38 protein-coding genes, 2 tRNA genes and 2 pseudogenes are annotated in these 43,147 nt (G+C 60.5%); 17 read left to right on the top strand and 25 right to left on the bottom strand.

The window, feature by feature from the left end:
* From Q0248_RS00715 to Q0248_RS00675, 9 genes are all read right to left on the bottom strand, one after another.
* Positions 1 to 1,077, bottom strand: a 1,077-nt coding sequence (locus Q0248_RS00715; RefSeq protein ID WP_299318568.1) for a PglZ domain-containing protein, incomplete at its 3' end; no start/stop codon positions are given.
* Between the two features lie 510 nt (positions 1,078 to 1,587).
* Positions 1,588 to 2,046, bottom strand: a complete 459-nt coding sequence (locus Q0248_RS00710; protein WP_211789186.1) for an ATPase — start codon at positions 2,044 to 2,046, stop codon at positions 1,588 to 1,590.
* A 43-nt stretch (positions 2,047 to 2,089) separates the two neighbouring features.
* The gene (locus Q0248_RS00705) at positions 2,090 to 3,904 is read right to left on the bottom strand and encodes a V-type ATPase 116kDa subunit family protein (RefSeq protein WP_299318565.1); all 1,815 of its coding nucleotides are present in this window, start codon (positions 3,902 to 3,904) and stop codon (positions 2,090 to 2,092) included.
* Between the two features lie 8 nt (positions 3,905 to 3,912).
* Positions 3,913 to 4,527: a V-type ATP synthase subunit D gene (locus Q0248_RS00700; protein ID WP_211789184.1), complete on the bottom strand. Its 615-nt coding sequence runs from the start codon at positions 4,525 to 4,527 to the stop codon at positions 3,913 to 3,915.
* A gap of 21 nt (positions 4,528 to 4,548) precedes the next feature.
* Positions 4,549 to 5,178 (bottom strand): Type 1 glutamine amidotransferase-like domain-containing protein, encoded by a 630-nt coding sequence (locus Q0248_RS00695; RefSeq protein WP_299318561.1) that lies wholly within the window; start codon positions 5,176 to 5,178, stop codon positions 4,549 to 4,551.
* A gap of 86 nt (positions 5,179 to 5,264) precedes the next feature.
* Positions 5,265 to 6,587, bottom strand: a complete 1,323-nt coding sequence (locus tag Q0248_RS00690; RefSeq protein ID WP_299318558.1) for a V-type ATP synthase subunit B — start codon at positions 6,585 to 6,587, stop codon at positions 5,265 to 5,267.
* A 7-nt stretch (positions 6,588 to 6,594) separates the two neighbouring features.
* Positions 6,595 to 8,352 carry a V-type ATP synthase subunit A gene (locus Q0248_RS00685; protein WP_299318556.1) on the bottom strand — a complete coding sequence of 586 codons (1,758 nt, stop codon included), beginning with the start codon at positions 8,350 to 8,352 and terminating at the stop codon, positions 6,595 to 6,597.
* 58 nt (positions 8,353 to 8,410) lie between these two features.
* Entirely contained in the window at positions 8,411 to 9,361 is a 951-nt protein-coding gene (locus Q0248_RS00680; protein WP_299318553.1) for a DUF2764 family protein, read from the bottom strand.
* Between the two features lie 29 nt (positions 9,362 to 9,390).
* Entirely contained in the window at positions 9,391 to 9,981 is a 591-nt protein-coding gene (locus Q0248_RS00675; protein WP_211789179.1) for a hypothetical protein, read from the bottom strand.
* 514 nt (positions 9,982 to 10,495) lie between these two features.
* Here Q0248_RS00675 and pyrH point away from each other — a divergent pair.
* The 10 genes from pyrH to Q0248_RS00625 all read left to right on the top strand — a co-directional run bounded on the left by pyrH (position 10,496) and on the right by Q0248_RS00625 (position 19,989).
* Positions 10,496 to 11,206: a UMP kinase gene (pyrH, locus tag Q0248_RS00670; RefSeq protein ID WP_299318550.1), complete on the top strand. Its 711-nt coding sequence runs from the start codon at positions 10,496 to 10,498 to the stop codon at positions 11,204 to 11,206.
* A 50-nt stretch (positions 11,207 to 11,256) separates the two neighbouring features.
* Positions 11,257 to 11,820, top strand: coding sequence for a ribosome recycling factor (gene frr, locus Q0248_RS00665; RefSeq protein WP_211789177.1), 564 nt, complete (start codon positions 11,257 to 11,259; stop codon positions 11,818 to 11,820).
* A 13-nt stretch (positions 11,821 to 11,833) separates the two neighbouring features.
* Positions 11,834 to 12,778: a ribosome small subunit-dependent GTPase A gene (rsgA, locus tag Q0248_RS00660; RefSeq protein WP_299318548.1), complete on the top strand. Its 945-nt coding sequence runs from the start codon at positions 11,834 to 11,836 to the stop codon at positions 12,776 to 12,778.
* 104 nt (positions 12,779 to 12,882) lie between these two features.
* Positions 12,883 to 13,788, top strand: coding sequence for a M48 family metallopeptidase (locus Q0248_RS00655; protein WP_299318546.1), 906 nt, complete (start codon positions 12,883 to 12,885; stop codon positions 13,786 to 13,788).
* Positions 13,789 to 13,803: 15 nt separating this feature from the next.
* Positions 13,804 to 13,968, top strand: a complete 165-nt coding sequence (locus Q0248_RS00650) for a hypothetical protein (protein WP_299318545.1) — start codon at positions 13,804 to 13,806, stop codon at positions 13,966 to 13,968.
* Between the two features lie 141 nt (positions 13,969 to 14,109).
* Positions 14,110 to 14,301, top strand: a complete 192-nt coding sequence (locus Q0248_RS00645) for a hypothetical protein (RefSeq protein WP_299318542.1) — start codon at positions 14,110 to 14,112, stop codon at positions 14,299 to 14,301.
* A 48-nt stretch (positions 14,302 to 14,349) separates the two neighbouring features.
* Complete coding sequence (locus tag Q0248_RS00640) at positions 14,350 to 15,870, top strand: LysM domain-containing protein (RefSeq protein WP_299318540.1); 1,521 nt, start codon at positions 14,350 to 14,352, stop codon at positions 15,868 to 15,870.
* Between the two features lie 30 nt (positions 15,871 to 15,900).
* Positions 15,901 to 16,566: a porin family protein gene (locus Q0248_RS00635; protein ID WP_299318537.1), complete on the top strand. Its 666-nt coding sequence runs from the start codon at positions 15,901 to 15,903 to the stop codon at positions 16,564 to 16,566.
* A 412-nt stretch (positions 16,567 to 16,978) separates the two neighbouring features.
* A tRNA-Arg gene (locus Q0248_RS00630) sits at positions 16,979 to 17,050 on the top strand.
* Between the two features lie 380 nt (positions 17,051 to 17,430).
* Positions 17,431 to 19,989, top strand: coding sequence for a TonB-dependent receptor (locus tag Q0248_RS00625; RefSeq protein ID WP_299318535.1), 2,559 nt, complete (start codon positions 17,431 to 17,433; stop codon positions 19,987 to 19,989).
* A gap of 107 nt (positions 19,990 to 20,096) precedes the next feature.
* Here Q0248_RS00625 and Q0248_RS00620 read toward each other — a convergent pair whose 3' ends face one another.
* From Q0248_RS00620 to rplM, 16 genes and pseudogenes are all read right to left on the bottom strand, one after another.
* Positions 20,097 to 20,894: a DUF5020 family protein gene (locus Q0248_RS00620; RefSeq protein WP_299318532.1), complete on the bottom strand. Its 798-nt coding sequence runs from the start codon at positions 20,892 to 20,894 to the stop codon at positions 20,097 to 20,099.
* An 83-nt stretch (positions 20,895 to 20,977) separates the two neighbouring features.
* The gene (locus tag Q0248_RS00615) at positions 20,978 to 21,886 is read right to left on the bottom strand and encodes a sugar phosphate nucleotidyltransferase (protein ID WP_299318529.1); all 909 of its coding nucleotides are present in this window, start codon (positions 21,884 to 21,886) and stop codon (positions 20,978 to 20,980) included.
* Positions 21,887 to 21,921: 35 nt separating this feature from the next.
* On the bottom strand, positions 21,922 to 23,367 hold the full coding sequence (locus Q0248_RS00610; RefSeq protein ID WP_299318527.1) for a lytic transglycosylase domain-containing protein: 1,446 nt from the start codon (positions 23,365 to 23,367) through the stop codon (positions 21,922 to 21,924).
* Between the two features lie 11 nt (positions 23,368 to 23,378).
* Entirely contained in the window at positions 23,379 to 24,146 is a 768-nt protein-coding gene (locus Q0248_RS00605; RefSeq protein WP_299318525.1) for a DUF5683 domain-containing protein, read from the bottom strand.
* 10 nt (positions 24,147 to 24,156) lie between these two features.
* Positions 24,157 to 25,050: a ParB/RepB/Spo0J family partition protein gene (locus Q0248_RS00600; RefSeq protein ID WP_299318523.1), complete on the bottom strand. Its 894-nt coding sequence runs from the start codon at positions 25,048 to 25,050 to the stop codon at positions 24,157 to 24,159.
* A 5-nt stretch (positions 25,051 to 25,055) separates the two neighbouring features.
* Positions 25,056 to 25,823, bottom strand: coding sequence for an AAA family ATPase (locus Q0248_RS00595; RefSeq protein WP_211789166.1), 768 nt, complete (start codon positions 25,821 to 25,823; stop codon positions 25,056 to 25,058).
* A 1,006-nt stretch (positions 25,824 to 26,829) separates the two neighbouring features.
* Positions 26,830 to 27,924 carry a glycine cleavage system aminomethyltransferase GcvT gene (gene gcvT / locus Q0248_RS00590; RefSeq protein ID WP_299318522.1) on the bottom strand — a complete coding sequence of 365 codons (1,095 nt, stop codon included), beginning with the start codon at positions 27,922 to 27,924 and terminating at the stop codon, positions 26,830 to 26,832.
* A gap of 256 nt (positions 27,925 to 28,180) precedes the next feature.
* Positions 28,181 to 28,257 (bottom strand) — tRNA-Met (locus tag Q0248_RS00585).
* A gap of 123 nt (positions 28,258 to 28,380) precedes the next feature.
* Positions 28,381 to 29,475: a DNA polymerase IV gene (gene dinB, locus Q0248_RS00580; RefSeq protein WP_299318520.1), complete on the bottom strand. Its 1,095-nt coding sequence runs from the start codon at positions 29,473 to 29,475 to the stop codon at positions 28,381 to 28,383.
* Between the two features lie 35 nt (positions 29,476 to 29,510).
* Positions 29,511 to 30,701 carry a hypothetical protein gene (locus Q0248_RS00575; protein ID WP_299318519.1) on the bottom strand — a complete coding sequence of 397 codons (1,191 nt, stop codon included), beginning with the start codon at positions 30,699 to 30,701 and terminating at the stop codon, positions 29,511 to 29,513.
* Positions 30,702 to 30,898: 197 nt separating this feature from the next.
* Positions 30,899 to 31,009: pseudogene (locus Q0248_RS00570) on the bottom strand (hypothetical protein); the annotation flags it as partial.
* 46 nt (positions 31,010 to 31,055) lie between these two features.
* Positions 31,056 to 31,454: a DoxX family protein gene (locus Q0248_RS00565; protein WP_299318518.1), complete on the bottom strand. Its 399-nt coding sequence runs from the start codon at positions 31,452 to 31,454 to the stop codon at positions 31,056 to 31,058.
* Positions 31,455 to 31,534: 80 nt separating this feature from the next.
* Positions 31,535 to 32,359, bottom strand: a complete 825-nt coding sequence (gene tsf / locus Q0248_RS00560; protein ID WP_299318516.1) for a translation elongation factor Ts — start codon at positions 32,357 to 32,359, stop codon at positions 31,535 to 31,537.
* A 267-nt stretch (positions 32,360 to 32,626) separates the two neighbouring features.
* Positions 32,627 to 33,316 (bottom strand): annotated as a pseudogene (rpsB, locus tag Q0248_RS00555) (30S ribosomal protein S2); the annotation flags it as partial.
* Between the two features lie 170 nt (positions 33,317 to 33,486).
* On the bottom strand, positions 33,487 to 33,873 hold the full coding sequence (rpsI, locus tag Q0248_RS00550) for a 30S ribosomal protein S9 (protein WP_211789159.1): 387 nt from the start codon (positions 33,871 to 33,873) through the stop codon (positions 33,487 to 33,489).
* Between the two features lie 12 nt (positions 33,874 to 33,885).
* On the bottom strand, positions 33,886 to 34,341 hold the full coding sequence (gene rplM, locus Q0248_RS00545; protein WP_211789158.1) for a 50S ribosomal protein L13: 456 nt from the start codon (positions 34,339 to 34,341) through the stop codon (positions 33,886 to 33,888).
* Positions 34,342 to 35,104: 763 nt separating this feature from the next.
* Here rplM and Q0248_RS00540 point away from each other — a divergent pair.
* From Q0248_RS00540 to Q0248_RS00510, 7 genes are all read left to right on the top strand, one after another.
* Complete coding sequence (locus Q0248_RS00540; RefSeq protein WP_299318513.1) at positions 35,105 to 36,928, top strand: long-chain fatty acid--CoA ligase; 1,824 nt, start codon at positions 35,105 to 35,107, stop codon at positions 36,926 to 36,928.
* A gap of 64 nt (positions 36,929 to 36,992) precedes the next feature.
* Positions 36,993 to 37,454: a DUF4494 domain-containing protein gene (locus Q0248_RS00535; protein ID WP_299318511.1), complete on the top strand. Its 462-nt coding sequence runs from the start codon at positions 36,993 to 36,995 to the stop codon at positions 37,452 to 37,454.
* Positions 37,444 to 38,136: a YggS family pyridoxal phosphate-dependent enzyme gene (locus tag Q0248_RS00530; RefSeq protein WP_299318509.1), complete on the top strand. Its 693-nt coding sequence runs from the start codon at positions 37,444 to 37,446 to the stop codon at positions 38,134 to 38,136. Before Q0248_RS00535 ends, Q0248_RS00530 begins: the two co-directional genes overlap by 11 nt.
* A gap of 46 nt (positions 38,137 to 38,182) precedes the next feature.
* Positions 38,183 to 39,871: a S41 family peptidase gene (locus Q0248_RS00525; RefSeq protein WP_299318508.1), complete on the top strand. Its 1,689-nt coding sequence runs from the start codon at positions 38,183 to 38,185 to the stop codon at positions 39,869 to 39,871.
* Between the two features lies 1 nt (position 39,872).
* Positions 39,873 to 40,415 carry an FHA domain-containing protein gene (locus Q0248_RS00520; RefSeq protein ID WP_299318506.1) on the top strand — a complete coding sequence of 181 codons (543 nt, stop codon included), beginning with the start codon at positions 39,873 to 39,875 and terminating at the stop codon, positions 40,413 to 40,415.
* A gap of 36 nt (positions 40,416 to 40,451) precedes the next feature.
* Positions 40,452 to 41,816: a dipeptidase gene (locus tag Q0248_RS00515; protein WP_211789152.1), complete on the top strand. Its 1,365-nt coding sequence runs from the start codon at positions 40,452 to 40,454 to the stop codon at positions 41,814 to 41,816.
* A gap of 5 nt (positions 41,817 to 41,821) precedes the next feature.
* The gene (locus Q0248_RS00510; protein ID WP_299318502.1) at positions 41,822 to 43,087 is read left to right on the top strand and encodes an amidohydrolase; all 1,266 of its coding nucleotides are present in this window, start codon (positions 41,822 to 41,824) and stop codon (positions 43,085 to 43,087) included.
* Positions 43,088 to 43,147 lie beyond the last annotated feature (60 nt).

The raw sequence follows: 43,147 nt of genomic DNA, 5'->3' as shown, positions 1-43,147 counted from the left end.
GAAGTTCAGGACAATGACATTGAGCGGGTACTGCTTGAGGCTGTTGAGGTTCGAGAGGAGCTTCTCACCGAAGCGCGGCTCGTAGACCTTATTATAGGAGAAGCTGTAGTTCTTGCGGTAGCGCTGCAGCAGCGTCTGGATCATGGGCTCCTCATTGAGGTTCTTCCCCTCCTCGCTCTCCTCGTCCACCCATAGCTCGGGGAACATCTTGGCGATGTCTAGGGGCATCAATCCGGAGAAGATCGCATTGCGCGCATACTGCGTCGCCGTCGGCAGGATGGATAGGTAGAGCTGCTCCTCGTCGAAGGTATAGAACTCGCTGAGCATCGACTTGACCGACTCCCACTGGTCGTAGCGGAAGTTATCAATGAGGATGAAGAAGACCTTCTCCCCTGCGTCTAGGAGGGGGAAGACTTGCTTCTTGAAGAGGTCAGGACTAAGCGTAGGGCGCCCCTCGGGCTCGCGTATCCAGCCCTCGTAGTGGCGCATGATGAAGCGGCTGAAGAGGCGTCCCGCCTCGGCCTTCTGCATCTCTAGCAGTTCGCGCATCTGCGCATCACCCTGCTCCAGCTCCAGCTCCCAGTGCACGAGACGGCGGTAGAGCTCCTTCCACTCATCGAGGCTAAGGCGATCGCTCAGCTGCATGCTGATCTGGGCGAACTCCTGGCGGTAGTTCATCGTCGTAGCCTCACTGATGATATCGCTCTGGTGGAGATGCTTCTTCAGCGAGAGCAGCAGCTGGCTGGGATTGACGGGCTTGATGAGGTAGTCCGTGATCTTGCCGCCGATGGCCTGGTTCATCAGCTCCTCCTCCTCGCTCTTGGTCACCATGATGACGGGGACGAAGGGGCGCAGCTCCTTGATCCGCTGCAGTGTGTCTAGCCCTGTGAGGCCAGGCATGTGCTCGTCGAGGAAGATGAGGTCGAAGTGCTCCGCCTGCACCGCATCGATAGCTTCGTTGCCACTCAGTACGGGCGTTACCTCGTAGCCCTTGTTCTTCAGGAAAAGGATGTGGGGCTTGAGCAGGTCGATCTCATCGTCTGCCCAGAGGATCTGATATACTTTGCTTGTGCTCATTTGTCTGCAGTCCTTTGTTGGGGCGATGCCATGCGCATTGCCTCTACTAAGATACGGCATTCCGAGCACATAGCCTTGCCCCCGAGCTCTCCGCAGCAAGGCCAAGAGCATAAGGTAGAGCCAGGGCAAGGAGTGCGTCCCCTTTGAGCGCAATCAAACGCAGGGTAAAGCGACAACCTACGCCCAGCCCGTCCGCGGGCAAGCGACGGCCAAGGCCGTGAGCCCCTTGCCCAAGTCCCCCTGCAAAGTGAGCAAGGGGTGCAGCGAAGCCCCCTACAAGTCCGAGCCCCCGTGAGGGATATCCCTCAGCCTCCTGACTGCTATCCCTGAGGCGCCTCACTGACGCCCCTCAGCGCGCCCACTGATATCTCTCACGGGCACTCCCCCTTAGCTCACGATCCCACCTTTCCCCTACTGCAACTTCGGCCAAAGACAAGGGGCGCATCCTCCAGCGGAGGATGCGCCCCTTATAGCGCCTAAGGCCTGTGGCCTAAGACGGCTTATCCTGGATTAGAGGGAGTTCACCGTGAGGATAGCGACCAGCAGGGCCAGGATGGCGTAGAGCTCAGGGAAGACGGCCATCACCATCGTAGCGCTGAAGACGTTCTCGCCGCTACCAATGGCCTGGATCCCGTTGGCACAGACCTGCGCCTGACGGATCGCGGAGTAGAGGCCGACGATACCGAGGATCAGCCCAGCGCCGAAGATAGCCCAGGCAGCGAAGGGAGTGATCGCCCCTGCGGCGATGAGCTTATCCAGCGCCGTCTTGGCCATGAAGAAGCCTACGAAGCCGTACAGCCCCTGGGAGCTAGGTAGCGCCGCCAGACCGATATACTGCCCCAGTGAGTCAGGGTTCTTCCTCATCGCTCCGACTGCAGCATTACCGCAGATCGTCACGCCGATGCTACTACCGATACCTGTAAGGCCTACCATCAGCGCGAGGCCGAGGAATGACAACATCTCATTCATAATCGTTGAGTTGAGTTAATAGTACTATTATTCTTTTGCTTGTTTACTTACGCTTGAGGGGCGCGTAGGGACGGCCTCCGCCCTCGAATTCGCTGTTCTTGTAGTACTCTACGAAGGTCAGACGAAGCGGGTGGACAAAGGCGCCGATGAGGGCGATGCCGAAGTTGATCGTATGCCCAAAGGCTAGGATGAAGAGCGCCATCACCCAGCCGATGACGATGCCGCCGATGCTCGCATCAGCCCCCGAGGGGATGCAGGACATAGCCAGCTGGTTGAAGACACTCCCTAGGATACTCCCCGTCAGCCCGATGGCGAAGAGGCGGATATAGGAGAGGGCGTCCCCGAGCAGCCCCGAGGCATTGTTGTAGGAGGTCCAGAGGCCCGAGCCGACATTGATCAGCGGGTTCTTGCCTGGGCTGTTGTAGAGGAAGGCTACCAGTACCGAGAGCCCGACGATGCCGTAGAGGCCATACTGCAGCCATAGGGGCAGCGCGATCTCGAGCTTCGGCAAGAGGTAGATCAGCCCTAGGCCGATGAGCAGCAGCACCCAGGCATAGCCTGAGAGCGCATAGCGCCAGCCCTGCTGTCGACTCGTCTTGTAGGCCCCTACGAGCTTACCGAAGAAGACCTGGATGAGGCCGATGACCACGGCGATGACCATCATGTTGTCCTGGTTGAAGAGGTAGTCCTTGTCGCGCGCCCAGGGTAGCTCCATACCGAAGATCGAGCCGAGGACGAGCCCTACGACGAAGGCACCGCCACCGAGCCACTGCCCGAGGCTGAGGAGACTATTGTCACCGCCCTTGTTCCTGAGTCGGAAGAAAGTCGAAGCCAGCAGTAGGATGAGCCCATAGCCTGCGTCGCCGAAGCACATACCGAAGAAGAGCATGAAGAAGGGGGCGATGAGCACCGTCTGGTCGATCTCTCCATAGTTGGGCAGCGAGAAGAGCTGAGTGATGAACTCGAAGCTACGGGCGAAGCTATTATTCTTGAGCTGTATGGGCACGCGCTCCGTCGCGGGATCGAAGTCGATTTGCTTGAAGTAACAGCCCGTCTTCGCCAGCTCCTGCTCGAAGGCCGCAGCCTGCTCCGTGGGGACGAAGCCCTCCAGCAGATACAGGCGCTCATCCGCCAGGCGCTCGGCCTGCAGCTGTGCCTTGCCGAAGCTCAGCTCATTCTCCAGCAGCCTATCGTACTGCTCCAGCTCAGCCAGATGACTGGGGGTCTCGATCGTGATGCTACGCTCCAGCGTCTCCAGCTCCTCACGGCGCTGTGCGATGAGCTCCTCGACCTGAGCGACGCTACGTGCGGGACGGGCTAGGCGATCGGCCTCCGCCAGCGGCGCAGCGTCCCCTGCACGACGCAGGAGGACAAAGTACTTACGCCCCGCCTGCTCGGCGATGGGGAGCACGTCGTGCCCTGCCTCGAAGTCCTCCGTATAGCGTGCCAGCGGCATGCTGTAGAACTCCAGCTGGTAGCCCGCGGTGTCCAGCTGCTCGAGACGCTCGGGGCTGAAGTCTCCCCACAGCGCTACTTCGCCAGCCTCCGCACGTAGCGCGGCCAGCTCCTGTTGCTTCTGTCCACGTAGCTCGAGGAGTCCGTGAAGCTCGCGGACGAGCTCCTGCCCCTCAGCGCGCTGCCTGAGGCGAGGATGCAGCTCGGGGTCCTGCCCTTCGGCAAAGGGTCGCAGCTGACGTAGCAGGATCTTGACCTCGCCACGCTCCTGCTGGATCTGCTGCAGCTCCTCGACCTCGCGCGTATCGCGGCGCTCCTGGATGTGGAGCACGCCGAGCTCACGCAGCTGGTGGAGCACAGCCTCGTAGTCCCGATGGAAGACGAGGAAGGCGTATTTACTCATTGGCTGTATCATAGCTCTTCCTCCTCCTTTTGCTTACGCTTCTCGATATTGGTACGCATGATCTTCTGCGAGGCCTTCGACAGGCTCTCCTCATCCTCGATGAAGCGCTTGATCTTGCGTATGGCATCCTGATAGCCAGGGATCTGCACCTTCTCGAAGAGGTTTACCTTCTGCGTGGTCTTCTTGCGGGCGTGCTCGAGGTACTCCATCTTGAGGCGGAGGAACTCGGCCTGGATACCCGTCGTGGCAAGCGTCTTGAGCAGCTCGATGCCCTCGGCGAACCAGCTCGGGGCGTTGAAGATGCTGAAAGGACGCACCTCGTAGTGAATCTCCCCGAGGACGGGCAGCATGACGCCAGCGACCTTGCGCATGGACAGGTCTACCCTATCGACGGTGATCAAGCTGGGGTCGAACTCTGCCCACAGGCTCACCATACCCTGGTAACCCTGCAGCTCTCGCTCCAGCTTCGCCTCTAGCTCCTCGACCTCGCGCTTGGTTTGCTTGACCTGCTGCCTCAGGGCGCTCTCCTTGCTCTTGATGGTAGGCAAGGTGCGCAGGCGCATCTTCAGCGCCTTCTCCTGCTGCTGTAGCGAGGTCTTGTTGTATTGAAATCGTATCGCCATAAGTTGTATGATGGCTAGCTATTATTCCTTGGTAAGGATGGTGAACTCACCCCCTCGGACGACGATAGCCTGCTCATTGGTGATCGGCACAAGGGGGAGCTTGCCCCCGTATGTCGTAAGGACTTTATCCGCAACCTCAGTAAAAGGATAGCTCTGATAGTGAGGTACCGGGTATCTAGAGATCAGTCCTAAGGCAAGCAAAGAGCTTAGTTCAGGAGCTGCACAGATATCATCCATTAGCTGAACATACTCGATGCTAGGAGCTGATATCACTGAGCCGGCAGATTCCCCGATATAGGGTTTCCCTTTCTCAACCTCTTCCCGAATCAGCTGCTCCGCACCTTTGCGCTTTAGCTCCTGAAGAAGATAGAAGGTATTGCCTCCTGATACATAGATAAAATCCCCCTGCGAGAGCGCGGCTTCAATCTCTTTAGGCAAGGCCTTAGACACCTCTAAGGGGAGCACCTTTAGTCCAAGACCTTCGAGGGCCTGTTGTCCTAATCGAACGTATTCCTTATATGACTCGGGAATACTCGCTGTAGGGATGAAAGTCACCTGCTTCCCTTGCAACTCGATAGGACTCCATTGTTGTAAGAGAGGCGCTACGTCTACGAATGAGGAGCAGAGAAAGAGGAAGATACTTGAGCTCATAATCTGTATGTCTTTGGTCCTGCCTAATCCAAGCACCCCTTAGGGAGTGCCTTTCTAGTAACGTGAGTAGGATTAGAACTAAACTCTTATGCCTTGGGCCAGTACTTATCGACCAGCTGCTGCTTGATGTTGACCTCGGCGGGACGGAAGTACTTGCCGAAGAGGTTCCAGGCCGTATCCAGCATCTGCTCCGTGTCGATATTGACGTCGATGGCCAGCAGCTCACGGGAGTAGTCGGCCGCGAAGGAGAGCGTGCGCTCGTCGTAGTCCGTGAGGTCGAAGCCGTTCTCCATCTTGGTCTGCGCACCAGCGGCATCCGAGAAGAGACGCACAGCAGCGTTCATCACCTGGGGATGGTCCTCACGGGTCTTCTTGCCGATGACGAGCTGCTTGAGGCGCGACAGTGAGCGGAAGGGGTCGATGATGACCTTACCCACATTAGAATCACGGCGCAGGTAGAGCTGCCCCTCAGTGATGTACCCCGTGTTGTCAGGCACTGCGTGGGTGATGTCCCCACCCGAGAGGGTCGTCACGGCGATGATGGTAATGGAGCCTCCGTCGGGGAACTGTACCGCCTTCTCGTAGATCTTCGCCAGGTCAGAGTAGAGTGAGCCCGGCATCGAGTCCTTAGAAGGGATCTGATCCATGCGGTTGGAGACGATGGCCAGGGCGTCGGCGTAGTTCGTCATGTCCGTCAGCAGCACGAGGACCTTCTCACCCTTGACGACGGAGAAGTACTCGGCGGCCGTGAGCGCCATGTCGGGGATGAGCAGACGCTCGACGGAGGGGTCCTCCGTCGTGTTGATGAAGCTGACGATGCGGTCTAGGGCACCGGCGTTGCTGAAGGTATTCTTAAAGAAGAGGTAGTCGTCATTGGTCATACCCATCCCGCCGAGGATGATCTTGTCGCTCTTAGCACGGAGGGCCACCATGGCCATCACCTCGTTGAAGGGCTGGTCAGGGTCAGCAAAGAAGGGGATCTTCTGCCCCGTGACGAGCGTGTTATTAAGGTCGATGCCCGCAATCCCCGTGGCGATCAGCTCGGAGGGCTGCTCGCGGCGAACGGGGTTGACCGAAGGGCCGCCGATCTCTACCTCCTGCCCCGAGACGGCAGGGCCGCCATCGATGGGCTCGCCGTAGGCGTTGAAGAAGCGCCCAACGAGCTGGTCGCCGACCTGCAGCGAAGGGGCCTTGCCGAGGAAGATGACCTCGGCGTCCGTGGGGATGCCCTCCGTCCCGCCGAAGACCTGCAGCGTGACCTCATCGTTCATGATACGCACAACCTGCGCCAGGCGCCCGTTGATCGTAGCCAGCTCCTCATTACCTACGCCCGTAGCGCGGAGCATACAGGTGGCCTTCGTAATGTTCTCGACCTTGGTGTATATCTTTTGGAATGCTTTTGCTGTCATAATCGTCTTAGTTTTTTGCGCGCTGTGCGACTAGTTCGTCGGCGCGTGCCTCGTGACGCGCGAAGTCCTCGCTGCGGAAGACCGAATAGCTCATCTGCTTGAGGGCATTGATCAGATCCTTGAAGTGCTCACCCACCTGGACGAAGTCCTCGAAGGCAAAGTCCGTACGGCAGATCTGCATGACCTTGTCCACCATGTACTCTTGACGCTCGAGCGAGCAGTTAGCGTCGATCTCGTCGAAGGCGTCCTGCTGGCAGATGACGAAGTCGATGAGCTCGCTCTTCCAGAAGGTAATGTGGTAGTCCAGCGGCACGCCGTCGTCACCGAGGATGTTGATCTGCTCGGAGATCTCCTTACCCTGGATGAGGCGCTGCTTCATCTCCCCGACCTTAGCGATCCAGCCCGAGCCGATGCGCTCGGCCATGTAGTCCTGGAACTCGGGGTACTCGAGGTACTTGGAGTAGCTGTCGATGGGGTTGACGGCAGGGTAACGCTTGCGGTCGGCACGCTCCTGCTCGAGGGCGTAGAAGCAGCGGGCTACCTTCTTGGTGTTCTCCGTAACGGGTTCCTTGAGGTTACCCCCTGCAGGAGATACCGTCCCGATGAAGGTCACGGAGCCCGTAGCACCATTGTTGAGGTGGACGAAGCCTGCACGGGCGTAGAAGTTAGCCACGATGGCCGAGAGGTCCATAGGGAAGGCGTCGGGGCCAGGGAGCTCCTCGAGGCGGTTCGACATCTCACGCAGCGCCTGCGCCCAGCGGGAGGTGGAGTCAGCCATCAGCAGCACCTTGAGTCCCATGGAGCGGTAGTACTCGGCGATGGTCATCGCGGTGTAGACCGAGGCCTCACGGGCTGCCACAGGCATGTTGGAGGTATTAGCGATGATGATGGTACGCTCCATGAGGGGGCGGCCGGTGTTGGGATCCTTGAGCTCGGGGAACTCCTTGAAGACCTCCACGACCTCATTGGCACGCTCCCCGCAGGCCGCGATGATGACGATGTCGGCCTCGGCCTGCTTACTGATGGCATGCTGGAGCACGGTCTTCCCCGTACCGAAGGGACCGGGGATGAAGCCCGTACCGCCCTCTACGATGGGGTTCATGGTATCGATCATACGTACGCCTGTCTCGAGGAGCTTGTGGGGGCGGGGCTTCTCGGCATAGCAGCTGATGGGGCGCTTGACGGGCCACTTCTGCTCCATGGTCACCTGGTGCTCCTGTCCTGCCTCGTCGGTGAGGACGGCGATGGTCTCCTTGACGGTATAGTCACCCGCCGCAGCGATGGACTTGACGGTATAGAGACCCTCGAAGGTGAAGGGGACCATGACCTTGATGGACTGGTAGTTCTCCGTCACCTCACCCAGCCAGCTCCCAGCCTGCACGCGATCCCCAGGCTGAGCCAGCGGGGAGAAGCCCCACTGCTTGCCCTCATCTAGGGGATAGGTATAGGTACCACGGCTGAGGAAGACGCCCTCCATCTTGTCGAGGTCGTTCTGCAGCCCGTCGTAGTTCTTGGAGAGCATCCCTGGGCCGAGCGTCACCTCGAGCATGTGCCCCTCGAAGCGGACTTCGTCCCCGATGCGCATACCACGCGTCGACTCGAAGACCTGCGCGTAGGCGTTCTTGCCCTGTACCTTAATGACCTCGCTCATGAGGTCTACGCCTGCGACGGTGATGTAGCAGATCTCATTCTGAGACACAGGACCGTCGGCCTCTATGGTCACGAGGTTACCGACCACGCCCTTTACTATGCCTTTTGTTGCCATTATGTATGATTGTATTCTTCGGTGTTGCGATGTGATTGCGATGTCTCTCGGGGGCCGCCTATCGGTGGCTGTGCCTGAAGTCATCGAGGACGCGTGCGCTCTCGCCCTTGAGCCCGTGTACGATACCGCGGAAGGTAGCCTCGCCGTGCTCGGCGTCTAGCTGGACCCAGCGGCCGAGGATCTCTAGGCGCAGGTAGTAGCAAAGGACATTGTCTATATCGAAGACACGGACGAAGGTCCACTCATCCATCCACTGCCACTTCAGCAGGTCGATGAGACGCTCGCGGCGTGCTATATCACGCTCCTCAGCGATGCGAAGCACGTCCTTGAGGTAGGGCAACTGATCGCCCAGCCCCAGGTCCTTGCTCGTGCTGGTACGCAGCAGCTCCTCGACCTCACCGTTGCCTACGATGTAGTCCTTAGGATCCCAGCCGAGGCGACGACAGGTATAGAGCGCGAGTATGTTACGTAGGTTCTTGTTCAGCTCAGCCCAGCCACGGACGAAGGCGCTGGAGCTCTTCCCGAGCCACTCATAGTAGTAGCGCGAGAGGCGATCCTCTAGGGCGATACGCTCGTGGCGCAGCTCCTCGATGAGGGCGGGCGTGGTGCTGTCGGCACGCCAGTCATCGGCCGCGGGACGGTAGTAGAGCTCGTAGACGAAGCGTGCCAGATAGCTGGGGATCCCTTTCGGGGCTGCGAAGCGTGCCCCTTCGGAGGCACGCTGAGCGAGCGCGCGCAGCTGAGTGAGGAGCGCTGAACCCTCGGCCGAGTCCTCATCAGCAGGCTCCTCAGAGGCGCCCTCGGGGCTGGGGGCTAGCGCATCGGTGCTGATCCAGTCGATGAGCTGAGGGTGCAGCCGCTCGGCACGCAGCGCCTCCAGGAGCTGGCGGTCGGCGGTGCTGAGGACAGGCTGTAGTTCGTGGTAGAATTCCTCCGCAGTATAGGGAGGCTTCGCCATCTCAGCGGTCAAGACTGGGAGCCCTGATACTAAGCCGTAGTACTTAGCCATGGTCTTGTCTCAAGGATGCTGGTGAGGCCCTAGAAGAGCATCTTGCTCAGCTCGGGACGTAGGAAGCTCTTGAAGAGCTCGGCGAACTCTGCCTCTCCGAACTGGATCTTGAAGCTGCCATCCTTAGGGGAGATGGTGAAGTCTGTGGGCTTGCCCGCGACAGAGCGGATGCTGACCCCTTGCTCAAGGAGCTGCTTGGCGTTGGACGCGAAGTAGCTACGCAGTGCCTCGGCGTCAGCCGTGGCGATCTCTACGCCGCGGTTGAGGTCGAAGCCCTCGACGATACGAGCCACGAGGCCCTGGATGAACTGGGGATCTACAGCTAGTGCCTTGGTATTCTGCTCTGCCACCTGGCCCTGGATCTGGTCAGCGATGCTGCTGCGGAGGCTGTCGACGAGCTGGGCGCTGTAGAGGCGCAGCTCGGACTGTGTGTTCTCCTTGAGTTCCTTGGCTCGGCGCTCAGCGTCTGCGATGAGTGCTGCGGCACGTGCCTGTGCGTCGGCTTCGATGGTCTTGGCTTTGGTCTCGGCCTCAGCGATGAGTCGCTGTGCTTCCGTCTGTCCTCGCTCTACCCCTTCGTTGTAGATCTTCTCGGTCAGTTCTTGAATCTTTGCATCCATATCCTGAATTACGTTCGTTTGTCTGCAGTAGTATCGTCAGGAGGCTGTGCTCCCTGCGTCTTGGACAAAGGTAAAGATTTTTTCATTTCAAAACACCCCCTCGCCAAAGTCCTCAAAGTAGCCCCACACAGCCCCCGTCTCAAGGAGCTCCCAAGGGCCCTCCAGGCCGCGCGCCCTACCCCTCAAGAGCGTTCGAGGGTAAGGCTCAGCGGGCCTGAGGGATATCCCTCAGGAGGCTGAGGGACGTCCCTGAGCGCGCTGAGGGATATCCCTCGGGGGTGCTGACTGATATCCCTCAGCGCAGCGCGGGCTAAGCCTCAGCGTGTGGAGCCCACTTCGGGAGGAGGCTAAGGGCTCACGCGAGCTGCACCCAAGGCAAGCGAGCAGGACCGAGACAAGCCCTTCGTCGGAGGCCCGCAGCCCCCTACGACAGCCCGCCACAGTGGGTGTGCACTCCTTGGAGTGTGGCAGAAAAGTCGTTACTTTGTATATATAATCAGCATATACTCAAGGTATGAATACATTCAAGCGTGTGCTGCTCAAGCTCAGCGGAGAGTCTCTGATGGGTGCCCAGCAGTATGGTATCGACACGGATCGCCTCGGCGACTACGCCCGCGACATCAAGGCGGCCTCGGAGCAGGGGATTCAGATAGCGATCGTCATCGGCGGGGGCAACATCTTCCGCGGACTGAGCGGCGCAGCCCAGGGCTTCGACCGCGTGCAGGGCGACCAGATGGGGATGCTCGCCACGGTCATCAATAGCCTCGCCCTAGGCTCTGCCCTGACAGCTCTCGGTGTCAAGAACCGCGTCTTCACCGCTATACGCATGGAGCCTATCGGGGAGTACTACGCACAGCCCCGCGTCCTGGAGGCGCTGGAGCGTGGCGAGGTCGTCATCCTCTCGGGCGGTACGGGCAATCCCTACTTCACCACCGATACGGGTAGCTCGCTGCGCGGCATCGAGCTCAAGGCCGACGTCATGCTCAAGGGTACCCGCGTGGATGGGATCTACACGGCAGACCCAGAGAAGGACCCCACAGCGACAAAGTTCGACCGCATCACCTACGATGAGATCTATCAGCGCGGGCTGAAGATCATGGACCTGACGGCTACGACGATGTGCATGGAGAACAAGCTCCCCATCATCGTCTTCGATATGGATACCCCTGGCAACCTACTGAAGGTGCTGCGCGGCGAGTCCATCGGCACCTACGTGGGCTTCTAGGGACAGATACATTATATATAAGGACAAGCATAAATCTATAAAGCATATCAATGAGCGAACTGAAGAATCTAACGGCGCAGGCTGGCGCCCAGATGGAGAAGACGGTAGAGCACCTCGAGGAGGCGCTGGCACGTGTGCGTGCTGGTAAGGCCAATGTCAAGATCCTCGACGGCATCATGGTCGAGTACTACGGCAGCCTCGTGCCTCTGACACAGGTAGGTACCGTGACCGTACCCGACGCCAAGAGTATCGTCATCACCCCCTGGGAGAAGAATATCATCCGCGATATCGAGCGCGCCATCATCAACTCGCCCCTGGGTATCACACCTGAGAACAATGGCGAGCTGATCCGCCTCGGCATCCCTCCCCTCACCGAAGACCGCCGTCGCGAGCTGGTCAAGCAGGTCAAGGCCGATGCCGAGGCTGCCAAGGTAGCCGTACGCAATGCGCGCCGCGATACCAACGATGCCATCAAGAAGAGCATCAAGGCGGACAACACCCCCGAGGACGTAGCTAAGGACGCCGAGGCCGAGGTGCAGAAGATTCATGATCGCTATATCAAGAAGATCGACGAGCTCTTCGCTGCCAAGGAGAAGGAAATCATGACCGTCTAATCTAGGCCCTGCAGTGACGGGACTAGTCATCAAGAATACCGGGAGCCACTACGGCGTACGGGCCGAGGACGGTAAGGAGTACCTTTGCCTTGCCAAAGGGAACCTACGCCTTAGAGGCTTCCGCAGCACCAACCCCATCGTAGTGGGGGACCTCGTCCAGCTCGAGCTCAACGAGCAGGACGAGGTACACTACATCCGCGACATCCTGCCACGACGCAACTACATCATCCGTCGCTCGGCCAATCTCTCCAAGGAGTCGCACATCCTAGCGGCGAATCTCGACGCTTCCTTCCTCGTCTGTACCATCGCTGCCCCCGAGACCAGCACGACCTTCATCGACCGCTTCCTCGCGACGGCGGAGGCCTATCGGGTGCCGACGGAGCTGATCTTCAACAAGGTCGACCTCTACACCCCCGAGGCGCTGGAGTACATGCAGGAGCTCATCGAGCTCTACAGCGGCATCGGCTATCCCTGCCATGCGGTATCCGCCACCACGGGTGAGGGCGTCGACGAGCTCCTAGGCAGGCTGGAGGGCAAGATAACCCTCTTCAGCGGTCACTCAGGCGTCGGCAAGAGCACGCTCATCAATAGGCTCATCCCTGGCGCCGAGCTGCGCACGGGGCAGATCTCTATGGCGCACTTCAAGGGGATGCATACCACGACCTTCTCCCAGATGATCCCCCTGCCCTCCGCTGGCGGCGGCTACCTCATCGACACGCCGGGGATCAAGGGCTTCGGTATGCTGGAAATGGACGAGGCAGAGGTCTCGCATTACTTCCCCGAGATCTTCGCAGAGAGCGCACACTGCCGCTTCGGCAACTGCTCGCATACGCACGAGCCAGGTTGCGCCGTTCTATCAGCACTAGAGGAAGGACGCATCGCGCCCTCTCGATACACCAGTTACCTCGGTATCCTCGAGGACAAAGAAGGCGGTAAGTACCGCCCCGAGTATAAGTAAGGTAAGGCCGGGAGGCCTCTGGCACGACGCCCTAGCCCCCTAGGCGGCGGCCTCAGCCTAGCCCCACAGCCCAGCCTAAGCAATCAGTAGCATTAGTACGAATGATGAATATCCTATCTAGAGGATGCGCTGCAGCAGCGGCCCTCTTCCTCTTCACAGCCTGCAGCACCGTGCCCATCACGGGGCGCAACCAGTTCAGCCTCGTATCCGACGGCGAGATCCTATCGATGAGCGCGACGCAGTACCGCCAGTTCATCAGCCAGGCCCAGCTCAGCAGAAACAGCAGCTACAACGCGCGCGTCAACCAGGTAGGCCGTCGACTCGCCGCGGCCACGAACTCCTATCTCAAGGAGAACGGCTATACCGACATGCTCTCCACACTTAGCTGGGAGTTCAACGTCGTCGATAGCAAGCAGGTCAACGCCTTCTGTATGCCTGGCGGCAAGATCGTCGTCTACACGGGTCTACTGAACCTCATAGGCAACGGCGCACACGCTGACGACGAGCTCGCAGCCGTCATGGGGCACGAGCTCAGCCACGCGCTGGCGAAGCACGCCAACGAGCGCATCAGCAATCAGATGCTCCTGCAGGCAGGCGGCCAGATCCTCGGCGCTGCGGTAGGCTCACGCTCGGCCACCCTCGGCGCACTCATCAATCAGACCTACGGTATCGGTGCTCAGGTCGGTGTGATGCTCCCCTTCGGTCGCAAGCAGGAGTATGAGGCCGACAAGATGGGGCTCGTCCTCATGGCTATCGCAGGCTACGATCCACGCTACGCCGTGAACTTCTGGCAGAAGATGTCCTCTAGCAAGGGCGGCCAGCAGGTCAGCGAACTGATGAGCACGCACCCAAGCGACGAGAACCGCATCCGTGCCATCAACGAGTACCTCCCCACGGCGCTGAAGTACTACACGGGCAAGGCCGCCCCCAGCGCGAGCCCCACGACGACGCGCTCTACCCAGCAGCAGGACGTACGCGTCTCGGACCTCAACCGCCTGCTCAAGCGCTAGTCCGCCTAGCTGACGATGGCCTCTGCCTCGCTGCGCACCCAGCTTAGCCTCCCCCCGGCCTATAGCCTCGAGGCACTGGGATCGCCCCCTCGCCCTGCTCTAGAGACGACCTCGCCCTGCGGCAAGGCGCCCCTGCGGCAGGGCGAGTTCGCACCGAGCCTCAGTGCCATCGTACCTTAGCCTCCAGCCCGATTTACTCAGACCGCTGAGCCCGTATTACTCAGACCGCTGAGCCCGTATTACTCAGGCCGCCGAGCCCATCCAAGCGAGGCATCGCCCACCCGCAGCCTCCCCACCCTCTTCCTCTAGCCACACAGCCCTATGAAACTGCTGAAGCAAATCGTCCTCATCCTGACCATCCTCGTCGCTGTCGGGTGCCTCGTCTCCCTGGCCTTCCTCTCGGAGGCTCAGCGCATGATCGTCCTCGTCGGGGGAGGCTTTGCCATCCTCAACCTCTTCTTTATCCTCTTCTTCATCAGCAAGAATAGCAAGCGCCCCGAGCCACGCCGCTAGCAGCGGCACCGCGACTCGAGCAGCGACTAATCAGCACAGCCCACAGCTATGAGCCCACACCCTAGGCGGACGCACCGCGTCCTAGCCCTCACCCTAGCCCTCCTCATCAGCATCCCTGCCCTAGCACAGAGCAAGCGCATCCGCGAGCATGAGGTCGTACGCGAGGAGACTGTCTACAGCATCTCCCGACGCTACAATGTCCCCATAGAGAAGATCTACGAGCTGAACCCCTGGGCACGTACCCAGATCAAGGTCGGGGACAAGCTCCTGATCCCGAGCGAGGCGACGAGCCACAGCAGCACCAGCCCCAAGGCCGAGAGCCGCAAGCATGTCGTAGCCGCTGGCGAGACGCTCTACCGCATCAGTAAGAACTATGGCATAGAGCTGGAGCAGCTCCTACGCGCCAACCCTGGGGTCACCTCCTCCAATGTCAAGGTAGGCATGGAGCTCGTCATCCCCACCCCGCAGTCCGAGCAGGCCGCCACGCCCAGCCCTGCCCCTGAGCCTCAGAGCGTAGAGATCTCCTCCAGCCAAGTGGCTAAGGCGCAGGTACGCGTGGCACTGCTGCTGCCCCTGACGAAGGGACGTCGCTACGTAGAGTTCTACGAGGGCTTCCTCCTCGGCATGTACGAGCTCAAGAAGACGGGCGTCAGCATCCAGCTGACCACGCTCGATACGCCGACCGATGAGGCACTCTCGGGGTACATCGCCCAGGGCAAGCTACGGGATATGGATCTCGTCTTCGGCGGGGTCAATGAGCAGCAGATCGGTGCCCTAGCACGCGCAGGCGGCTACCGCTACTATGTCGTCCCCTTCAGCCGCGTCGACGGGCTGGAGCTCGGGGCGGGCAACTCGGCCGTCCTCGTCAACGCGCACCCCGAGTACCTGATCGACCGCGTCATCCCGAGCTTCCTACAGCGCTACAAGGGGCGTGAGGTCGTCTTCGTCAAGCGCAGCAGCGACAGCGAGGACCTCTTCGCACAGGAGCTGCGCAAGGCCCTACGCAGCGCGGGTCTCCCCCATCGCACCATCGAGCTCGGCGGGCAGAGCCCGACCGTAGGGACGACAGCCGTCCTCGTACCCGTCTCAGCAGATCGCAACCTCGCGCAGGCTACCATCAGCTACCTCGAGCGTCAGGGCTCGACGAACCTTACCCTCTTCGGCTACCCACAGTGGCAGTCCTTCGGGGGCGGATTCCAGCGTAGCCTCAGCCGCTACAATGCGACGATCTACTCGAGCTTCTTCTTCGACCCCACGACCAGCGAGTCACGTGACTTCCTCACGCAGTACAATCACTGGTTCAGCCACAAGATCGACAACACCTACCCCAAGTACAGCGTCCTTGGCTACGACCTAGCGCGCTACTTCATCCGCGCCTATTCGCTCTACGGGCAGGGCTTCGTCAAGCACCTCAACTCCCTGCCCTCGGACGGGCTGCAGCTGGATATCTACCCCAAGGTAACCTTCACCGACGAGCAGGACGGCGCACGTCGCAGCGTCTATACCAACACCCGATGCTATCTGGTCACCTACAAGTCCTCGGGCACGATCCAGCGTGATGCCATCTAGCCCCGCACTGTCCCTTAGCCCCGCACAGAGATGATACGCACCCTCTGCTACAGCCTCCTCGCCCTAGGGCTCGCCGCTACGACGGCCAGCGCCCAGGAGGCCAAGCCCCCCTTCCACCAGTCGCTCGCCGTCGGTGTCCATGGTGGGATGCTGATGAGCCGCGTCAACTTCGTCCCCAGCGTCAGCCAGCGGCTGCACTCGGGACTGATGGGCGGCGTCCTGCTCCGCTACAATGTGGAGCGCGGTGCCTCCCTACAGCTCGAGGCCAACTATGTCCAAGGTGGCTGGCAGGAGAAGTACGATGCCGCTACGACTAGCTACAGCCGTACGCTGAGCGCGCTGGAGGTGCCACTGCTGACGCACCTCTATCTAGGGCAAGGGAGCGCTAAGTTCTACCTCAACGCAGGCCCCTTCGTCGGCTACATCCTCTCCGAGGCCTCCACGAGCTCGGGAGAGGATGCGATGAGCGATCAGGACAAGGCGCGCCACGCGCTCCCCGTCGCCAATCGCTTCTTCTGGGGGCTAGGTGGCGGCCCTGGCCTCAGCCTGCAGCTCGGCGGCCGTCACCGCATCGAGCTGGAGGGGCGCCTCGTCTACGGGCTCGGCAATATATGGTCGAGCGCGCGCACCTCCCCCTATCCTCAGTCCTCGGAGCTACGCTTCGGCGCGCGCCTCGGCTACGTCATCCAACTCTAGTCCCCGCGCGGAAGGCCTCCTGAGGGATATCAGTGGGCACGCTGAGGGACGTCCATGAGCGTCGCGAGGGATATCAGTCAGGGCGCTGACTGATATCCCTCGCGACGCTTCGTATAGGCTGTCCCCTCGCTCGGCCTCCGCTTAGCCTTTGCCGACACCCTCTGGCGAAGCGCTCTAGCCCCTGATCTCGGTGGTCTCCAGCGCGGCTTAGTTCGCTCGGACACAAGCAAGTCAGCCATCCGCTCCTTAGCTAGGGCATCAGGCGCCACGAGCAGACCAGCCTCCTGGCACATCCTACGCCGAAGCCTCAGTGCTAGAGCTCCACGAGGGCTCTAGCTAAATTTCCTTATCTTTGCGCTAACTCGCTAGGGGGCTTCCCACAAAGGAGTCCTACGTCCAAGGCGAGCACCGGGCCCTCGTAGTTCAACGGATAGAACAAGAATTTCCTAAATTTTAGATAGCAGTTCGATTCTGCTCGGGGGTACGCACGACGAAGCCCACTCAGGTATGCATCAGCAGTCTGAGTGGGCTTCGCTCCTTAATAGACTTAGGTTCAAGGCCTAATCGCAGCCTCCCTCTCCCCCAGCCGAGGGCCATCCCTAAGAATAGGTATTTTATCGCCAGATAGAGCAGGGCTATAGGCTTTGGCCTACCTTTGCACTGACCGAAGCTACCGCTTGCCCTCTGGCCGAGCTAACGACTCTCCCCACCCCATCTACGAGTGACGAGCCCTGACAGCCCAAGCTACGCCGCGGTCTCCCGCTGGCACGCCCTCGCTGGCGCACATCGGGAGAATCATTCCTTCATTATTACTAACCGCCCCCATGCCACGGCATAGCGGGGCATGATCCCAAGCGAAACGCAATGAACAAGCTGATGCAGCAGGTGCTGCTGGCCGCCCTACTCCTACTCGGAGTCCACTGGAGCGGCAGCGCACAGCAGACAGCGACGACAGGAAGTATCGTGGGCACCGTCGTAGACGCTTCGACACACGAGGCCCTTCCTTTCGTCCAAGTATTCATCACAGGTACTACGCTCGGCACTACGACCGATGCCAATGGGGCCTTCTCCCTGACGAAGCTCAAGCCTGGCACCTACTCCCTCCAGGCACGCCTCGTCGGCTACGCCTCCGAGCAGGTAAGTCTCTCCGTCACCGCAGGCCACAGCCGCCACCTCGACCTCTACCTCAAGGCGCAGAGCATAGACCTCGATGGCGTCGTCGTCTCGGCCAACCGACATGAGACCATGCGGCGTAATGCCCCCAGCCTCGTGACCGTGCTCTCGCAGGAGCTCTTCACCAAGACCAACTCCGAGAACCTCAGTCAGGGGCTGCGCTTCCAGCCCGGGCTGCGCATCGAGGACAACTGCCAGAACTGCGGCTTCAACCAGGTGCGTATCAACGGCCTCGAGGGCGCCTACTCGCAGATCCTCATCGACAGCCGCCCTGTCTTCAGCGCCCTAGCAGGCGTCTACGGTCTGGAGCAGATCCCCGCTTCGATGATCGAGCGTGTGGAGGTCATCCGTGGTGGTGGCTCGGCACTCTTCGGGGCGAACGCTGTAGGCGGCGTCATCAACGTCATCACCCGCGAGCCCCTGCGCAGCACCGCCACGCTCAAGCAGAGCATCACGAGCTACGAGCAGTCGGGGCATCGCTATACCAGCCCTATGCCTGTGACCAGCTACAACGCCAGCCTCGTGAGTGAGGATCGACGCGCTGCCGTCATGGTCTTCGGCCAGCATGCCCGCCGTGGCTTCGTGGACGTCGACGGGGATCAGTTCACCGACATCCCCGAGCTCAAGCAGCGCGCCCTCGGTCTGCGTGCCTACTACAAGACGGGGATCTACAGCAAGCTCACGGCCGAATGGCGCTCCATGCACGAGTATCGCCGCGGCGGTGACCGACTCGACGAAGCTCCCTTCCAGGCGCGCATCGCCGAGTACCTCCAGCACTTCATTAACGGCGCTAGCCTGCGCTTCGACCAGAATACGGCTGAGGGCAAGGATAGCTTCAGCCTCTACGGCTCGGGGCAGCAGGTGCTGCGCAAGAGCTACTACGGCGGCGGCGACTACGCCGAGCAGCTGCTCAAGCCTCTACGTGAGCTGCCTCGTGGCGCTGCAGGTAGCGCCGAGGAGACGGCCTATCAGGAGGCCTACGACGCGGCCTTCAAGGCGCTGACCTCCTACGGCCAGACCAAGGGCTTCGACTTCCAGACAGGCGGCACCTACATCCACCACTTCGACCGCCCCTGGACACTGACGGCTGGGGCTGAGGTCAGCTACTCGCTGCTCAACGACAAGAGCGGCTACCGCGCTCAGGGCATAGACCAGAAGACCTGGACCTGGAGCCAGTATGACCAGCTCGAGTACAGCCTCGACCGCTGGAGCTTCCTCCTCGGTGGCCGCCTCGACTACGTGCATCTGACGCAGGGGGGCAAGAAGAGCATCGACCCGCTCCTCATCCTCAGTCCGCGTGCCAACGTACGCTTCGCCCCCACCAAGGACCTCGGCCTACGCCTCTCCTATAGCGAGGGCTTCCGCGCCCCGCAGTTCTTCGACGAGGAGATGCACGTGACGCTCGCTGGTGGTGAGCCCAAGGAGCGCGTCCTCGGCAAGGACCTCCGCGAGGAGCGCAGCCGTAGCCTCAGCGCCTCCGCCGACTGGTATACCGCCTTCGGCAGCTGGCAGCTCAACCTCATGGGCGAGGGCTTCGCCACCTTCATCAAGAATAAGTTCACCGCCGACAACGAGGATGGCGTCCTCGACCCCAAGACGGGCAAGAAGGTCATCACCATCATCAACGCTGCGGGCAGCCCTAGCCAGGTCTACGGGATCAACCTCGAGGGACGCCTGGCGTACCGCCGTCTCCTCGACCTGCAGGCAGGGCTGACGCTCCAGCGCAGCCGCTACGGAGCGGACAAGACGCTCTTCGAGCCCAGCGACGAGACGCCCACGCAGGCGACTATCACCACGCGCGACTACGAGCGTACGCCCAATGTGTACGGCTACTTCGCCGCTACGCTGCGCCCCAGCAAGCCCCTGAGCTTCACCCTCTCGGGTACCTACACGGGCTCGATGAAGGTACCCCACGAGCCTTACGAGGGCTTCGCTGGGATCGCCAGCGAGGCTAAGCCCGATAGCCGTGGCGCCTTCGACTACACCGACGCCACAGGGACGCAGCACCGTGGCCTGGCCCCAGGCTTCGCGCAGCTCACCACGACCAAGCCCTTCCTGGACCTTGATCTGCGCGTCAGCTACGCCCTAGACCTCACCTCGCTGGTCAAGCTGACGCTGGACGCTGGCATACAGAACTTCCTGAACTCCTACCAGCAGGATACCGACAAGGGACCTGGCCGCGCCTCGGCCTACATCTACGGCCCCACGCGTCCCCGCCGTCTCTACCTCTCGGCGACCTTCGACCTCTAGCCGAGTAGCCTCCACGGGGTGCAGACCTAGCGCCTCTGATACAGCAGCGCCCCCAGCATCCGATCGAGATGCTGGGGGCGCTGTCCTTATACTATGGAGCGGCTGGGCTAGCGGCCGAAGCTCCACTTGAGCCCGAGCGTCGGGGCTACGATCCATTGCGGGGCATCGACGTTCTTCGACACACGTAGCTCTGTGCCTACGCTGAGGTTGAAGTCGGGTGCCACGCCCTTGAGCTTATTGAGATTGCACCACAGCTGAGGCTGGGACATGAACCTGAAGGTCGTGCTTCCCCAGCCTGGAGCCGTCAGCTCCTGCCGCCACCAGCTGAAGAAGCCCGTCGCCGTGAAGAGCCCCGAGGCCGAGGCGAAGCGCCAGACGCCACAGAGCTCGAAGTTGTGCGGCTGCTCTGCCCCCTTGATATACTTGTAGAGGGGGATGAGCTGGAGCATCGTGCGACGTGTAGGGCTGAGGTAGGTGTAGCTCCCGCCGAGCATGAAGGCATCGTTGAGGGAGAAGGCGGGCTTGGTCCGCTCCGTGCTCGGGGCGTAGTCTCTGAAGCGGAGGCCCCCATCGTAGCGGAGGTGTAGGGCGAAGGGGGGACGCCAGAAGCGGAGGTTGCGCATGAACTTCCAGTTAGCATTCACTGCACCCTGATCACGCCAGGACATGTCTACGAAGTAGAAGGTATCGCCGAAGCGGTCGAGGCTCTGCTGCTCGACGGTAGCCGTCATCATAGGACGCTCGCGCTGCACCGTCGGGTAGAGGGCACGGCCGAGGTCGTAGTGCAGCTGGATATTCTGCGCCTTGAGGAGCGGGGCTGCCGAGAGGAAGAGGAGGCCAAGGAGCGGGCGCGCGAGGAGGCGAAGCCCTCGGCCGTCCTGGGACTGGCGGAAGCGAGACATCATCATGCTGAGGAGCTATAGACACGAGCGCAGCCAGTAGCGGGAGCTACCGACTGCGCTCGCTATCATTGGGTGGGAGCTAGCGCTTAGAAGAGCTTGGTAGGGTATTCTCCAGCGTCGACCAGTGCCTGGATCTTGGCTACGACCTCGGGGCGGTCAGCAGCATAGGTCACGCCGAACCACTGGTCGGGCGTATCCAGCACCTCGACAGAGATCTTGCCCTGAGCTACGAGGAGGTTGACGGGCAGCGGGATGAAGTACTCGAACTTAGGGTTCGTGTCCAGCGCCTGGAGGAAGTGGCGGAAGAGCTCGTTGGAGTGACGGAAGTAGTCGGGAGTGAAGCCCCACATGTTCATCGACACGGGCGTGTTCTCCTCGAGATACTGCTTCTGACCCTGCTCGTCCTCGAAGAAGATGCGTCCATCCTCCCCGCGAGCGATCGCCGTGCGCTCTACGACCTCCGTCAGGAAGCCCTTGTCGTCGACCTGGCAGACGCCACGCGCTACCGTACCGCTCTCGCTGAGGGTATTGCCCACACGATAGCCAACCATGCAGTACTTACCCTCGCTGTCAGAGAGGCTACGGAGCTTGTCCGCCAGTGCAGCGAAGCCATGACGACCGTAGAAGTCATCGGCGTTGATCACCGCGAAGGGCTCCTTGACGACCTCCTCAGCCATCATGACGGCGTGGTTGGTACCCCAGGGCTTCTCACGCCCCTCGGGGACAGTGAAGCCCTCAGGCAGCTTGTCCAGGTCCTGGAAGACGATCTCGACGGGGATCTTGTGCTCGTACTTGGAGACGATCTTCGTGCGGAACTCCTCCTCGAAGAGGTGGCGGATGACGAAGACGACCTTACCGAAGCCAGCACGGATAGCGTCGTAGATGGAGTAGTCCATAATGGTCTCGCCCGAGGGGCCTAGACCATCGAGCTGCTTGAGACCGCCGTAGCGGCTCCCCATACCTGCAGCGAGGACAACGAGTGTAGGTTGTTTCATTGTACTTATAGTGTTTAGGAGTTAGTGATGACGCATTAGCGGCGGCGCCTACGGCTCTTCGTGGCCTTGCCCTTAGAGGACGTGTGCTTCTGCGCCGCCTTAGCACTGTGCTTGCCAGGGATAGATAGGCTCTGCCCTACGCTGAGTTTGTCGGAGCGAAGTCTATTGGCCTTCTTGAGCTCCTCGACCGTGAGGCCGTGGCGGTGGGCGATGCTGGAGAGCGTCTCGCCCGAGCTGACCTTGTGCTGACGGCTCGTAGTGGCGGACTCGCCTCGGGAGCTAGCTCGGGAGCGGCTGGAGCTGGTCTCGACCTCGGCTTCCTCCTGGCTCGTCTCCTCGCTCGAGCTCTGCTTCCGACGCGAGGAGGTCTGCTGGTCAGGACCCTCGAGGTTGACACGCAGCTCGGGGGAGACGACGGCCTCGCCGAGACTATCGAGCTTGAGGATGGCCGTCAGTGGTAGGCGTACCGAGGCGTTGTTCCCTGGGATGATGCCGCTACGGTACTGGGGGTTGAAGGTGGAGATCGTCTCCCGATCCAGCCCCGTAAGCTCGGCGATGCGGTCGAAGGTCACGCGGTGTGGCGTCACGTAGTAGTCGGTAGCCAGCGGACGGCCGAGCTCGCGCGGCAGGATGCCGTAGTGACGCGAGTAGTGCATGGCGAAGTAAGCCCCGATGAAGAGCGGGATGTAACGACGCGTCTCCCCGGGGAGGAAGCGGTAGATGTCCCAGAAGTTCGGCTTGAGGAGCCCGGAGCGCTTGATGGCACGATTGACGTTGCCGGGGCCGCAGTTATAGGCCGCCAGCACAAGCCACCAGTCGCCGTAGATCTTGTAGAGGTCCTTGAGGAAGCGGCTCGCGGCCTCCGTGCTACGGATGGGATCCATGCGCTCATCCACGAGGCTATTGATGTTGAGCCCGTAGACGCGGCCCGTGGGGAGCATCAGCTGCCAGAGGCCAGCCGCCCCAGCAGGGGAGATGGCCTTGGGATTGAGCGCCGACTCGACGATGACCAGATAGCGTAGCTCCATAGGCAGACCATACTTGTCGAGCGCTGTCTCTATATCGGGGAAGTAGAGATCCGAGAGGGCGAGCATGGAGCTCAGCAGGCAGCGACGACGGTAGAGGTAGAGCTCGATGGCCTCACGCACGAGGGGATTGTAGCTGAAGCGCATCACCGAGGGGATGCGATTCAGCATCCTGATGTAGGTACTGTCGGCAGTGTAAGGGACGGAGACGGAGGCAGGGAGGGCAGGGCTGTTACGTGCGGTACCCTTGCGCCCATAGCCGCTATACCACTGCTCCAGGAGGCTCTCTACGTCGCGATCTAGCGAAGCGGGGAGCGTGATGGGATCGAGCAGTGCTGAGGAGAGGGAGAGCGAGAGCGGAGATCCCTGCTGACGGATGCTGTCGCGCTGTGCCCAGAGGGAAGGCGAGAGCGTGAGGAGAAGCGAGAGAAGGGATATCCTGAGGAGGCTCTTCATAGGGGGAGTCATTAAAAGGTAAGGCTACAGTTGACCCCCAGCTGTAGTGCGGGTCGAGGTAGCGCAGGCACGGCTATCTCTGGGCTGAGGCGCAGGGATAGGTCGGGAGAGATGTCGAAGGTGTAGAGCTCGGCATCGACATAGGCGTCGAGGAGCGAGAGGCCGTAGACCAGCACTGTAGCGACGATGCTGAGGTCTCGATAGCGGCGGTAGTAGTCATTGCCGCGCTTGAGCGTCGAGCGGAGCGAGCTGTACTGCGCGTAGTCCTCGGCCTTGGCACCCGCGGGGGCGAAGGCCAGCCAAGCGGTATTGGTCGCAGGGTCGGCGCTCATGATGTCGCGATAGGCCTCATGGTAGTCGCGGTACTGGCGGTTGTTCCAGCTGATGGCGTAGTAGCAGGCCGTCAGCGCACCCCAGACGATGGGGAGCTTCCAGTACTTGCGATTATAGATCTGTCCGCCCCCAGGGAGCAGAGCCCAGAGGAGTGCCTTGGTCGAATTGGGCTGCCAAAGCGGAGCTATCGCCATCGCCTGGGGTGAGAGCTGCACCTGAGGCTCCTCAGCAGTACGCACGAGGCTATCGAGGCGGGCGATCCGCAGGGGGCGCGGCGCTTTGTCCCCGACGTAGCTCGGGCTGCTCTGAAGGCCCGTACTCGCGAAGGAGGGGTAGCTGCGCAGCGTGAGGAGGCTGTCGGGAGCCGAAGCTCGGGCAGAAGCCGTTCCCATGAGGAGAGCAAGCCCGAGGAGGAGGAGGCTGGGACGATAGCGGGAGGCAGTCATAGACAGAGGGCTAGTGCTGTACGCGCTCGAGGAGCTGCATGATACGCTCCAGCTCCTCATCGCTGGAGAAGGGGATCGTCAGGCGTCCCTTGCCCTGAGCATTGCAACGCAGGGTGACGCGCGAGGCAAAAACCTGCGCCAGGTGCTGCTCGAGGATCTTGTAGTCCGCACGTGCAGCAGGCTTGGGGCTGCTGGAGGGCTTAGTCGTGGGGAGCTCCTCACCGCCCTGCTGGACGGCACGGGCGAGCTCCTCGACAGCACGCACACTCAGCTGCTCCTGCTGGATGAGGGCATAGAGCTCCAGCTGCCGCTCGGTATCCTCGATCTGCAGGAGGGCACGGGCGTGCCCCATGTCGATGAGGCGCTGGGTGAGCCCCAGCTGGATCTCGGCGGGCAGGCGCAGCAGGCGCAGGTAGTTGGCCACCGTGGTACGCTTCTTCCCGACGCGCTCGGCGAGCTCCTCCTGCTTGAGCTGCTGCAGGTCGATGATCTGCTGGTACGCTAGGGCGATCTCTATGGCATTGAGGTCCTCGCGCTGGATGTTCTCCACCAGCGCTAGCTCCATGAGCTCCTCGGCACGTACGGGACGGATGTAGGCGGGCAAGCGCTCGAGGCCGGCACGCTGGGCGGCACGCCAGCGGCGCTCGCCCGAGATGATCTGGTACTGACCGCCCCCGAGCTCCTGCACCGTGATGGGCTGGACGAGGCCCAGTGCACGTATCGAGCTAGCAAGCTCCTCGAGGCGCTCCTCGTCGAACTCACGGCGAGGCTGATTGGGATTAGGCTGGATCAGCGAGATACTCAGCTCCTGGATCGAGGCAGCCCCGCTGAGGCTGGCCATGGGCTCATCGGGGAGGAGGTTGCCGAGGCCGCGCCCGAGGACGCTCTTAGTCTTCATTGCCATAGCGTCTACTTCTTAGTCTTATTGATCAGCTCGACTGCCAGCTGGAGGTGATTGACGGCGCCGCGGCTGTCGGCATCGTAGAGCAGGGCGGGTAGCCCATGGCTCGGAGCCTCGCCGAGCTTGACATTGCGCTGGATGACGGTCTCGAAGACAAGCTCCTTGAAGTGGCTCTTGACCTCCTCGTAGATCTGATTGTTGAGGCGCGTACGGCTGTCGTACATCGTCATCAGGAAGCCCTCGATCTCGAGGCGCGGGTTGAGGCGCTGGCGGACGATGCGTATGGTATTGAGCAGCTTGGAGATACCCTCGAGGGCGAAGTACTCGCACTGCACGGGGATCAGGACGGCGTCCGCCGCTACCAGCGCATTGATGGTGATGAGGCCCAGCGAAGGGGAGCAGTCGATGAGGATATAGTCGTAGCGGTCTACGAGCGGCTCGAGGACGCGGCGCAGCTTGTGCTCGCGCTCGTCCTGCTCCATCAGCTCGATGTCTGCTCCCGCCAGGTCGATGTGCGAGGGCAGCAGCTCGAGGCCGTCCACGATGGTAGGGATGATGACCTCGGAGGCCGCGAGGCCGCCGCAGAGGCATTCGTAGATCGTCTTACCGAGCTTGAGGCTCTCGACGCCCAGCCCTGAGGAGGCGTTGGCCTGCGGATCGGTATCCACCAGCAGCACGCGCTTGTCGAGCGAGGCTAGCGAGGCTGCCAGATTGATAGCTGTCGTAGTCTTCCCTACGCCACCCTTTTGGTTTGCTAAGGCGATGATTCGTCCCATTCCTATGGTCTCCCTATAGTCTATTATCCTTATCCTATTCTATTTAGCCCGGTTCGAGCCAGGCGCTATAGTTCCTAAATAACTTCCAAATTTACGACTACTCGCCGACATAGACGACATCCGTGCCGCCAGACGATGCGCTTCGGACTGGCTCTGAGGTGAAAACGCAGCCTCCTCCACCCTCGGTATAGCGGGGCTCTCAGCCCAACTGAGGCCAAGAGCAAGCGCCCCTACCCTATGGCACTCGGCTTCCTCCTCCGAAGCCCTCCCCATCCGCCGACCTATCCCTCAGCGCTCTGAGGGATAGCAGTCAGCGCCGTAAGGGGTATCAGTCAGACCGCTGAGGGATATCAGTCAGCGCGCCGAGGGATAGCCCTCAGGCTGGGCGGGCTATGCCGAGCGCTGGGCAAGACTAAGGAGCGAACTTAGCCTGCAGCACATCGAGGCACGCCCCCTAGCTTCTCGCAGCACACTCGTTCATGCCGCTGTACTCCGCCTCGATCAGTCCACAAGGAAGCTCCAAACTTGGCCTCAAGGAGCGATTTTCGACCTCTCAGCGAAAAAACTCTTCGCTCTGGAGGCTCACTATTCCTCGCCTCACGATAGACACATAAGACACTAATTAAGAGCGAATAAGAACAAGAACACCACCCTCCTTTAGCTCCTAGCGCGCCCAGAAATTAGGGGGAGCGCGCTGAGAAGCTTTACAGAAGTTTGCATATATAAATAAATGTTGTATCTTTGCAGTGTGTTTTTCATGGTATTAGATTTAAGGTTAACTGGAATAGGGGGTGTCGGGAGACAGTCCCTATTCATTTTATAAGGCCCTCCGAAAAGGAGGAGGCGAGGCCTCATGAAGGCACCCGAGCAGCAGCGCGAAGCAGCCCTTCCCAAGCCTTATCCATAAACCCCGAAGGAAACACAAAGCCCTATCAAAAAGCTAGGCCGAGGTGCAGCGAGCACCTCGGCCTAGTTTGCTTAGTAGTCTAAGTATCAGCTCAGCGAGCTAGTCTACCTGACGCATGGGTGGCTTGACGACCTCGGCCGCGAGCTGACGCCCACGTACCACGATGTAGATCTCCGTGCCGGGAGCGCTGTGCTCCTTAGCCACGTAGCCCATGCCGATACCGACCTTGAGCGTGGGCGACATCGTCCCTGAGGTCACCTCGCCGATGACCTTACCCGAGGCATCAGCAATCTCGTAGTGCACGCGGGGAATGCCCTTGTCCTTGAGGCGGAAGGCGACGAGCTTACGCGTGATCCCCTCGGCCTTCTGCTGCTCCAGTAGAGCGCGGCCAGGGAAGTGCTTGTCGTCCTTGAACTTCGTGATCCACCCGAGGCCGGCCTCTAGGGGCGAGGTCGTGTCCGTGATATCGTTGCCGTAGAGGCAGAAGCCCATCTCGAGGCGGAGCGTGTCGCGTGCGCCGAGGCCGATAGGACGGATACCCTCGGGCTTACCTGCCTCGAAGATCGCATTCCAGATACGCTCGCCATACTGGGGATAGAAGTAGAGCTCGAAGCCCCCAGCACCGGTATAGCCCGTGTTGGAGATGATGACCTCGGGGCAGCCAGCGAACTCCCCGACCTTGAAGGTATAGTAAGGGATCTCGCTGAGGTTAACCTCCGTGAGGCGCTGCAGTACCTGGGTCGCTAGAGGCCCCTGGACAGCCAGCTGCCCGACATTGTCGGAGCTGTTCTCGAGGATAGCCCCAACCTTGTTATTGGCCTGGCACCAGGCCCAGTCCTTGTCGATGTTGGCCGCATTGACGACGAGCAGGTATTTCTCCTCCTCATAGTGATAGACGAGCAGATCGTCGACGATCCCTCCGCTGGCGTTGGGGAAGCAGGTATACTGGATATCGCCGACGCGGAGCTTGGAGGCGTCATTGCTGGTGATGTCCTGGACGAACTGGAGCGCCTGAGGCCCCTTGACCCAAAACTCACCCATGTGCGAGACGTCAAAGACACCTACGCCCTTGACCACTGTCATGTGCTCGTCGATGATCCCCGTGCTGTACTCGATAGGCATGTTGTAGCCTGCGAACTCGTGCATCTTAGCCCCCAGGGCTTCGTGCAGAGCGGTGAATGGAGTTGTCTTCATGTTCTTGGAAGCGTGCTCTAATATGAAAGTTAGTTGTACTACTGACCCAAAGGTACTAAGAACAAACGAAGTATCCACCTTCGCCCCCTAAAGGAGCAGCACCCCGCCGAGCCCTCCCCCAGCAGCGTCCCACCATGCCCTTCATCCAGAGCCGATAGAGCCCCCGCTGCGCCCGAAGCCAAATGCCACCGAAGCGCAAGGGGAAGTATACAAAAAGACGGCAGGCATGATCTCTAGATCATGCCTGCCGTCCTAGTGGTAGCGAGAGGGGGACTTGAACCCCCGACCTTCGGATTATGAATCCGACGCTCTAACCAGCTGAGCTATCTCGCCGCCTCTTATCGCTTAAAGCACTGCAAAGATAGAGAAAGTAAACGAACTATCCAAATGCCTCGTCCCCCAGCATCTAAAGGGATTAAAGGTGCCTAAGGGCTGCCCCCAAGGCTTGGAGATGACTCAGAGCAACTTGAGCTCCAGCGAGGCGGGATCGAAGTCCAGCCACTGCTGCACCCACATCCCAGGCCTGAGCTCCTCGGGTGGGTTGGAGACCGTGAGCCCAAGGAGGCGCACCGAGCGCCCCGAGAGCTCCACGCCGCGCAGCAGCGTGAGTGCCTCGGCCTCCAGCTCCGCCTCCTCCAGGAGATGCGTAGCAGAATAGGCGCGCGACTGGACGGAGAAGTCCGCGAACTTGAGCTTGAGCGTCAGTGTACGCCCTCGAAAGGAGCGTCGCTTGAGCCTTCCCCTGAGGTCGGTCAGCACCTCGAGGAGGCGCTGCTCCAGTTCCAGCGGCTCGGCGGTATTCGTCTCGAAGGTATGCTCGCAGCCTATGGACTTGCGTACGCGCTCGTACTCCACGGGGCGCTCGTCTATCCCGCGCGCATAGTCATAGAAGGTCTGCCCAGCCTTGCCAAAATGCCGCTGCAGCTCCTGGAGGCTGCGCTCCCTGAGGTCAGCCCCCGTGCGTATCCCCAGCTCGTGCATGCGCCGCGTCGTCGCACGGCCCACGCCCCAGAAGCTCTCCACGGGCAGCCGCTCGATGAGCTCCAGCGCCTGATCGGGGTGTATGGTACAGAGGCCGTTGGGCTTACGCTCCTCGGAGGCGATCTTCGCTAGGAACTTATTATAGGAGACGCCCGCCGAGGCCGTCAGCCCCAGCTCCTCCCAGATGCGCCGCCGCAGCTCCTTGGCAATGTCCACAGCGAGGGGGATGCCGAGCTTATTCTCCGTCACATCGAGGAAGGCCTCGTCTAAGGAGATGGGCTCGATGATATCGGTATAGTCGTGGAAGATGCTATGGATGGCCGCCGAGACCTCTTTGTAACGCTCGAAGCGTACGGGTACGAAGGTGATGTGCGGGCAGCGCTTGCGCGCCTCTGCCCCTGACATCGCCGAGCGCACGCCGAAGCTCCTAGCCTCATAGCTCGCAGCACAGACCACTCCTCGATGCTCCGCTCCCCCAACGGCGATGGGGATACCACGCAGCTCCGGATGATCATGCTGCTCTACCGAGGCATAGAAGGCGTCCATGTCGATGTGTATAATCTTGCGCATGAGGACTCGCTTGGGAAAAGGGCTATGGGTAGGGGCTACCAGCGTAGCCAGTAGATGAGGCGTAGGATCAAGGATAGGAGCACGAGTAAGAGGACGAGGTACTTCACGAGCTGAGGCAGCCCTGCCGCTTCAGCCTCCACAACTTCGGACAAGGACTCCTGAGACACTGATGCCTGCTCCTCTAGCTGTAGCTGCGAGACCGAGATACGCTCGTCCCAGCTCCGCACCGAGCTGCGCACCGCCCCTAGGAGCATAAGCTCTCTATAGTGCTGAGCGAGGTAGGCCTCGACAGTCGAGGCACGCTGCTGCAGGATGAAGTACCCAAGGTAGCCCCAGCGTGGCACATCTGAGAGCTGGATCAGTACCGCTTGGTAGCCGATCAACTGATAGAGCTTCGTGACCTCCGCACAGAGGTCTCCGCCCAGATCAAGGAGCAGACGATGGCCACCCTCTAGGTAGGCAGCGTCAGCCAGCTGTGCCCCTCTGAGGCTGACCTCATAGCGAGGTACACACGCGCTGCGATCGTAGCGCTCGACGATGCGCTCTATGTAGGGCGGGTATACCAGCTCCTCCTCGGGGAGCAGCTGGGCCACGATCTCGCGCACCTCTTCCTCCGAGCTAATCCGCTCACGGGGAATAGCAGGGACAGGGATCAGTGGGGAGACAAAGATGCTATAGAGGTAGCTCTCTAGATCGCTGACCGGTCGGGTAGGCTCCGCCTCGGGGTCCTCATCGCTGATCGCCCCGAGCACCTCGTAGACGAAGACGAGCCTATCGGGATCGGGAGGCACCATGAAGGAGCTCGCATCATCCTCCAGTGGCACTCCTACAGGCCCCTCATCGGCAGGCCCCTCAGCCACTGTCGCCCCAGCTACGGGACTAGGGATAGTAGCCGAAGCAGCCACATCGTCTGCGCCAGCCGCATCGTCTTCCTTAGGCAGCCCCAGCCAGAAGGGGTAGAGGACATAGGCCCAATGCCCGTAGTCATCGCTATAGTACGAGACCACGATGTAGGCGTCCTCATCGTCCCCAGGAGTGAAGCAGACTTCATCCTGACGTAGGATGGTATAGAGCTTCAGACGATAACCTAGGCGCTCCTCGAGAGAGCTACGATCCTGCTCGAAAGCTAGGGGCACGATGAGGCTAGGTGCTGGCGAGCCGAAGTACTGAAGCGACAGCCGCGGGGCGGAGCTATAGCCGCGCAGCAGGAGATCCGTATGATTCATTAGCTATCATTGGTCATCCGTAGTCCCCCAGGGGGACACCTACACTATTCTCAAGGGGAGGCACACACTATTCCTATCCATTACCAGAGCTCCACAGCACTCGGCGCTGGAGATCCGTCCCACCGATCACAAGGCCGAAATAAGGCGCGTCGCAGGGGCTCTCTGCCTTATATATAGAATACCCGCAGCCGCCAGCACTGGGGCTCCGCTCCCTCAACGGCGATGGGGATGCCGCGCAGCTCGGGGTGGTCATGCTGTTCAACCGAGGCAAAGAAGGCGTCCATGTCGATGCGTATGATCTTCCGCATGAAGGAGGAAGACCTAAATAGACGGGGATAAGACAGTCATCGAGCTCTACTCGGGACGCTGAGGGAAAGGACGGGTATATACCCAAGCCCACCAAAGGAAGACAAACTGAAAGGGGAGGCGGATCAAGGCTATCGTCGCACGAGGATCACCCAGCTCGGCCATATGTGTATAGGAGTAGATATTGGCCGGATAAACAGCGATCAGAAGTAGAACAATCCCCCAAGCCGACCAAACACGAAGCTGACTCTTGGGTCTGACCACCAGCCCTAACCCAAGGAGGATCTCCGCGACACCACTTAGTGCGACCAAGGCTTCGTGAGCAGGCAGATAGTCTGGCATTATGCGGAGGTAGAAGTTAGGATTGACAAAGTGATTGACTCCTGCTAGAACATAGGAGATACCACAGAGGTAATAGAAGAAGAAATAAAGGCGGTACTTAAGCATACGTATAAATCTGATGGGAGAAAAGAATAGCCCCGCAGAAGACGAAGCTCTGCGGGGCTATGCTATAAGACGTGGTGAGCTTATTCAGCCTTGAGGGTCACACGCTTGAAGGACGTCACCGTCAGGCTCTTGCTCTGAGCCTGGAGGTATTGAGCGATCGTCAGCTTGTTGTCCTTAACGAAGAGCTGATCCAGGAGCGTATTCTCCTTGTAGTACTTCTTCAGGGCACCCTGAGCGATCGTGTCTACGAGGTTGGCGGGCTTGCCTGCCTCGATAGCCTTCTCACGAGCAAGGGCGAGCTCACGCTCCTTGATCTCTGCGGGTACGTCCTCCTCGGTGATACCGACGGGAGCCATAGCAGCGATCTGCATAGCTACGTCGCGAGCGACCTGTGCATCGGTAGCCTCGTTGAAGGCAACGATGGTAGCCAGCATGTTACCGGGGTGTACGTAGGAGGTTGTGAAGGGGCCCTGGACGAACTCATATACGCCGAGCTCCATCTTCTCACCAGAGACACCGCTGCGCTCGGTGATGTACTCCTGCACGCTACGGCCGTCGGCCAGCGGCGTGGCGAGGATCTCTTCCTTCGTCGCGCCCTTCTTGCTCTTGGCTACCTCAAGGATCGTAGAGACGAGCTTGATGAAGTCTTCGTTCTTGGCTACGAAGTCGGTCTCGCACTTTACGCCGACCATGACAGCGTAGTCGCCTTCGTGAGCTGCGAGGATGCAGCCTTCCTCAGCGTCGTGGTCACCACGCTTAGCAGCGATGGCCTGACCGCGCTTGCGGATCAGCTCGATCGCCTTTTCGAGATCGCCTTCGGCTTCTTCAATCGCCTTCTTGACATCAGAGAGGCCAGCACCGGTGAGGGCGCGGAGCTTCTTGATGCTTTCCATCAGTGCACTCATAATTGCAGTATGGGTATTGGGTTGTTACGTTACAATAGTTCTATGGGGTAGATAAGATCCGAGGACAAGCTGGAGCTTGCCGGCTTATCCTCGTCTCTTATCTTATGCTGCGTCCGCTCCCAGACTAGCTGGGGCTACGTCAGAGGGGAGAGGATGGGCTTAGGCCTCCTCGCTGCTAGCAGCAGGAGCCGCCTTGCGAGCACGACCGCGACCGCCGCCGATGCGCTTAGCGCCTTCGCCTTCTTCCTTTTCCTCGCCCTTACCTTCGGCCTTGCGTTCCTGCAGGCCTTCAGCGATCGCTGCACAGACAGCCGAGACGATGAGCTCGACAGCTGCCGTGGAGTCGTCGTTGGCAGGGATGACGTAGTCGATATTGCTAGGATCGCTATTGGTGTCCACAATAGCGAAGACAGGGATACCGAGACGATTAGCTTCAGCCACTGCGATGTGCTCCTTCATGACGTCTACGACGAAGAGGGCAGAGGGCAGGCGCTTCATGTCAGCGATGGAGCCGAGGGTAAGCTCGAGCTTGGCACGCTGGCGAGAGATCTGAAGCTTCTCACGCTTGGAGAGGTTATCAAAAGTACCATCAGCAGTCATCTTATCGATGGAGCTCATCTTGTTCACGGCCTTACGGATCGTGGCGAAGTTGGTGAGCATACCGCCGGGCCAGCGCTCGGTGACGTAGGGCATACCTACTTCCTTGGCGAGCTCGGAGACAGCGCCCTTGAGCTGCTTCTTGGTAGCGACGAAGAGGATCTTCTTGCCACCCTTAGCCATAGCCTTGGCGATTTCTGCTGCTTCGTCAACCTTAACAACAGTCTTGTGCAGGTCGATGATGTGGATATCGTTGCGCTCCATGAAGATGTATGGAGCCATAGCTGCGTTCCACTTGCGGGTCAGGTGACCGAAGTGTGCGCCAGCTTCGATGAGTTGGTCAAAGGAAACTCTTGACATGATTTCGTTTACGTTCTATAAATGTAACTGGATTACTTTCAACCGTCTGGTAGGACAGCGGGGCAGGCTCGGGGAGCAAGCTAGGCTGTAGCTCTAGGCGGTTTAGATACTAAACGCGAGATAAGTCGGATCAGGCGGCACACGCTAGGCGGCACACCTGGTGACCGATCTTAACGCTTGCTGAACTGGAAGCGCTTGCGTGCCTTGGGGCGACCTGGCTTCTTACGTTCGACGACACGGGAGTCACGCGTCAGGAAGCCTTCGGCACGGAGTGCGGGCTTGTCCTCAGCGTTGATCTTGACCAGCGCACGAGCGATAGCCAGGCGAGCTGCTTCGCTCTGACCCTTGAAGCCACCACCCTTGAGGTTGATCTTGATGTCGTACTTCTCTACTACATCGAGGACCGACAGAGGCTGGCGGACGATGTACTGGAGGATAGAGGAGGGGAAGTAGGTAGCGATATCACGCTTGTTGATCGTGATCTTACCGCTACCAGCTGCTACGTATACACGAGCGACGGCGGCCTTGCGACGGCCAATAGCATTGATCATTTCCATCTGTCCTGAGTATTACTTGAGCGTGTTGATGTCGATGACGCGGGGCTGCTGAGCCTCGTGCTTATGCTCTGCACCGTCGTAGACGTAGAGGTTGTCGAGGATAGCGGCACCGAGGCGATTCTTAGGCAGCATACCCTTGACGACCTTGCGGAAGAGGCGATCGGAGCCCTTAGCCTGCAGGAAGCGGGGGCTGAAGCTGCGCTGACCACCAGGGTAGCCCGAGAACTTCAGGTAGACGCGATCATCCCACTTCTTACCCGTGAGGACGACCTTGTCGGCGTTGATGATGATGACGTTGTCGCCACAGTCGACGTGTGGCGTGAAGTTGGGCTTGTACTTACCGCGGAGGAGCTTAGCCACCTTGGAGCATACACGACCCAAGCTCTGACCCGCAGCGTCCACTACGACCCACTCCTTCTGAGCGGTCGCCTTGTTAGCTGAGACAGTCTTGAAACTTAGCGTGTCCATTACTTCTGTTGTTAATAATGATTAAGTTAGACAAACCCACGACCCACTCCAGCCTTGGATGACCATACAGCCGCGACGAGATCATACAGATTGGACACTGATCTCGCACGAGTGCGCTCTCCGTTTCGGGAGAGCAGCCACCCTCAGTAGGCGGATTCGTAGGGGTACTATTTGATAAACAGCGCACAAAGATACAAAAAAACAAGCGCGCAGCAATAGCCCACCCACAGCACGAGCCTAAGCCTCGCGACTTCCACATCTTCGCCTCGCCCTCCCGCCTGGCTCAGTGGTACCTCCACATACTCGCCTACCCCTCCAAACAGTCTCCTCGAATCGTCACAAGCAGCCCCTGAGCTAAGGCCTCCCTATCCCCCACTCCACCCGCTCCTTGCTCGGGGCACGCTGACCGATATCCCTCAGCTGCTCCACGGGTATCAGTCAGCCGCTTCACAGACGCCCCTCAAGGCGCTGACGGATATCCTTCAGCGCACGCCTCCTTAGCCCACAGCTGCCACGCAGACGAAGCTCTCTCCAGAGACAGCCTGAGCAAGCAGCAGCTACCTGATGGGGGACACACGACCAAGACAAGGCACTAGGAACATCCCGCAGCATGAGAGAAGTGCTCCTATATAATAGGTATAGAAAACGCTCTAGAGGACGGAAACAAGACCGAAGCAAATCCGAGTAATCGCAGTATCTTTGTAGTAATAGTACCCCGCCTAGAGCGGTGATGGGTACACGATCACCCTTGTAACGCGTCGCAATGACAACACCCTACCCCAAATATCACCTCGCTGAATACCCTCACCAGTTCCGCCTCCGCTACCCCAATAAGCCCATGCTCCGCTACCACGACAAGGTCTCGGGGCGCTGGGTCAAGCTCTCGGGTGAGCAGGTAGCCGACCGCTGCCTCGCTGCGGCTAAGGGCTTCGCCTGGCTCCAGCTCCAGCCTGGGGAGAAGGTCAGCATCTACTCCCCGAACACCGTCGAGGGCATCGCTGCCGAGCTGGGGCTCTTCATGATGCGCGGCGTCTCGGTGCCGCTCTACGCCACGAGCACGCCCGAGCAGGTGCAGTTCGTCATCGAAGATGCCCAGGTAGCGACGATGTTCGTCGGCGGACAGTTCCAGTACAACAATGCCTACGAGGTACAGCAGCGCTCCGAGGTCCTGCGCCAGCTCATCATCATCGACCCCGAGGTCGTCCTCGCCCCTGGCGACACGACCAGCATGTACTACGATGAGTTCATTCGCCGCGGGGATGCCGTGGCCTATGAGAACAAGGCCAACGTCACCGCCAGCCAGGCGCTGGCGAGTGATCTAGCCGTCATCATCTACACCTCGGGCACCTCAGGGCGCAGCAAGGGCGTACTGCTACATCACAGCAACTTCATCGAGCAGATGTACGCTCACCAGTTGAAGTATCCCTTCATGTCGCCCCGCGACACCTCGATGTGCTTCCTCCCGCTCAACCACATCCTCGAGAAGGCCTGGTGCTACCTCTGCCTCAGCATGGGCTGCTGCGTAGCCGTACTGAGCGACCCCAAGAAGATCCTCGAGGCCCTGCCCGAGGTGCGCCCCACGATGATGAGCAATGTACCTCGCTTCTGGGAGAAGGTCTACGCAGGCGTACAGCAGAAGATCGACCAGTCCCCCAGCCCCATCCGCAGCATCATGCGCCACGCGATACGCATCGGGGAGCGCTACTTCTTCGACTACGTCAACGAGGGCAAGCGTCCTCCGCTGTGGCTTACAGCCCTCTTCAAACTCTATGACCACACCCTCTTCATGAAGGTCAAGCAGGCGATTGGGATCCAGCGCGGCAAGTTCTTCCCCACGGCTGGCGCTGCGCTCTCGGTCGAGATCTACCGCTTCATGCGCTCGATTGGCGTGCCCATCTGCCTCGGCTACGGTCTCTCGGAGAGCACCGCCACGGTCAGCTCCTGTCCGCTGGTGGGCTTCGACCCGACGAGTGTCGGCACCATTATGCCCACACTACAGGTACGCATTGACCCCGAGACGAGCGAGATCCTCATCAAGGGGCCTAGCGTGATGCAGGGCTACTACAACAATGAGGAGGCCAATGCTGAGGCCTTCACCGAGGACGGCTACTTCCGCACCGGAGACGCTGGTCGCCTGGAGGGCGACGTCCTCTACTTCACCGAGCGCATCAAGGACCTCTTCAAGACGGCTAACGGTAAGTACATCGCCCCGCAGATGCTGGAGGGGATGCTTACCCTAGACCCCATCGTCGAGCAGGTAGCCATCATCGGCGACGGCTACAAGTTCGTCAGCGCACTGATCTACCCCAACTGGGAGCTGCTCAGGCGCGAGGCCGAGGCCCGCGGGGTCGATATGACGCAGAGCGACGAGGCTCTGGCGGTCGATCACGAGGTGCACCGACTGATGACCACCCACATCGAGCAGGCGCTGAGCACAGTCGCTCAGTACGAGAAGGTCAAGCGCTTCGTCCTCTTGACCGAGCCCTTTAGCCTCGAGCGAGGCGAGCTAACCAACACGCTCAAGATCCGCCGCAAGGTCATCAACGAGCACTTTGCCGAGGCCATCGCTAGCCTGTATGCCGAATAGCCCCAGCTGCTGCGTTAGCTACATACATTATATATAGACTCACAAAGACTAAGACATACCCAAGATGAACTATTGGTTTGAATGCAAGGTGTCCTACGAGCGACAGACGGACAACCTAGGTACGGCTAAGGTATCAGAGAGCTACCTGGTAGATGCCCTCAGCTTCACAGAGGCAGAGAAGCGCATCATCGAGGAGGTGACACCCTTCGCAGCCATCGGCGGCGGCGACCTCGAGGTAGTGAACATACGCCGCGCCCGCATCGCGGAGCTCTTTCTCAGCGAGGACCCAGACCACGACCGCTACTACCGCGCCAAGGTGAACTTCATCACCGTCGACGAGAAGAGCGGCAAGGAGAAGCGTACCGCCGCACAGATGATCGTCAAGAGCGACAGCCTACAGGGAGCCGTCAAGGAGCTCACCGCCCAGATGGACGGGCAGCTCTCGGCCTATGAGCTCGCCTCGATCACCGAGACGCAGATCATGGACGTCTACCAGTATGTAGCACCAGCCAAGGATGCTAAGTAAAGACGAACTAGCCGCACGACTCAGCGAAGTCCGCGCAAGCCTCGCAGGGCGCGCCGAGCTGGTGGCGGTATCGAAGTTCCACCCCGCCGACTACGTGCGCCTCAGCTACGAGCTGGGGCAGCGCCTCTTCGGCGAGAGCCGCGTACAGGAGCTCGTGGCCAAGCATGAGGCCCTAGCCGCCGACTGCCCCGACATCGTCTGGCACTTCATCGGCCCCCTGCAGACCAATAAGGTCAAGTACCTCGCCCCCTTCATCCACATGATCGAGAGCGTGACCTCCGAGCGACTGCTCGAGGAGATCAACCGCCAGGGACAGCGCGTGGGCCGTCGTATCCCCATCCTCCTCGAGGTCTACGTGGCCGAGGAGGAGACCAAGAGCGGCTTCAGCCCCGAGGAGCTCCTGCAGCTCGTCGAGCGTATCCACCACGAGCCCGAGCACTACCGAGGCATCGAGCTATGCGGACTGATGGCTATGGCCAGCAATACCGAGGACAGCGCCCAGGTACGGGGGGAATTTGCCCGCGTGGCCGAGCTCCACGAGCAGCTCCTCCGCTCGGGATGGGTCGACAGCGAGCGCTTCACCATCCGATCCATGGGCATGAGTGGGGACTACCCCCTAGCCCTAGAGGAGGGGGCCACGCACGTACGTATCGGCTCGGCACTCTTCGGGGAGCGGCACTGATGTAGCCTACTCCTCCCTTTATATTCAGCTAATAGACCTCTCACCTATGCGTCTACTCCATAGAGCTAGCCTCGCGCTGCTCTCCCTAGCCTGCATCCTCCCCCTCAGCGCTCAGCGCCGTGGAGCCCAGCCCAAGCAGGACAACAAGTACAACTACATGCAGGCGATCGACGTCCTCGGCTCCTCGATGGCGCTGCTGGACCGCTACTTCGTCGACAGCGTCGACCTCAAGCAGCTCAGCCGCCTCGGGCTGGCGAGCATGCTCGAGAGCCTCGACCCCTACACGGAGTATTACTCCGCCGAGGACAACGACAAGCTCCGCCTCATGACCACAGGCGAATATGGCGGCATAGGCTCCATCATCTCGCAGCGCCCCGACAGCGTCATCATCATCAACAGCCCTATGGAGGGCATGCCCGCAGCTAGGGCAGGACTCAAGGCAGGGGACATCATCCTCGAGGTCGACGGCAAGGACTTCCGCCGCTCCACCAGTGAACTGGTGAGCGCCGCCCTCAAGGGCAGCCCGGGGAGCAAGATCACCATCCTCGTGCAGCGCCCAGGAGCGCCCAAGCCCCAGCTCTTCTCCTTCAAGCGCGAGCAGGTACAGGTCAACCCCGTGCCCTACTACGGGATCGTAGGTAAGGACTACGGCTACATCGCCCTGACGAGCTTCCCCAACACCGCTGCCGAGGAGGTCAAGCGTGCACTTCTTGACCTGAAGGGACGCAAGGCGCTCAAGGGCCTCATCCTCGACCTACGCGGCAATGGCGGGGGCCTCATCGACGAGGCGATCAAGATCGTGAACTTCTTCGTCCCCGCGGGACAGGTCGTCGTGACCACCCGCGGACGTGCCCTATCCAGCCGACAGGAGATGACCTACCGCACCTCCGCCAAGCCCCTAGACACGGAGCTACCGCTGGTCGTCCTCATCGACGGCAGCTCTGCCTCCGCCTCCGAGATCGTCAGCGGCGCCCTGCAGGATATGGACCGCGCCGTCGTGATGGGTCAGAAGAGCTACGGCAAGGGGCTTGTGCAGACGACGATGCAGCTCCCTTACGACGGCACGATCAAGCTGACGACGGCCAAGTACTATATTCCCAGCGGTCGCTGCATCCAGCGTATCAACTACCGCTCGGTACGTGAGGGCAAGGGCGAGCAGGTCACTCCCGACAGCCTGACACAGGTCTTCCACACCCGTGCAGGCCGTGAGGTACGTGACGCTGGGGGTATCCTCCCCGACGTCAAGGTCACCGCGGACAGCCTGCCCACGATGCTCTTCTACCTGACCTATAATAATGATGCCTTCGACTGGGTCACGCGCTACACGCAGCAGCACAAGACCATCGCCTCACCGCTAGAGTTCCGTCTCAGCACCGCGGACTATGCCGACTTCTCGCAGTACATGATCGACAAGAAGTTCGACTACGACCGTCAGAGCAGCAAGGAGCTGAAGCGACTGGAGGACCTAGCTAAGTTCGAGGGCTACTACGAGCGTAGCAAGGCGGAGTTCGAGCGCCTCAAGACGCTGCTCGTCCCCGACCTCAAGCACGACCTCGACTACCACAAGGCCGCCATCGAGCGCCAGCTGACGACGAGCATCCTTACCCGCTACTACTACGACCGCGGAGCCCGCGAGCGCAGCGTGACGGAGGACAAGGTCGTCGCCGAGGGCCTCAAGCTCCTGGCCGACGACGCCCGCTACCGCCAGCTCCTTAGTGCCCCAGCAAAGAAGTAGCATGAAGAAGATCTTTTGCCCCAAGTGTGACAACCCCATCGTCCTGACGGCAGAGCGCCTGCGCCAGCTGCGTGAGCGAGGTGAGGAGCGCTTCTCCATCGTCTGCCCCAGCTGCACGCATCAGCTCAACCTCAAGCTACGCCTCCCCAAGGAGGAGGGTAAGCAGCCCCGCCCTGAGCGTGAGAGCGTGGGGCACCTGCTGGTGGTGGAGAACGGCTTCGGCTACAAGCAGACCTTCCCCCTCTACCTCGGGACCAATCGCATCGGCCGCCGCAACAAGGACACCGAGACCGATATCCCCATCATCACGAGCGACCCCAGCATGGACAGGCATCACGCCATCATCAAGGTCACCCAAGGCAAGACGGGCGCCCTACGCTTCGCCCTCTCCGACGACGATAGCCACGTGGGCACCTTCGTCTCCGGGCAGATCCTCGGCCCCCGCGAGTCCGTCTATCTCCAGAGTGGCGACGTCATCACCCTCGGCGCCACCAGCATCATCTTCAGCGATCAGCCCCTCGAGGAGGAGGCCGACATCAGCTGATCTCCCCCTATCACTACCCTAAAGTACAACAGTATCATGAGCCAGATCAAGGAATTCATCCAGCAGCACCAGGCACGCTTCCTCGAGGATCTCTTCGCCCTCATCCGTATCCCCAGCGTCAGCGCCAAGAGCGAGCACAAGAGCGATATGCAGCGCTGTGCCGAGCACTGGCGTGACCACCTCCGCAGCCTCGGCGTCCAGACCGTCGAGATCTACCAGACGGCGGGCAACCCCATCGTCTTCGGGCACTACGAGCTCGACCCCAAGCTCCCCACCATCCTCGTCTACGCCCACTACGACGTCATGCCCCCCGAGCCCCTCGAGCTATGGAAGAGCGAGCCCTTCGCCCCCGAGGTACGCGACGGCCACATTTGGGCACGTGGCGCCGACGACGACAAGGGCCAGTCGATGATCCAGGTCAAGGGCTTCGAGACGGCACTAGCGCTAGGGCTGGTGCGCTGCAATGTAAAGTTCCTCTTCGAGGGCGAGGAGGAGATCGGCTCGACGCACCTCGAGCAGTTCTGCCGCGAGCACCTCGAGATGCTGCGCGCCGATAACATCATCGTCTCCGATACCAGCATGGTCAGCGCCGAGACGCCCTCGCTCACCACGGGGCTACGCGGGCTAGCCTACTGGCAGATCGAGGTGACGGGTGCCAACCACGACCTGCACTCGGGTCACTTCGGCGGCGCGGTGGCCAATCCCATCAACGAGCTCTGCAAGCTCATCGCCCAGGTGCAGGACGCCGACGGGCGCATCACCATCCCCCACTTCTATGACGCGGTCGTCGACCTGACGGACGAGGAGCGCGCCATGATCGCCCAGATCCCCTTCGACGAGGAACAGTACAAGAAGTTCCTCGACGTCGACGCCCTCTTCGGCGAGAAGGGCTACCACACGCTGGAGCGCAATAGCTGCCGCCCGAGCTTCGACGTCTGCGGCATCTGGGGCGGCTACCAGGGCGAAGGCTCCAAGACCGTCCTCCCCTCCAAGGCCTACGCCAAGGTCTCCTGCCGCCTCGTAGCGAACCAGGATCACCACCAGGTGAGCCAGGCCTTCATCGACTACATCAAGAGCATCGCACCTAAGTATGTCCGTGTCGAGGTCACCCCGATGCACGGCGGTGAGGCCTACCTCTGCCCCATCGACCTACCTGCCTACAAGGCTGCTGAGGAGGCTGTAGGCGTAGCCTTCGGCAAGCGTCCGCTGGCCGTACGCCGTGGCGGGAGCATCCCCATCATCGCAGCCTTCGAACGTGTCTTCGGTATCAAGACCATCCTCATGGGCTTCGGGCTGGAGAGCAACGCTATCCACTCGCCCAATGAAAACATGCCGCTCGATGTCTTCTACAAGGGCATCGAGGCCGTCGCCGAGTTCTACAAGATCTATCCCCAGCACTAGTGCCTATGTCCCTACTCATCAAGCAGGTGCTCCTGGAGGACCAGATCACCGATATCCTCATCGAGGGCAAGTACATCAAGCGTATCGCCCCACACATCGATCCCCCCGAGGGTGCCGAGATCCTCAGCGGTCGTGACAAGGCAGCCATCCCAGGCTTCATCAACACGCATACCCATGCGGCGATGACCCTCTTCCGCGGCTATGGAGACGACCTACCGCTGATGGAGTGGCTGCAGGACTACATTTGGCCTGTGGAGGCCAAGATGACCGAGCATGACGTCTATGTAGGGGCTAAGCTCGCCTGCCTCGAGATGCTTCGCTCGGGGACGACCTGCTTCCTCGACATGTACATGTACCCTATGGAGACGGCGCGCGCCGTCGAGGAGCTCGGCCTCAGAGCCCACCTCTCCTACACCCTCTTCGACCAGGGCGGAGCGGAGCGTGCAGCCCTCGATCGCAAGCGTAGCTACGAGTACTACGAGGCCTTCAAGGAGCTCAGCGACCGCGTCACCTTCACCCTCGGGCCACATGCCATCTATACGGTGAGCGGCGAGCAACTGCAGTTCTGCCATCGCTTCGCCGTAGAGCATGACGTCAAGATCAACCTGCATCTAGCGGAGACCAAGGGCGAGGTCGACGACTGCGTCCGCCTACACGGCACCACGCCTGTGCGCTACCTCCACCAGCTCGGCATCCTCAGCCCGCACCTCGTCATCGCCCATGTCGTGTGGGTCGACGATGAGGAGATGGACCTGCTGGCCGAGCACGGGGTCAGCGTCGTACACAATCCCGCCTCCAACATGAAGCTCTGCAGCGGCTACACCTTCAAGTACGAGGAGATGAAGCGCCGTGGCATCAAGCTCGGCATCGGGACCGATGGCTGCTCCTCGTCCAACAATCTGGACATGGTCATCGCCATGAAGCTCGCGTCGCTCCTCGGGAAGGCTTGGCGCTTCAGCCCCACGGCGACGAAGGCTGCCGACATCTACCACTCGGCGACCGTCGGTGGTGCCGAGATCCTCGGCCTCAAGGCGGGGCGTATCGCTGAGGGGATGCTCGCCGACCTCTCGCTCGTGGACCTCAACGTCCCCGAGCTCGTGCCGCTGAATAACCTTACCTCCAACCTCGTCTACGCCACCTCGGGCTCGAGCTGCGTCGACACCGTCATCATCGACGGCGTCATCCGCATGCGTCACCGCCACGTCCCCGGGCAGGAGCAGATCATCGCCGAGGCTCGGGAGGTCGCGGATCGCCTCTTCGGGCGCAAGTAGCCCCTACCTCACACCTCTGATAAAGGCCCTCGCCCCCAGCAGCTGTGACTGCTGGGGGCG

This window comes from uncultured Porphyromonas sp. (assembly GCF_938046015.1).
Classification (GTDB): Bacteria; Bacteroidota; Bacteroidia; order Bacteroidales; family Porphyromonadaceae; genus Porphyromonas.
This window is presented reverse-complemented; position numbering and strand designations above follow the sequence as displayed.

Coding starts and splice junctions, on each gene's coding strand:
- Q0248_RS00710 (WP_211789186.1), bottom strand. CDS start 2,046: ATGAATGAGATGTTGTCATTCCTCGGCCTCGCGCTGATGGTAGGCCTT.
- Q0248_RS00705 (WP_299318565.1), bottom strand. CDS start 3,904: ATGAGTAAATACGCCTTCCTCGTCTTCCATCGGGACTACGAGGCTGTG.
- Q0248_RS00700 (WP_211789184.1), bottom strand. CDS start 4,527: ATGGCGATACGATTTCAATACAACAAGACCTCGCTACAGCAGCAGGAG.
- Q0248_RS00695 (WP_299318561.1), bottom strand. CDS start 5,178: ATGAGCTCAAGTATCTTCCTCTTTCTCTGCTCCTCATTCGTAGACGTA.
- Q0248_RS00690 (WP_299318558.1), bottom strand. CDS start 6,587: ATGACAGCAAAAGCATTCCAAAAGATATACACCAAGGTCGAGAACATT.
- Q0248_RS00685 (WP_299318556.1), bottom strand. CDS start 8,352: ATGGCAACAAAAGGCATAGTAAAGGGCGTGGTCGGTAACCTCGTGACC.
- Q0248_RS00680 (WP_299318553.1), bottom strand. CDS start 9,361: ATGGCTAAGTACTACGGCTTAGTATCAGGGCTCCCAGTCTTGACCGCT.
- Q0248_RS00675 (WP_211789179.1), bottom strand. CDS start 9,981: ATGGATGCAAAGATTCAAGAACTGACCGAGAAGATCTACAACGAAGGG.
- pyrH (WP_299318550.1), top strand. CDS start 10,496: ATGAATACATTCAAGCGTGTGCTGCTCAAGCTCAGCGGAGAGTCTCTG.
- frr (WP_211789177.1), top strand. CDS start 11,257: ATGAGCGAACTGAAGAATCTAACGGCGCAGGCTGGCGCCCAGATGGAG.
- Q0248_RS00655 (WP_299318546.1), top strand. CDS start 12,883: ATGAATATCCTATCTAGAGGATGCGCTGCAGCAGCGGCCCTCTTCCTC.
- Q0248_RS00650 (WP_299318545.1), top strand. CDS start 13,804: ATGGCCTCTGCCTCGCTGCGCACCCAGCTTAGCCTCCCCCCGGCCTAT.
- Q0248_RS00645 (WP_299318542.1), top strand. CDS start 14,110: ATGAAACTGCTGAAGCAAATCGTCCTCATCCTGACCATCCTCGTCGCT.
- Q0248_RS00640 (WP_299318540.1), top strand. CDS start 14,350: ATGAGCCCACACCCTAGGCGGACGCACCGCGTCCTAGCCCTCACCCTA.
- Q0248_RS00635 (WP_299318537.1), top strand. CDS start 15,901: ATGATACGCACCCTCTGCTACAGCCTCCTCGCCCTAGGGCTCGCCGCT.
- Q0248_RS00625 (WP_299318535.1), top strand. CDS start 17,431: ATGAACAAGCTGATGCAGCAGGTGCTGCTGGCCGCCCTACTCCTACTC.
- Q0248_RS00620 (WP_299318532.1), bottom strand. CDS start 20,894: ATGATGTCTCGCTTCCGCCAGTCCCAGGACGGCCGAGGGCTTCGCCTC.
- Q0248_RS00615 (WP_299318529.1), bottom strand. CDS start 21,886: ATGAAACAACCTACACTCGTTGTCCTCGCTGCAGGTATGGGGAGCCGC.
- Q0248_RS00610 (WP_299318527.1), bottom strand. CDS start 23,367: ATGAAGAGCCTCCTCAGGATATCCCTTCTCTCGCTTCTCCTCACGCTC.
- Q0248_RS00605 (WP_299318525.1), bottom strand. CDS start 24,146: ATGACTGCCTCCCGCTATCGTCCCAGCCTCCTCCTCCTCGGGCTTGCT.
- Q0248_RS00600 (WP_299318523.1), bottom strand. CDS start 25,050: ATGGCAATGAAGACTAAGAGCGTCCTCGGGCGCGGCCTCGGCAACCTC.
- Q0248_RS00595 (WP_211789166.1), bottom strand. CDS start 25,823: ATGGGACGAATCATCGCCTTAGCAAACCAAAAGGGTGGCGTAGGGAAG.
- gcvT (WP_299318522.1), bottom strand. CDS start 27,924: ATGAAGACAACTCCATTCACCGCTCTGCACGAAGCCCTGGGGGCTAAG.
- dinB (WP_299318520.1), bottom strand. CDS start 29,475: ATGCGCAAGATTATACACATCGACATGGACGCCTTCTATGCCTCGGTA.
- Q0248_RS00575 (WP_299318519.1), bottom strand. CDS start 30,701: ATGAATCATACGGATCTCCTGCTGCGCGGCTATAGCTCCGCCCCGCGG.
- Q0248_RS00565 (WP_299318518.1), bottom strand. CDS start 31,454: ATGCTTAAGTACCGCCTTTATTTCTTCTTCTATTACCTCTGTGGTATC.
- tsf (WP_299318516.1), bottom strand. CDS start 32,359: ATGAGTGCACTGATGGAAAGCATCAAGAAGCTCCGCGCCCTCACCGGT.
- rpsI (WP_211789159.1), bottom strand. CDS start 33,873: ATGGAAATGATCAATGCTATTGGCCGTCGCAAGGCCGCCGTCGCTCGT.
- rplM (WP_211789158.1), bottom strand. CDS start 34,341: ATGGACACGCTAAGTTTCAAGACTGTCTCAGCTAACAAGGCGACCGCT.
- Q0248_RS00540 (WP_299318513.1), top strand. CDS start 35,105: ATGACAACACCCTACCCCAAATATCACCTCGCTGAATACCCTCACCAG.
- Q0248_RS00535 (WP_299318511.1), top strand. CDS start 36,993: ATGAACTATTGGTTTGAATGCAAGGTGTCCTACGAGCGACAGACGGAC.
- Q0248_RS00530 (WP_299318509.1), top strand. CDS start 37,444: ATGCTAAGTAAAGACGAACTAGCCGCACGACTCAGCGAAGTCCGCGCA.
- Q0248_RS00525 (WP_299318508.1), top strand. CDS start 38,183: ATGCGTCTACTCCATAGAGCTAGCCTCGCGCTGCTCTCCCTAGCCTGC.
- Q0248_RS00520 (WP_299318506.1), top strand. CDS start 39,873: ATGAAGAAGATCTTTTGCCCCAAGTGTGACAACCCCATCGTCCTGACG.
- Q0248_RS00515 (WP_211789152.1), top strand. CDS start 40,452: ATGAGCCAGATCAAGGAATTCATCCAGCAGCACCAGGCACGCTTCCTC.
- Q0248_RS00510 (WP_299318502.1), top strand. CDS start 41,822: ATGTCCCTACTCATCAAGCAGGTGCTCCTGGAGGACCAGATCACCGAT.